67 protein-coding genes and 1 tRNA gene (2 of these 68 running past the window's edge) are annotated in these 57,671 nt (G+C 35.6%); 55 read left to right on the top strand and 13 right to left on the bottom strand.

Annotated elements, in window-relative coordinates:
- The 5 genes from H560_RS0115750 to tuf form a co-directional block, all read right to left on the bottom strand.
- Positions 1-722, bottom strand: the 5' portion of a protein-coding gene (locus tag H560_RS0115750; RefSeq protein ID WP_027380914.1) for a hypothetical protein. Its footprint begins 142 nt before the window's first position; only the first 722 of its 864 coding nucleotides appear in the window; the start codon lies at positions 720-722; its stop codon lies beyond the left edge, outside the window.
- A 370-nt stretch (positions 723-1,092) separates the two neighbouring features.
- On the bottom strand, positions 1,093-1,635 hold the full coding sequence (gene nusG / locus H560_RS0115745; protein ID WP_027380913.1) for a transcription termination/antitermination protein NusG: 543 nt from the start codon (positions 1,633-1,635) through the stop codon (positions 1,093-1,095).
- A 21-nt stretch (positions 1,636-1,656) separates the two neighbouring features.
- Positions 1,657-1,863, bottom strand: a complete 207-nt coding sequence (gene secE / locus H560_RS0115740; protein ID WP_027380912.1) for a preprotein translocase subunit SecE — start codon at positions 1,861-1,863, stop codon at positions 1,657-1,659.
- Positions 1,864-1,875: 12 nt separating this feature from the next.
- A tRNA-Trp gene (locus H560_RS0115735) sits at positions 1,876-1,946 on the bottom strand.
- Between the two features lie 56 nt (positions 1,947-2,002).
- Positions 2,003-3,190, bottom strand: coding sequence for an elongation factor Tu (tuf, locus tag H560_RS0115730; protein WP_027380911.1), 1,188 nt, complete (start codon positions 3,188-3,190; stop codon positions 2,003-2,005).
- A 333-nt stretch (positions 3,191-3,523) separates the two neighbouring features.
- Here tuf and H560_RS0115720 point away from each other — a divergent pair, with 333 nt between their 5' ends.
- Entirely contained in the window at positions 3,524-5,023 is a 1,500-nt protein-coding gene (locus H560_RS0115720; RefSeq protein ID WP_027380909.1) for a DUF4394 domain-containing protein, read from the top strand.
- A gap of 83 nt (positions 5,024-5,106) precedes the next feature.
- On the opposite strand, the gene H560_RS0115715 is transcribed toward H560_RS0115720, so the two are convergent.
- From H560_RS0115715 to H560_RS21845, 8 genes are all read right to left on the bottom strand, one after another.
- Positions 5,107-8,205, bottom strand: coding sequence for an efflux RND transporter permease subunit (locus H560_RS0115715; RefSeq protein WP_027380908.1), 3,099 nt, complete (start codon positions 8,203-8,205; stop codon positions 5,107-5,109).
- Positions 8,206-8,352: 147 nt separating this feature from the next.
- On the bottom strand, positions 8,353-9,438 hold the full coding sequence (locus H560_RS0115710; RefSeq protein WP_027380907.1) for an efflux RND transporter periplasmic adaptor subunit: 1,086 nt from the start codon (positions 9,436-9,438) through the stop codon (positions 8,353-8,355).
- Between the two features lies 1 nt (position 9,439).
- On the bottom strand, positions 9,440-10,681 hold the full coding sequence (locus H560_RS0115705; RefSeq protein ID WP_027380906.1) for a TolC family protein: 1,242 nt from the start codon (positions 10,679-10,681) through the stop codon (positions 9,440-9,442).
- A 317-nt stretch (positions 10,682-10,998) separates the two neighbouring features.
- Complete coding sequence (locus H560_RS0115700) at positions 10,999-12,363, bottom strand: ATP-binding protein (protein WP_027380905.1); 1,365 nt, start codon at positions 12,361-12,363, stop codon at positions 10,999-11,001.
- 9 nt (positions 12,364-12,372) lie between these two features.
- Positions 12,373-13,053, bottom strand: a complete 681-nt coding sequence (locus tag H560_RS0115695) for a response regulator transcription factor (RefSeq protein WP_027380904.1) — start codon at positions 13,051-13,053, stop codon at positions 12,373-12,375.
- A 434-nt stretch (positions 13,054-13,487) separates the two neighbouring features.
- On the bottom strand, positions 13,488-13,799 hold the full coding sequence (locus H560_RS0115690; RefSeq protein WP_027380903.1) for a hypothetical protein: 312 nt from the start codon (positions 13,797-13,799) through the stop codon (positions 13,488-13,490).
- Between the two features lies 1 nt (position 13,800).
- On the bottom strand, positions 13,801-14,247 hold the full coding sequence (locus H560_RS0115685) for a hypothetical protein (protein ID WP_027380902.1): 447 nt from the start codon (positions 14,245-14,247) through the stop codon (positions 13,801-13,803).
- 13 nt (positions 14,248-14,260) lie between these two features.
- Positions 14,261-14,920 (bottom strand): helix-turn-helix domain-containing protein, encoded by a 660-nt coding sequence (locus tag H560_RS21845; protein WP_051289362.1) that lies wholly within the window; start codon positions 14,918-14,920, stop codon positions 14,261-14,263.
- A 111-nt stretch (positions 14,921-15,031) separates the two neighbouring features.
- Between H560_RS21845 and H560_RS0115675 the strand changes: the two genes are divergently transcribed.
- The 54 genes from H560_RS0115675 to H560_RS0115400 form a co-directional block, all read left to right on the top strand.
- A complete protein-coding gene (locus H560_RS0115675) occupies positions 15,032-15,274 on the top strand; it encodes a hypothetical protein (RefSeq protein ID WP_027380901.1) in 243 nt (80 codons plus the stop codon).
- 1 nt (position 15,275) lies between these two features.
- Positions 15,276-15,473, top strand: coding sequence for a hypothetical protein (locus H560_RS0115670; protein WP_027380900.1), 198 nt, complete (start codon positions 15,276-15,278; stop codon positions 15,471-15,473).
- A 56-nt stretch (positions 15,474-15,529) separates the two neighbouring features.
- A complete protein-coding gene (locus H560_RS0115665; protein WP_027380899.1) occupies positions 15,530-15,907 on the top strand; it encodes a hypothetical protein in 378 nt (125 codons plus the stop codon).
- 4 nt (positions 15,908-15,911) lie between these two features.
- On the top strand, positions 15,912-16,223 hold the full coding sequence (locus H560_RS0115660) for a hypothetical protein (RefSeq protein WP_139326100.1): 312 nt from the start codon (positions 15,912-15,914) through the stop codon (positions 16,221-16,223).
- Positions 16,224-16,334: 111 nt separating this feature from the next.
- Complete coding sequence (locus H560_RS0115655) at positions 16,335-16,574, top strand: hypothetical protein (RefSeq protein ID WP_162143865.1); 240 nt, start codon at positions 16,335-16,337, stop codon at positions 16,572-16,574.
- Entirely contained in the window at positions 16,561-17,283 is a 723-nt protein-coding gene (locus H560_RS0115650) for an ERF family protein (RefSeq protein WP_027380896.1), read from the top strand. The genes H560_RS0115655 and H560_RS0115650 overlap by 14 nt, the downstream gene beginning before the upstream one ends.
- An 11-nt stretch (positions 17,284-17,294) precedes the next feature.
- Positions 17,295-18,296, top strand: a complete 1,002-nt coding sequence (locus tag H560_RS0115645) for a PD-(D/E)XK nuclease-like domain-containing protein (protein WP_175608784.1) — start codon at positions 17,295-17,297, stop codon at positions 18,294-18,296.
- Between the two features lie 2 nt (positions 18,297-18,298).
- A complete protein-coding gene (locus tag H560_RS0115640; RefSeq protein ID WP_027380894.1) occupies positions 18,299-18,736 on the top strand; it encodes a hypothetical protein in 438 nt (145 codons plus the stop codon).
- Positions 18,733-18,900, top strand: a complete 168-nt coding sequence (locus H560_RS23010; protein ID WP_155845030.1) for a hypothetical protein — start codon at positions 18,733-18,735, stop codon at positions 18,898-18,900. The genes H560_RS0115640 and H560_RS23010 overlap by 4 nt, the downstream gene beginning before the upstream one ends.
- Positions 18,901-19,356: an HNH endonuclease gene (locus tag H560_RS21840; protein ID WP_034753003.1), complete on the top strand. Its 456-nt coding sequence runs from the start codon at positions 18,901-18,903 to the stop codon at positions 19,354-19,356.
- Positions 19,343-19,636, top strand: coding sequence for a nucleoside triphosphate pyrophosphohydrolase family protein (locus tag H560_RS21835; protein WP_027380893.1), 294 nt, complete (start codon positions 19,343-19,345; stop codon positions 19,634-19,636). The genes H560_RS21840 and H560_RS21835 overlap by 14 nt, the downstream gene beginning before the upstream one ends.
- A gap of 6 nt (positions 19,637-19,642) precedes the next feature.
- The gene (locus tag H560_RS0115620; RefSeq protein ID WP_027380892.1) at positions 19,643-20,242 is read left to right on the top strand and encodes a hypothetical protein; all 600 of its coding nucleotides are present in this window, start codon (positions 19,643-19,645) and stop codon (positions 20,240-20,242) included.
- A gap of 1 nt (position 20,243) precedes the next feature.
- A complete protein-coding gene (locus tag H560_RS0115615) occupies positions 20,244-20,543 on the top strand; it encodes a hypothetical protein (RefSeq protein ID WP_027380891.1) in 300 nt (99 codons plus the stop codon).
- A gap of 1 nt (position 20,544) precedes the next feature.
- Complete coding sequence (locus H560_RS0115610) at positions 20,545-21,756, top strand: DEAD/DEAH box helicase (RefSeq protein ID WP_081413992.1); 1,212 nt, start codon at positions 20,545-20,547, stop codon at positions 21,754-21,756.
- Between the two features lie 13 nt (positions 21,757-21,769).
- Complete coding sequence (locus H560_RS22520) at positions 21,770-22,504, top strand: hypothetical protein (RefSeq protein ID WP_076390698.1); 735 nt, start codon at positions 21,770-21,772, stop codon at positions 22,502-22,504.
- The gene (locus H560_RS21825) at positions 22,492-23,586 is read left to right on the top strand and encodes a P-loop NTPase family protein (protein WP_076390697.1); all 1,095 of its coding nucleotides are present in this window, start codon (positions 22,492-22,494) and stop codon (positions 23,584-23,586) included. The genes H560_RS22520 and H560_RS21825 overlap by 13 nt, the downstream gene beginning before the upstream one ends.
- On the top strand, positions 23,564-23,995 hold the full coding sequence (locus tag H560_RS0115595) for a hypothetical protein (RefSeq protein WP_139326099.1): 432 nt from the start codon (positions 23,564-23,566) through the stop codon (positions 23,993-23,995). The genes H560_RS21825 and H560_RS0115595 overlap by 23 nt, the downstream gene beginning before the upstream one ends.
- Before the next feature lie 86 nt (positions 23,996-24,081).
- Entirely contained in the window at positions 24,082-24,531 is a 450-nt protein-coding gene (locus H560_RS0115590; RefSeq protein WP_027380888.1) for a RusA family crossover junction endodeoxyribonuclease, read from the top strand.
- A gap of 9 nt (positions 24,532-24,540) precedes the next feature.
- Positions 24,541-27,057 carry a DEAD/DEAH box helicase family protein gene (locus H560_RS21820; protein WP_051289360.1) on the top strand — a complete coding sequence of 839 codons (2,517 nt, stop codon included), beginning with the start codon at positions 24,541-24,543 and terminating at the stop codon, positions 27,055-27,057.
- Positions 27,058-27,071: 14 nt separating this feature from the next.
- On the top strand, positions 27,072-27,500 hold the full coding sequence (locus tag H560_RS22515; protein ID WP_051289359.1) for a Cas9 inhibitor AcrIIA9 family protein: 429 nt from the start codon (positions 27,072-27,074) through the stop codon (positions 27,498-27,500).
- Between the two features lie 2 nt (positions 27,501-27,502).
- Complete coding sequence (locus H560_RS0115575; protein ID WP_027380887.1) at positions 27,503-28,834, top strand: PcfJ domain-containing protein; 1,332 nt, start codon at positions 27,503-27,505, stop codon at positions 28,832-28,834.
- Positions 28,834-29,757, top strand: coding sequence for a phosphoadenosine phosphosulfate reductase domain-containing protein (locus H560_RS21810; RefSeq protein ID WP_051289358.1), 924 nt, complete (start codon positions 28,834-28,836; stop codon positions 29,755-29,757). The genes H560_RS0115575 and H560_RS21810 overlap by 1 nt, the downstream gene beginning before the upstream one ends.
- Before the next feature lie 22 nt (positions 29,758-29,779).
- Positions 29,780-29,992, top strand: coding sequence for a hypothetical protein (locus H560_RS0115565; RefSeq protein ID WP_027380886.1), 213 nt, complete (start codon positions 29,780-29,782; stop codon positions 29,990-29,992).
- 3 nt (positions 29,993-29,995) lie between these two features.
- A complete protein-coding gene (locus H560_RS0115560) occupies positions 29,996-30,412 on the top strand; it encodes an ASCH domain-containing protein (protein ID WP_027380885.1) in 417 nt (138 codons plus the stop codon).
- Between the two features lie 6 nt (positions 30,413-30,418).
- Complete coding sequence (locus H560_RS0115555; protein WP_027380884.1) at positions 30,419-30,721, top strand: hypothetical protein; 303 nt, start codon at positions 30,419-30,421, stop codon at positions 30,719-30,721.
- Between the two features lie 18 nt (positions 30,722-30,739).
- Positions 30,740-31,132, top strand: coding sequence for a hypothetical protein (locus H560_RS0115550; protein ID WP_027380883.1), 393 nt, complete (start codon positions 30,740-30,742; stop codon positions 31,130-31,132).
- An 85-nt stretch (positions 31,133-31,217) separates the two neighbouring features.
- The gene (locus tag H560_RS21805; RefSeq protein WP_051289357.1) at positions 31,218-31,826 is read left to right on the top strand and encodes a ParB N-terminal domain-containing protein; all 609 of its coding nucleotides are present in this window, start codon (positions 31,218-31,220) and stop codon (positions 31,824-31,826) included.
- On the top strand, positions 31,816-32,706 hold the full coding sequence (locus H560_RS0115540; protein WP_027380882.1) for a GREB1-related protein: 891 nt from the start codon (positions 31,816-31,818) through the stop codon (positions 32,704-32,706). Before H560_RS21805 ends, H560_RS0115540 begins: the two co-directional genes overlap by 11 nt.
- Positions 32,707-32,732: 26 nt before the next feature.
- A complete protein-coding gene (locus H560_RS0115535) occupies positions 32,733-32,918 on the top strand; it encodes a hypothetical protein (RefSeq protein WP_162143864.1) in 186 nt (61 codons plus the stop codon).
- 9 nt (positions 32,919-32,927) lie between these two features.
- The gene (locus H560_RS0115530; RefSeq protein WP_027380880.1) at positions 32,928-33,341 is read left to right on the top strand and encodes a hypothetical protein; all 414 of its coding nucleotides are present in this window, start codon (positions 32,928-32,930) and stop codon (positions 33,339-33,341) included.
- A 2-nt stretch (positions 33,342-33,343) separates the two neighbouring features.
- Positions 33,344-34,930: a terminase large subunit domain-containing protein gene (locus tag H560_RS22510; RefSeq protein WP_051289356.1), complete on the top strand. Its 1,587-nt coding sequence runs from the start codon at positions 33,344-33,346 to the stop codon at positions 34,928-34,930.
- Between the two features lie 80 nt (positions 34,931-35,010).
- On the top strand, positions 35,011-35,622 hold the full coding sequence (locus H560_RS0115520) for a hypothetical protein (RefSeq protein WP_027380879.1): 612 nt from the start codon (positions 35,011-35,013) through the stop codon (positions 35,620-35,622).
- Positions 35,622-36,347: a hypothetical protein gene (locus tag H560_RS0115515; RefSeq protein ID WP_027380878.1), complete on the top strand. Its 726-nt coding sequence runs from the start codon at positions 35,622-35,624 to the stop codon at positions 36,345-36,347. Before H560_RS0115520 ends, H560_RS0115515 begins: the two co-directional genes overlap by 1 nt.
- Complete coding sequence (locus H560_RS23005) at positions 36,344-36,514, top strand: hypothetical protein (RefSeq protein WP_155845029.1); 171 nt, start codon at positions 36,344-36,346, stop codon at positions 36,512-36,514. Before H560_RS0115515 ends, H560_RS23005 begins: the two co-directional genes overlap by 4 nt.
- Positions 36,515-36,864: 350 nt before the next feature.
- Positions 36,865-37,170, top strand: a complete 306-nt coding sequence (locus tag H560_RS0115500) for a hypothetical protein (RefSeq protein WP_027380876.1) — start codon at positions 36,865-36,867, stop codon at positions 37,168-37,170.
- Positions 37,164-37,421, top strand: a complete 258-nt coding sequence (locus H560_RS0115495; protein WP_027380875.1) for a hypothetical protein — start codon at positions 37,164-37,166, stop codon at positions 37,419-37,421. Before H560_RS0115500 ends, H560_RS0115495 begins: the two co-directional genes overlap by 7 nt.
- A gap of 168 nt (positions 37,422-37,589) precedes the next feature.
- A complete protein-coding gene (locus H560_RS0115485; RefSeq protein WP_027380873.1) occupies positions 37,590-38,168 on the top strand; it encodes a hypothetical protein in 579 nt (192 codons plus the stop codon).
- Positions 38,169-38,172: 4 nt separating this feature from the next.
- A complete protein-coding gene (locus tag H560_RS0115480) occupies positions 38,173-38,460 on the top strand; it encodes a hypothetical protein (protein ID WP_027380872.1) in 288 nt (95 codons plus the stop codon).
- On the top strand, positions 38,438-38,938 hold the full coding sequence (locus H560_RS0115475; RefSeq protein WP_027380871.1) for a hypothetical protein: 501 nt from the start codon (positions 38,438-38,440) through the stop codon (positions 38,936-38,938). The genes H560_RS0115480 and H560_RS0115475 overlap by 23 nt, the downstream gene beginning before the upstream one ends.
- A complete protein-coding gene (locus H560_RS0115470) occupies positions 38,938-40,350 on the top strand; it encodes a hypothetical protein (RefSeq protein ID WP_027380870.1) in 1,413 nt (470 codons plus the stop codon). Before H560_RS0115475 ends, H560_RS0115470 begins: the two co-directional genes overlap by 1 nt.
- Before the next feature lie 11 nt (positions 40,351-40,361).
- Positions 40,362-40,949: a hypothetical protein gene (locus H560_RS0115465; RefSeq protein WP_027380869.1), complete on the top strand. Its 588-nt coding sequence runs from the start codon at positions 40,362-40,364 to the stop codon at positions 40,947-40,949.
- Positions 40,949-43,303, top strand: a complete 2,355-nt coding sequence (locus H560_RS0115460; RefSeq protein ID WP_027380868.1) for a hypothetical protein — start codon at positions 40,949-40,951, stop codon at positions 43,301-43,303. The genes H560_RS0115465 and H560_RS0115460 overlap by 1 nt, the downstream gene beginning before the upstream one ends.
- Before the next feature lie 34 nt (positions 43,304-43,337).
- The gene (locus H560_RS0115455; RefSeq protein ID WP_027380867.1) at positions 43,338-48,203 is read left to right on the top strand and encodes a phage tail tape measure protein; all 4,866 of its coding nucleotides are present in this window, start codon (positions 43,338-43,340) and stop codon (positions 48,201-48,203) included.
- Positions 48,200-48,838, top strand: a complete 639-nt coding sequence (locus H560_RS0115450) for a hypothetical protein (protein WP_027380866.1) — start codon at positions 48,200-48,202, stop codon at positions 48,836-48,838. Before H560_RS0115455 ends, H560_RS0115450 begins: the two co-directional genes overlap by 4 nt.
- Positions 48,813-49,073: a helix-turn-helix domain-containing protein gene (locus H560_RS0115445; protein ID WP_139326097.1), complete on the top strand. Its 261-nt coding sequence runs from the start codon at positions 48,813-48,815 to the stop codon at positions 49,071-49,073. The genes H560_RS0115450 and H560_RS0115445 overlap by 26 nt, the downstream gene beginning before the upstream one ends.
- 201 nt (positions 49,074-49,274) lie before the next feature.
- The gene (locus H560_RS22505; RefSeq protein ID WP_027380864.1) at positions 49,275-50,396 is read left to right on the top strand and encodes a Clp protease ClpP; all 1,122 of its coding nucleotides are present in this window, start codon (positions 49,275-49,277) and stop codon (positions 50,394-50,396) included.
- Between the two features lie 9 nt (positions 50,397-50,405).
- Positions 50,406-50,783, top strand: coding sequence for a hypothetical protein (locus H560_RS0115435; RefSeq protein WP_027380863.1), 378 nt, complete (start codon positions 50,406-50,408; stop codon positions 50,781-50,783).
- A gap of 3 nt (positions 50,784-50,786) precedes the next feature.
- Positions 50,787-51,812, top strand: coding sequence for a hypothetical protein (locus H560_RS0115430; RefSeq protein WP_027380862.1), 1,026 nt, complete (start codon positions 50,787-50,789; stop codon positions 51,810-51,812).
- 28 nt (positions 51,813-51,840) lie between these two features.
- Positions 51,841-52,434 carry a hypothetical protein gene (locus tag H560_RS0115425; protein WP_027380861.1) on the top strand — a complete coding sequence of 198 codons (594 nt, stop codon included), beginning with the start codon at positions 51,841-51,843 and terminating at the stop codon, positions 52,432-52,434.
- An 11-nt stretch (positions 52,435-52,445) separates the two neighbouring features.
- Positions 52,446-52,745: a hypothetical protein gene (locus tag H560_RS0115420; RefSeq protein WP_027380860.1), complete on the top strand. Its 300-nt coding sequence runs from the start codon at positions 52,446-52,448 to the stop codon at positions 52,743-52,745.
- The gene (locus H560_RS0115415; protein WP_155845028.1) at positions 52,666-54,069 is read left to right on the top strand and encodes a phage portal family protein; all 1,404 of its coding nucleotides are present in this window, start codon (positions 52,666-52,668) and stop codon (positions 54,067-54,069) included. Before H560_RS0115420 ends, H560_RS0115415 begins: the two co-directional genes overlap by 80 nt.
- Positions 54,053-54,733, top strand: coding sequence for a hypothetical protein (locus tag H560_RS0115410; RefSeq protein ID WP_027380858.1), 681 nt, complete (start codon positions 54,053-54,055; stop codon positions 54,731-54,733). The genes H560_RS0115415 and H560_RS0115410 overlap by 17 nt, the downstream gene beginning before the upstream one ends.
- Before the next feature lie 208 nt (positions 54,734-54,941).
- Positions 54,942-57,227, top strand: a complete 2,286-nt coding sequence (locus tag H560_RS0115405) for an autotransporter outer membrane beta-barrel domain-containing protein (RefSeq protein ID WP_155845027.1) — start codon at positions 54,942-54,944, stop codon at positions 57,225-57,227.
- 10 nt (positions 57,228-57,237) lie between these two features.
- Positions 57,238-57,671: the 5' portion of a phage holin family protein gene (locus H560_RS0115400; RefSeq protein ID WP_034752999.1), read on the top strand. The gene runs 130 nt beyond the window's last position; only the first 434 of its 564 coding nucleotides appear in the window; the start codon lies at positions 57,238-57,240; the stop codon falls past the right edge of the window.

The raw sequence follows: 57,671 nt of genomic DNA, 5'->3' as shown, positions 1-57,671 counted from the left end.
GTTACAAGGAAAAATAAATTAGCCGCCATTCCGGGGTTTCTTGTTCCCCTGTAAATAACGTTATGAGCAGTGGCCACTCTGCTGCCGTCTACCACCAATGCAGTAAATGCATCACCTGAAGTGCCGTCAAAATCGCCTGAACCCACAGAAGGTGTAATGAAACCACAAACACCGTACATATAATACAGTCCGTCCTTAGGAACCACAAATTCCCCTGTAGAAGGATTATAGGCATTCATTGGATCATATTGTTCGTTTAGTCTTAAAGTTGTAAATTCGTTATCATTCCAGTCATTATCTGCAGTTAAAACACCGCCGGTACTGGCATTCAGAATCCTGTTACCGGAATCCACCACGGAAAAAGCATCCCCTCCCGCAACTTTAATAACACCATTAGCATCTGCTACCAAAAGTTTATCTGAGCCGACTCCTATGGTATTATTAATATCTCTTACCCTGATGTTTCCATTAGCTACATCAATACGCTCAGTAGGTGCTACGGTACCCACCCCAACAGATATAGATCCCTGCCCTACTCCGGAATTTACGGCAACAACAAAATTATTTGACTGCTGAACAGGGCTCGGTACACTCGTTTTAGGGTTATCTCTTGCACCATCAATATGAAACATACCCTGAGGATTTGGTGCATTAATCCCCACTTGTGCAAAATGGATTATTGAGAATAATAATGAAGTAATAAATAGTAATTTTTTATTCATTCTTTTTTGAATTAAATTTCTCCTCAAAATTAAAACCTTGAATTATTAAATCAAATGAATATTGAGAAAAGTACATTTAAAATTATCTGGATAGTTTTTCTATTAATTAAAATAATTATATAAAAATTAAACAAATAAGATGGTAATAAAGTTATTTATATTCTTCACTAAAAAATGAATAAACTCCTACCTTATTTAAGAAAAAATTTTCAAATGAAGGCGAATTCTAAAATGATGAAAAAAATACTATTGTATGGGTTTTTCAATTAAAATTTCACAAAGATTAAACGTCAAAATAAAGAAAAAGGTTAGTAATAAAAATAAAAAAGACCACTTTACAGTAGTCTTTATATTATATAAACGGTTTATATTAAACTTTTTCAACCTGCATATAGCTAAGTTCCATCGGAGTTTTTCTACCGAAGATAAGAACAGAAACTTCAATTTTCTTTTTATCTTCAAGAATCTTCTCAACAGTTCCGTTGAATCCATTGAATGGCCCGTCAATTACTTTAACGTTTTCGCCCACTACATAAGGAATTTCAACATCGCTTGCAAATTCAGACAGCTCATCCATTCTTCCAAGCATTCTGTTAACTTCAGACTTTCTCATCGGAACAGGATCACCTCCTTTTGTTAAGCTTAAGAAAGATATAACTCCGGGAATGTTCTTAATAACGTGAGGAATTTCGCCCATAAGATCAGCTTCAATCATCAAGTATCCAGGATAATAAGGTCTTTCTTTAGGAACTTTTTTACCGTTTCTTACCTGAATTACCTTTTCCATAGGAATAACCACCTGAGTAACGTACTGCTCAAACCCTAGACGTTTGATTTCTGTCTCAATATAGTTTTTCACTTTATTTTCCTGACCGCTGATTGCTTTCAGCACATACCATTTCAATTCGCTCATTATGGGAAAATACTTTTATTATTAATTGAACAAGTTGATTAGCATTCCTATTATGTTGCTGATTGCTTTAGAAAACAATTCATCAACTCCAAAGGTGAATAATGACAAAATCACTGTCGCAATCGTTACAACAATAGTTGAAGATTGAAGATCAGCCCATTTTGGCCATTCAACTTTATGTCTGAATTCGTTATAAGAACCTTTTAAAAAATCGATAAATGAACTCATAATTGTTATTTGCACGGGCACAAGGATTCGAACCCTGATCAACGGTTTTGGAGACCGGTATCCTACCATTGGACGATGCCCGTAGATTAAAAGCTTCCGTAAAGAAGTTCCTTACGGAAGCTTTTTATTTTTAAGATAATTAATCTAAGATTTCAGTAACCTGACCAGCACCTACTGTTCTACCTCCTTCTCTGATCGCGAATCTAAGTCCGTCATTAAGAGCGATTGGCTGTAACAATTCTACTGTAATAGTTAAGTTATCACCAGGCATTACCATTTCTACACCTTCTGGTAAGAAGATCTCACCTGTAACGTCAGTAGTTCTTACGTAGAACTGAGGACGGTACTTGTTGTGGAATGGAGTGTGACGTCCACCTTCTTCTTTAGAAAGGATATAAACCTCAGCTTTGAATTTTTTGTGTGGCTTCACAGAATCTTTCTTAGCGATAACCATACCTCTCTTGATGTCAGTTTTTTCAATACCTCTCAACAATAGACCTACGTTATCACCAGCTTCACCTCTGTCTAGGATTTTTCTGAACATCTCAACCCCTGTAATTGTAGAAGTTAATTTTTCATCACCCATACCAACGATATCAACTGGATCACCAGTGTTGATAACACCAGCCTCGATTCTACCAGTTGCTACAGTACCTCTACCTGTAATAGAGAATACATCTTCGATTGGCATCAAGAATGGCTTATCCTGATCTCTTACCGGCTGCTCGATCCAAGTATCAACAGCATCCATTAATTCTTCTACAGTTTTAACCCACTTCTCATCTCCGTTAAGAGCACCAAGAGCAGATCCCTGGATTACTGGAGAGTTATCTCCGTCATATTCGTAAGTAGATAATAAATCTCTAAGTTCTAATTCTACAAGCTCTAAAAGCTCAGCATCATCCACCATATCCACTTTGTTCATGAAAACAACGATTCTAGGCACGTTTACCTGACGGCAAAGTAGGATGTGCTCTCTAGTTTGAGGCATTGGTCCATCAGTTGCAGCACATACTAAGATAGCTCCATCCATCTGAGCAGCACCAGTAACCATGTTCTTTACATAGTCCGCGTGACCTGGACAGTCAACGTGAGCGTAGTGTCTGTTTTCAGTTTCGTATTCGATGTGAGCTGTATTAATTGTGATACCTCTTTCTTTTTCTTCTGGAGCAGAGTCAATAGCAGAGAAGTCTTTTTTCTCAGCAAGACCTTTGTTAGCTAATACACTACTGATAGCTGCAGTAAGTGTAGTTTTACCATGGTCAACGTGACCAATAGTACCAATGTTCAAGTGTGGTTTGTTACGATTAAACGTTTCCTTTGCCATGATTTAAATTATTTATTTATTGTTTTTCAAATTTTCGGTGTGCAAATATAATGAATTTTTCAAATACCAAAACCTTTTTATTAAAAAAGTTTCAATATTCAAATCCAATGAAGTACAAACCTTATATTTCAATGTATTGAGACTGCAAATTTACACATTTTTCCCGATTGAAAAAATCCTTGAGAGACGTTTTGCTTAAAATATAAAGTATCTGTTTAATTATGAATACTATAGAATCTTAAAAGCATTTTTTTACACATTTTTCATACTCATAAAAATCCGTACCCGTTCTTTTTGTCGTACATATAAAACGAACCATAAAGAATAAATATTATGAGAAAATTATTACACTTCTGTTCGGTGCTTTTCAGCATCAGTATTTTATTTTCATGCAACGACTCAGACGATATGATGTCACCGGAAAACGGGATAAAAGGGCCAGACCTTATCGTATACGGAATTACGGCAAATAATGAGCTTGTATCATTCAATTCCAATAACCCAAAAATGTTTATTTCAAAAACATCTGTTTCGGGAGTTGTTTCCGGGGAAAAACTAATGAGCATTGATTTCAGGCCGGCAACCGGAGAGTTGTATGCACTGTCAAATGCCAGTAAACTCTACATTATCAATACCTCGAATGCTTCTGCAAGAGCCGTAAGCAACACTGCTTTCACTCCTGCCGTATCGGGGATAATAGCGTCCATAGATTTTAATCCTACGGTGGACAGAATTCGCCTGGTAAGCAATACAGGACAAAATTTAAGACTTCATCCTGAAACCGGAGCGGTAGCTGCTACAGATACAAATATCAATAGCGGTTCATCCGCATCAGTAACCGGAGTTGCATATACCAACAGCAAATCCGGAGCATCCTCTACTGTTTTGTACGATATTGATGTTACTTCCGGTAAACTTTTTAAACAGGACCCGCCCAATAACGGTACTCTTGTAGAAGTAGGCAGTCTGGGAACTACCTTTACAGGACAGGCAGCTTTTGATATTAAATATGATAACAGTACTGCATTATTAGCATTAAATAATAATCTTCACTTATTAAATCTCACTTCCGGTAAAGCCACAGATATCGGAATGCTTCAGCAGCAGATTATTGACCTAGCTATTCCTACAGAACCGGTAGCATATGCCGTTGATAACTCAAACAACCTGCAGATTTTTAATCCCAACAGTCCGATGCCTGTATCAAAACCCATTGCAGGATTACAGACCGGTGAAAATATTTTAGGAATTGATTTCAGACCTGCAAACGGGCAGCTGTACGCTTTGGGAAGCTCCAGCAGGATTTATACCATTAATCTGGGAACGGGTGCCGCAACAGCCGTAGGAGGATCACCATTTTCTACATTGCTTGCGGGGACAGATTTTGGATTTGATTTCAACCCTACTGTAGATAAAATACGCGTGGTGAGCAATACAGGACAAAATCTTCGTTTGGATCCTGTAACAGGCGGAATTACTGCATCAGACGGAATGCTTAATCCGGGAACCCCGATGGTAAGTGCCGCAGCTTATACTAATAATTTTGCAGGAGCCACTTCTACCACCCTATTTGTAATAGATCATAATACAGATAAGCTATACCAGCAAAACCCACCCAATAACGGAACTTTGGTAGAAACCGGTTCTCTGGGCATCAATATCTCAAATGCTAACGGATTTGATATCGGAAGCATGAGTCAAAAAGCTTATCTGGTAGCTACAGTAGGAAGTTCTACAAAAATTTACAGTGTAAATACATCTTCCGGTGCTGTAACGTCCATTTCGGATTTTCCAAATGCAATAAGAGGTTTTGCAGTGGGATTAGGATTTTAAACTCATAATAATTATTTCAATAGCAGAATCGCGGAAAACAAAGTTTTCCGCGATTCTTTAATATAATATGAATGAAAGATTAATTAAATTCTCTGTGACTTCCTGGTTCTGTTGAAAATCCAGAAGATAATAGGAAAAATAAGCAGTGTAAGAATTGTAGCAGTTATCAATCCCCCAATGATTACAATGGCCAGAGGCTTTTGAGATTCCGAGCCAATTCCCGTAGACAACGCGGCAGGCATCAGCCCGATGGACGCCATCAAAGCCGTCATAATAACTGGTCTAGTTCTGGATTTTACGCCATTTAGTATGGCATTATCCAGGCTTAATCCGTCTTTTACATTCTGATGAAATTCTGTAATAAGAATTACCCCATTTTGAATACATATTCCGAGAAGAGCAATCATTCCTACTCCGGCAGAAATTCCAAAATTGATGCCTGTTATATGTAAGGCAATGATTCCTCCGATTAAAGCAAAAGGCACATTAGCCAACACCAGAAGTGAATCTTTCATATTCCCGAAAAGGATAAATAAAAGAAAGAAAATGCCCAAAATACTAATCGGAACTACCTGCGCAAGCCTTTTCGAAGCCCGTTGCTGGTTTTCAAACTGCCCGGTCCACCCCACGGAATATCCGTCCGGAAGGTCAATTTTAGAAACTGCCTGCTGTGCATCCGCTATTGTACTCCCAAGATCCCGGTCACGTATGGAGAATTTTATTCCGATATATCTTTTAATGTCATCACGGTAAATAAATGCGGCTCCGTTGTCTTTTTCAATTGTGCTGATTTCTTTCAAAGGAATTTTTGCGCCATCCTGAGTAGGAACCATTAATGCTGCAATATCATTTTCATCTTTCCTGTACTGCTGTGAATATCTGAGGCGGATAGGGAATTTTCTTTCACCATCAAACATTTCCGAAGCTGTTTTTCCTCCGAAAGCCATCTCAAGGACAGATTGCGCATCATCGGGCGAAACGCCGTAAGCTGCCATTTTATCCCTGTCCAGCATAACACTTACTTCCGGCTGGCCAATATTTTTGATAATCCCAGCATCTTTTACACCGTCTATATTTTTAATTTGTTTTAAAACCTTTTCGGCTAATGCATCGAGGGTCTGGAGATTGTCCCCGTAAATTTTAATTCCGTTTTCAGCTTTAAATCCGGCTACAGCTTCCGCTACATTGTCTGAAATGGGCTGAGAATAATTAAATGTGATACCCTGATAGGTTCTTAACTTTTTATCAATCTCGTCGATCAATTCTTCATAGGTGATTTTTCTTTTCCAGTCTTTTTTGGGCTGAAGATTTACGGCAAACTGCACAAATCCAAATCCGTTCGGGTCTGTTCCGTCATTACTTCTGCCCGTCTGTGCGAGAACATCTGTAACTTCCGGGAAGCTCATAATGTCTTTCTTTAAAAGGTCGGCCGTTTTTAATGATTCTTTTAATGATGAACTCATTGGCATTTCTGCAGTGATCCAGAGTGAGCCTTCATTTAATTGAGGTAAAAATTCCGTTCCTAAAAATTTTCCTGAGAATAAGGTTACGGCTAAAAATGAAAGCGCAACGATTAAACTCATTTTTTTATGTTTAAAAGTAAAATTGAAACCCTTTAATACAATTCTGTCCCAGAAATTCACGAAAGGATTATTCTTTTCCTTCACATTTTTATTTAAAAGAATGTGAGAAAGAACGGGAACCAGTGTCAGGGTAAAAATCAAAGCTCCCATTAAAGCAAAACCTAATGTAAAGGCCAGCGGAGAGAACATTTTCCCTTCCACTTTCTGGAATGAAAAAATAGGAATTAATGAAGTGATGATAATTAATTTCGAAAAGAAAATTGCTTTTCCCAGGCCTGTTCCGGTCTGCTTGATCCAGCCTCCTTTAGCCATTTTATTGAATTTTTCTTCGCCATATTTATGGGCTTTATGGTCAAGCATTACAAAGAGACCTTCTACCATGACGACAGCTCCGTCTATGATAATACCGAAATCAACGGCTCCTAAAGACAGTAAATTCGCACTCATACCTGAGAGCTTTAAACATAAAAAAGCAAACAATAAAGACAGCGGAATAATAATGGAGACAATAAGAGTGGTTCGCCAGTCTGCCATAAAAATCAAGACGATTACCGTTACCAGGATAATCCCTTCCAGCAAATTATGCATAACGGTTTCTGTTGTGAAGTCCATGAGGTTATCACGGTCGTAAAAAGTGATCATTTTTACGTCTTTTGGCAGAACTTTCTCATTAAGCTCTTTAATCTTAGCTTTTACTCCTACTAAAACTTCACGCGGATTTTCCCCTTTTCTCATCACCACAATTCCTTCTACGGTATCTTCCTGGTTATTGAGACCGGCCTGCCCTACTCTTGGCAAAGAACCTTCATGAACATCGGCAACGTTTTTCACTAAAACAGGGTTTCCATTGTCATTTTCGATGGTAATATTTCCAATATCATTAATGGATTTCACTAAACCAATCCCCCGAACCACATACGCCTGCCCGTTTTTTTCGATAACATCTCCGCCGACATTTAAATTGCTTTTCGTAACAGCATCATAAACCTGCAATGGTGTCAAATTATATTTATCTAATGCTCTAGGATCAATGCTTAATTCAAAAACTTTATCCTGCCCTCCGAAAACATTGATGTCTGCAACTCCGGGAACACCTCTTAAAGCCCTGTCAATGACCCAATTTTGTAAGGTTAACAATTCTCTGGAATCTTTTGTTTTACTCTGCAAAGTATAGCGGAAGATCTCTCCGGTGGGTCCGTAGGGTGGCTGTACTTCAGGGTCTACCTCATCAGGAAGACTCACGGTTCTTAATTGGTTATTGACCTGATTTCTGGCAAAAGTATCATCCACCCCGTCGTCAAAAAGAATTTTAACTATGGAAAGCCCAAACATCGTGGTACTTCTCACACTTGTTTTCTTCTGAACCGGACTCATCGCCAATTCGATGGGCGTAGTGACAAAACGTTCTACTTCTTCCGCGCTCCGCCCATTCCATTGGGTGATAATGACAATCTGGGTATTGGTGACATCCGGAAAGGCTTCAATGGGCATATTTTTGAAGCTTATAAAACCGGAAACCGCCAGAATCGCTACCCAGATAAAGGTAAATGCTTTATTTTTTAACGAAAAAGCAATTATATTTTTAATGAATTTGTTCATGATGGATTTTTTGTTGACCTAAAAAAGTCGTTGAATTCTTTAACGCAAAGAGCACAAAGTTTTTTGTGACTATTGTTCTGCGTATTTTCATTCGCAAAGGCGTTTCACTCAGCCAAGCACGCTAAAAACTTTTAGAAGAATTTAATTTTAACTATTCAAAGAGCGGTAAATCAGTAATTGATTGTTTGTGATTACCTGTTCGCCTTCGGATAGACCTTCGGAGACATAAGTTGTTTCGCCGGCTTGTTTTAAAACTTTTATTTCCTTCACTTTCACGTCTGTTCTGGATTTATAAATCACCACAAAGCTCCTGTTATCGTCAAAAATGACCGCCTTTGAAGGAACCGTAAGAGCCATTGTATTTTCTGAACTTGTTACTTTTATGGTTGCTTTGCTTTCCGGAATCAATAATCCATTTTGATTGTTTAAAACCACCCTTGCCTGCATGGCGTTGGTTTGGGGATCAATGATTTTGAAGATCTTATCAATTTTGCCGTCAAAAACTTTATCCGGATAAGACAAGGTTGAAACCTGTGCTTTCATTCCCAAGCTTATTTTATCAATATCAGATTCATTTACGTTCATGATTGCCCAGACGTTTGTGGTGTTTGCCACATCAAAAATATTTTCACTTCTGTCGCTTCTCAGCTGCATGTCTTTATTGATATTTTTCTGAACAATGTACCCGCTGATGGGGGCAACTACACTGTAAATATTTCCTTTTTTCACATTATAGACTGTACTTACCGCACTTGCTCTCTGCAGTTGATCCTGTGCTTTCTGCAGTTCACTTTTGGCTTCCAGTACATCTCTTTCGGTATTCAGCTTGCCTTCGTACATTTCTTTTGCCACACGAAGATTATTTTGGGCAACAACCAAATCCGTTTTTGCATCACTTACATCTTTCTGAACCTCTGCAAGCTCGGTACTCCTGATAGTGGCCAGAACCTGCCCTTTGGTGACGTGATCTCCCAATTCTACATTTACACTCAAAACATTTCCCCCTACCAGCGGATAAACGTCGATATAACTGTTCTTGTCTGCTGAAATTTTTCCGTAAAAATTGTAATCATCTTCTATATATTTTTTCTCCACCTTCGCCAGAGAAATTGACTGAAGCATTGTATTACTGAGCTCAAAACCTTTTTTGGCCTGCGGTTTTACTTCTTCCTCCTTTTTTGAACAGGATAAGATGGACAAAGCCAGGATTACAGGAATTATATATTTTTTCATGTTAATAGAAGATTTTCGTTTGTACTAATTGGTTCAATTGCTCCGCCGACTGCATGATCTGGTTTTTCATATCATAAATCTGAAGCGCTGTTTCCCGGTAGCTGTCCATAAAATCTGTAAATTCAATAAGGCTGATGTTTCCTTTCCTAAAGTTTTTCAGCATTCCTTCATACACCAGTTCCATATTATTAAGATCATCCGTTTTGATTTGTGCCAATTGATCATACTGCGTTTTCCAGGTTTTATAAGCCGATTGAACTTTGGTTTCAAGGTTTAATTTCTGGAAATCTGCATTTTTCTGATTCTGCTGAATGGCATAATTCGCTTTTTCTACATTTCCTTTGTTTGATTTCCATAAAGGCAGCGGAATTCCAACGGTGAGATTTACTTCATTTTTAAAAGTTCCTCCGCTCTGGTCCCAACCGGCACCCAGATTAATATCCGGAACGTTGAGAGATTTTTGCCATTGGGCATACAGCTTACTGTTGTCTATCAATTTTAAGTTATATTGATAATCTGCATTATTTTCCAGGGCTTTTTTCTGTAACTCGTTGCCGTCTCCAAAAGGTTGAGAAGTAAGAATTTCTTTTGCTTCTGTTTCGGACATTTTAGGTTCTATTTCTTCTGTAATTCCCGTAAGAACTTTTAGGGTTTGTTCAAAATCAATAATATTTTTATTAATTCCTACTTTATCATTATTTAATTGAATCACAATACTTTGCAACCTCACTTCATCTTTCAGCGAGACATTTCCTTTGGCCGACTGCACTTTATAGGCTGCCAAAAGATCATTCATATAAGTAAGCTGTTTATTGGTATTTTCCAGCTTTAATTTTTCATAATAAAGATTGAAATAAGCGGTACGGAGCTGAGCCTTCAAATCGATAAGCAATTGGGAGAACTGCAGCTGAGCCAGTTCTTTGTTTGATTTGGCGAAGGCGATTTCGTTTTTCTTTTTACCCCCCATATAGATCAGCTGGCTGATTTCCGCTCCTTTTGCATGTCCGATATCGAAAACTTTCCTGTCTTCGGGGTTGTATGCATTTATTTGTCCGCTCAATTGCGGAAGCTCCCAGATTCTGGCCTGCAGGATATCTGCATCAGCCATGTTGATGTTGTACTGTTCGGCAAGCAGTTGTAAATTATTCTTCTGAAAAGCCTCTTCACAATCCAAAAGCGTCATCTGCTGTTGCCCTGCCAGTAATGAAGATATGGCAAAAAACAGCCCTGCAATTTTGTTCATTTTTAATTGATTTTATGATACAAAAATGCTTTTCTGCTATTAAAACGACCTTAAAGGGTGCTTAAAATAAAATTAAATTTACCTGGAAGGATTAATTTTAAAGGGTGTTGAAATTTGAATATTTTGGGTTTTTATTTTTTTGAACACAAAGTCCACAGAGATTTCTTTTAAATTTTTACGTAATATAGTTTCACGAAGCCGTTTCACTTAAAAGAGAAATGCTGCTTACCTTTGGCTTTGTTAAGTGAAACGGCTTTGTGAAACTAAACAATTAGTTCATTAAAAAAACTTTGTGAACTTTGTGTTCAAAAAAAAAACTACTTATTAAAAATCACAGTAAACTTATTCAATAATTCTGCAGGAGAGGTGTAGATAATTTTTGCGCCGTGATATTCAAGGATTCTTTTTACAATGCGGAGACCTAGGCCGGATCCGGTAATATTTTGTGAATTATTTCCCCTCATGAAAGCATCAAATAATTTTGGCTGCTCTTCCTCAGGAATCGTATTTCCGCGGGAAATGACATCTACGATGAGAATTTCATCATTTTCGGTAATCAGAACATCAACTTCCGCATTGTCTGAATAAACAGCTGCATTTTTAAATAAATTAATAAAAACAATATCCAGCAAAGACTGAATGCCGTTTATAGTCAATAATGCGTTTTCAGAAGTATTCTCAGAAATCAGGAAATCCATTTTAAGTTTTGGATAGCTTTTTTCCACCGCTTCGAATGATTCAAAAATCACCTCATCAATTCTTACTTCTTCATAAATGCTTTGAATATTTTCTTTGTCAAATTTTGTTAAAAGCAAAAGAGAATTCGTTAGATCAGACAATTGATAAATATCCTTCTGGATCTGTTTTAATGAAGACAAAGTCTCAGGTGAATGCTGCCCGAGCTTTATCAGGTTTTCCAGCTGAAAAGCCATCCTGGTAATCGGCGTACGGATTTCGTGGGAAGCACTGGCTGTAAAATCCTTCTGAGACTGGAAAACATCATCCAGCCTTTTTATCATTGTATTGAATGACTGGGCAAGAACATTGATTTCGTCATTGGATTCCCGAACCGGAATCTGGGTAGTGAGCTTGTGGGCCGTAACTTCTGAAATCTCCTGATTAAGATCTTCCAGCGGTTTTAAAAACTGCCCCATGAAATAATAACTGAAAAAACCGATGAGCAGCGTGCTCATTACATAGGCCGTTATTAAAAGGTATTTTAGATATGCTAATTTTGATTTCCCGTTGGTATCCAGGGCACTTGTGAGGATGTAATAATTTTCACCATTAATTTTTCTTAATGCGGCGTAAATTTCAGGAACCGTTTTTTCGGAATAAATAACTTTCTTTTCATCAAGCTCTTTTAATAAACCATCGTCCCAGGTGACATTCTTGTCTTTTATGGTGCTGTAGATTAATTCCTTCTGACTGTTAAAAATCAGAATGGTTTCATTGAGTAGAATATTATCCGAATTCTCATTAAAAAAAACGGGTGCTTCTTCTTCGAAATCTTTAGATTTTGCGATGAAATGGGAAGTAAATTCCAGTCTCTGCCTGAATCTTTCTTTAAACTCTTCTCTTCTGAAATCGTTAAAGGACATATAAATCACCGCCATCACAATACCGAAAAGCAATGAAAAGGCAATACTGAGATTGAGCGCGATCTTCCTTTTTAAAGACATCCTTATATTTTATAATGGACTTAAATAATACCCGAATCCTGAACGTGTATGAATAAGCTTAACTTTAAAATCTTTATCTATTTTCTTTCTCAGGAAATTAATGTAAACTTCTACCGTATTGGTATTCGTATTAAAATTATGTTCCCAGACATGTTCCGTAATCTGCTGCTTGGAAACAGTTCTCCCCTGCGCTTCCGCCAGATAAACCAAGAGCTGGAATTCCTTTAAAGTGAGAGCAATTTCATTTCCTCCACGATAAACTTTCTGCTCGGTTTTATTGATAATTAAATCATCTATTCTGAGGATATCCTGATCTGTATTTTCTGCTGGAGCCTTTCTTCTGAGTAAAGAATTCATCCGTAAAAGCAATTCTTCAAACTGGAAAGGTTTCACCAGATAATCATCCGCCAGCCTTGTAAAGGCATCTTTTTTATCCGAAAGATCTCCATAGGCCGAAATGATAATAATAGGCGTGTTTTTATCGAAAGAACGAATGGTCTGGCAGACATCCAGTCCATTAATTTTAGGAACGTTGATATCCAGCAGATACATATCGTAGGTGCTGTTTTTTATCTGGCGGAGGAAAGTTTCTCCGTCATAAATTTTGTCGCACGTAAAATTATTTGATTCTAAAAACTTACAAAGCTCTGCGGACAAAATAAGGTCGTCTTCCAATAAAAGAATATTCATCGAAAATTTATTTATACGAATGTAGCGAAAATTTTCAGGATGCTGAAAGAAGTAAGACCGTGAAAGGTAGACTTTAATAAAATTTTAAGGAGGGTTTTGATTTTTTATAAGCAATGAAGCTGGGAGTTGGGGGAAGGAAGTAAGCTTCATCAAGCTTTTCAACATTGTAAGTCCCAGAGTAACTTTCTTAATCTTCTTTTCCAAATTAAGTAATCCCCATCCATGCTTAATACTCTTGAGAGCTTAATAAGCCTTAATGCCCAAACGTCAAGTATCAATTTTAAATTATGAGCAAAAAAAATCCCGAGAAAATCGGGATTAAAATGAGAGCCAACTACGGGACTTGAACCCGTGACCTCTTCCTTACCAAGGAAGCAAACTTTTTAACAAAAATAGATTAACGTTGAAAATCAATCATTTACGTTTTATTAATTTTAATTATCTATTATCTTATTTAGCTTAATGTTACCGTTGATGTTACCCTTCTTTTTTAATTTTCTAAAGGGTTGATCGGCTAAACCAAAGAAAAAATTTGAATCTGCATTAAAAACCTCACATATCAACCTTATATGCTCAGCTGTGAAATGCCAGGATTGTCTATCAGGATATTTATCTTGATTCTTAATATTAGAAAATACAAATTTGGTCATACCAATCGGAGTATAGAAATCCCGATCAAATCTTATCTCATTTAGATTTTTAAGGATTTGTACAAATTCTAATATTTTTTGATCTGAAGTAGTCATTTTAATTATAGTCTTTTAAAACATTACCCTCATTATCAATTTCAGCCATCGAACTTGAATCCTTTTTAGCTCCATAATCATTCTCCCCAGAAAAGAAAACATTTGTATACCAATAATCTTTATTGATAGGTCTTATCACTATTGAATACGGTCTAAAAGTTGAGGGACTTTTAAGTTTATATTTTGCGTTTTCAGCAGCTGATAAAATAATTTTATCTACTTTTTTTAAATCAAAATTTAAAACTGTTTCATCACCAAAAAAATCAAGTTTCACAGGGATGCTTTCATTCTTTCCATTTTCCAAAAAAATCTTTTTTTCTATATGTAGTTTACCATCTTTAAAAATCAATTCTTTTTTCTCGATAAAATTAGAATTTGGAATTACCTCAGTTGTTTGCGCAAAACCTAAAGTTGAGATAAGTAAAAAGATGAACAATATTTTTCTCATGATCTTTTATTTTTTACATTGATATTCTTTCAAATTGAGCCCAAGCTATTAGTTGATAAAATCTTGATACAAATTCTATCGGAACCTCTTCAGGCTCATATTGGGTTTGATTAAATTCAGGAAGCGGATCCGGAATTAAAGTTAAATACCCTTCCTTTTCCTTACTTCTTTTCACAATTTTCACTGTTCGAAGTTCATTTTTCATAACTATTCCATATAATTCATTTGTTGGAAAATATGTTTGCCAATCTTCAATTAATCTTAATCCTATGATTGAACGATGAGGGATTCTACGTGAAATGGAATGACCAATCAAATTACAAGCAAACTCGGCTTTATCGAATTCTGGATTATTAATATAAAAATCCGGCCTTACTTCTGAAAAAAGAACTTCACTACTCCATCCTCCGGCAAAATCAACGTTATAAAATGGAATGCCTAGTTTAACTCCGTCTTTAGGAAGTAACAAATTTTCCCTTTTAGTTACATTATCAAGACCATTCTCATTTCTTAACTCAAAAAAATTTCTGATAAGTAACCTTACGCTATCAGGAATATTACCCGATTTCTCATAATTATTTATGGTTTTTCGAGAAAGTTTTAATTCATCAGCTAATTCTTGCTGAGTTAATCCTAATTTCTTTCTTTGTTCAGATAAATTAAATTCGCTCATTATCAATAAGTTATACAATTAAAGAGAAAATTTGTTACATTTTATTTTTTTATATGTAACTTTTTGTTACTTTTGCTATATCAAATTGATATTACAAAAAGAAATTTCAAAATGAAAGAGCAAACAAATATAGTGAATAACAGAAAAATCAAAACTACGGTTTCCCGTAAAATTCAAGATGATTATGATTTAAGAGTAACTATTGCATCAGAAATAGGGATGAGAGAATCAGCGCTATATCTGGCTGCATACAGAAATTCAAAGACGCTTGAAAATTATTTTTTCATTGAGTCATTTAAAAAACACACTGAATGGAAAGATGAACAAATATTTGAATCAGAAATAATTACATGATATGATAGGAGAAATTAGCCCAGAAAGAGCGGTAGTCATTCTCTCCGCACTTGATAAAATAGAAACATTATCTGCCTTTGTTAAAGCTGAAATGAATACTTCTCGGGGTAGCGTAGGAACTACCCCAGGGAAGTTGAAAAAAACTAAAGCAGAACAAATAAAAGAGGAAGCCAGAAAAGCTTTCCACAAAAGAAAATAAAAAAGCCATCTGCGGTAACAGACGGCGAAAGTTTAACCTAAAAAAGTCAAACAGTAATGGACACAAAAGTACAAAACAAAAAACAATTTACAAACTCTCCAACTGAAAAAGATTTCAGAAAAGCAGTTCAATTAGCAAACAACTTAGAATTCATCGATTTTGAAGTAGACGAAAATGTTAAAATAAATAATTGGTTCGGATTATTCTTGGATGATAGCAATGCATTTTGGACGATTAAAATGACAAATGTTGGTACATACTGCCTTTATCGTGAGGATGAAAAGATTTGTTCAGTTGGAAAGGATTTAGAGAGAGAACTTGACGCTTTCAGAGAAGATCAGCTCGGCGCTGAAGAGAGAAGTATTCAATCTCATAGAGAATACTTGGCAGAACAGAGTGAATTATGGGCTAATTACGGATATGGTAGAATTTAAAATTATGAGTTACAAAGTAGAACAAACAGTTTATGATGTAGGAATTAATTTCTCTACTCAGGAAGCACAGGTTACTGAACAAAAAGTTTTATGTGTCGGCGAAAAAGCACTCTTTGTAAGTGGTATTGATGCAGTATGGGGAACTAAAACAGAAGGCACTTTATATCTAATAAATAAAGATCAGTTTATTCCTGAAAAGGTATTTTCCTCAAATACACATTCAGTCTGGACTGATGATAAAGATAAAGCTAAATACTACGCTAAACAGATGAATGACATTCTAAAATTAAGATCTCAATTTTCCAAAACAGCTTAATAATTATGAAAAGAATGATCGCAATGATATTCGGGGAAAAAGTAACATTTCTCAATGTCAACTCTCGAAGATATTTCAAACAATACTGGTATAAAGGAAAATTCTATTAAAATGAGCTACAATAAAAAATCTTTCATAGCACCAGACAGCATCGATTCCATGAGTGCTATTCATTGTAAAATTTACGAAGATGGAAAAGCCATCGCGAGACTTTCAGATTGTCACGGATCAATTAGATGGCATAATCAGATAAATAATCCTGAAGGCAAAAAGGAAATGATTGAAAAGCTTGGAAATGCTATCACAGAATTACAAAACTTCAAAACACACCTTGAAAATGTCAATCTATAAAAAACTCCATCAAATTCAATGTAAAATCAATGGATTTGGTAAAGATAAAAGATCAGGCTCCGACTCTTTTGGTTATGAATATGTATCTGGTGCCAAAGTTTTAGAATTTATCCGTCCCTTAATGAACGAATTGGGCTTAATTCTTAAACAAGAAATATTATCCATCGAAAATGATCGACAGGATTACACTACAAAGGCCACTAAATGGGAAAATATAAATGGTCAAAATACTAAAGTAGAATATCAAAAACCTAAAGCTGAAATTCTTTCTAAAGTAATGATGCGCTTCACGTGGGTTGATGTAGAAACTGGCGAGAAAGACGAAAATTTATTCGGCGCAAATGGCCAGAATGAATGGGAGAAAGGTCTTGGTTCCGCTCTTACCTACGCTGAAAGATATTTCTTCTTAAAGTTCTTCCATATTCCAACAGACGAAGATGATATTGATAATGAGTTGAGAAAAAAAGTTGATGATGAAAAACCTCAAAATACTTCTCCAGCTCAAACTCCAGAAAATAAACCTGCCAATACTCCTGCTCAACAAAATAAAACTCTGCCATATCTAAATGAGAATGATGAGAACTGGAAAAATATGGAAGCAGCCATAAAAGCCGGAGAGAAAAAACCATCATTGGCAGCAATTCAGAAAAAATACAGGTTAGCAAACAAAACCGTAGAACTTCTTAAAACCAAATTTCAAATTCAATAGTTATGGGAGCAATGAAAAATTCAGCAATAGAAGCTCAAGAACAGGAAGCAGTAAATATCGCTCCTATTGAGCAACCGGATAATAGATCTGAGCGAGAGATTTTAATAGAAAGATTAATTACGAGAGACATTTCAATGTCTTACTCCAAATTAAAAAATCTTGATAGTCCTATAAATTTTATGAGTGCTTTACTTAAACCGAAAAGTAAAAATGCAGGAATGAATTTCGGAAGCTTGGTTGACTGCCTTGTTTTGGAAGATCACAAATTCCATGAAAAATTTGCAATCCTTTCAAAGGGACCATCAAAAGGAAATCAGGAAGAAATGGTAAATGATATTATGAACGCTCACCCATTAGATCTTGCAACTGATTTTGATAAAGTTTTTGAGCAGGCATTTAAAGACAATTATAAATCCGGAAAGATTGAAAATGTTTTACATCTGAAGGCATATTGCAGAGCGCTTCTAAGTGGAAAGGATTGCGTTACTCAGGAGGAATATGATAAAGCTGTAAAAATTTCTGATCATCTAAAAAATGCTCCAGACGTTGCAGATGAGTTATGTGTTTGCGAAGAATTTCAAAAGAAGATCAGGTTTGAATATATGGGTTGGAAATTCGTTGCGATTCTTGACACTTGGTCGCCTACTCTTTTTCATGATTTCAAATTCGTATCGCAACTAAACCCTGATAAATTCAAATGGGAGATTGAAAAATACGACTATGAAATGCAGATCGGAGTTTACGCAACAGGTTTGGAAATTCTGGGACTTTCCACAAATCCAAAATTTAAGTATGTACTGTACGATGATAAATTCAACTATTCGGTTCCGGAGGTTGAGGTAGGTTATATAGATTACTGTAAACGAAAATTCGAGTACTATATGATGCGTCTGAATAAAATGGTAAATGAAAGAGCCTTTGACAGATCGTACGATTATTTCAAGAGCAAAAACATCCTTTATAAACCACAATGGGCTGCAGGATTTGATATGACAATTTTTCAAGACGAATAATTATGAAATCTATTGAAATCGAAACTCTCATTCGTGATGGAAAGTTCCGGCAGAATAATGATTTCATAAAGAAGGCGGTACAACAATTCGAAGGCAAAGAAATCACTCTCATATTTAAAAGGAAATATAAAAAACGTTCCAACGGACAAAATAGTTTTTACTGGAAAGTATGGATTCCTATTCTGCAGAGAGGTGTACTTGATACATGGGGAGAGATAATGTCAGCTGAAGATGTCCATGATCTTATTAAGATGAACTGCAACTACGAAGAAAAGATAAATGAAGATACTGGACTTTTTGTGAGAGTTCCTCAATCATCTACAAAGCTCAATACTTACGAATGGGAGTTCGAATTCAAACAAAAAATTAGACAATTCGCAAAGGACTTTTTCAACATCGTCCTTCCTGAACCAAACGAACAATTAAAAATTGAAATGTGAAAGAAGGTGACATAAAAACTCTCAACAAAGATGCAAAATTCGCCAAGAGCTTCTGGGCCAAAAAAGGTGAAAAAATAAAGATCATCGGGATTAGCGGAAATGCGGTGATCTGTGAGAGAGAAAATGGTTACCGATTTCCATGCAATATTAAAGACCTTGATTAGATGGATTTAGATATACAAAAATTCAGAAAATGGTTAGAGCAAGGTGGTTGCGACATTCTACCAACTACCAACGAATATGAAGCCCTAAAATTTAAAGGCAGAATCATAGGAATAGTTTACAAAAGTGGTAAAACATCAAATAAATATACAGCGAGAGCAATCCGGTTTTTTAAAGAAAATAAAAAATGGGATGGCTATCCTCCAAATGTCGGAAGAAAGTCGAGCTACAAAAAGGAAAAAGCCCAGATTTTAGAACGTGACGGTGATCTGTGTTTCTTCTGTAATAAAAAACTTGGCGACGACATTACGCTGGAACATTTATTAGCTCTTTCCAGAGGTGGAAGAAATGCTCTTCCGAATATGGTTCTCATGCATGAAAAATGCAATAATGAACTTTCAAACCTACCATTAATAGATAAAATAATAAAAATTAAAGAACAGTATGGCAAGACATGAAATTTATTTAAAAGCTATCGAAAAGTGGGGCGTAAGAGCTCAATATGAGATGGCACAGGAAGAAGCCACAGAATTGGCTTTAGCAGTTCGCAAACATATCAGAAATAATAATGAGGAAAGTTTCAAAAACCTTGTGGAAGAAGTAGCTGATGTGAAGATCATGATTGAACAAATGGAAATGATTAATCCCCTTTTGGGATTAAAAGTTGAGGAAATGATCGCTAAAAAAGTTAACCGCTTAGAAAAGCGTGTTGAATTAAATGATTTTGAAGCAAAATAAATATTTATGAAAGTAATTGAAGTTAACTCTGATCAGCTTGAAAAATTAGTTGATTTCGCAAACCAAGAAGAAAAGCAGATTGAAATCAAATCTGCATCGCTAAAAGATCACTTCCTAACGTACTCTTATGAGTTATTAGTCGGCCTTATGAAAGGTGATGAATTGTCCCGAAAAGGAGTTCATATCGTACACGATGATATGTTAGAAGCTTTTAAAAAGTTAGATGTTTTTCTGGCTCATATTGATGGACTCTTCCACTGGTCCAATAATCAAACTCCTCTTTCAGAACTTGAAGCTCATGAGAGTTTAGAAAATTATGGTGTTACAGCTTTTAAAATTACTGGAAGTGATGAAAACAGATCTGTAATTCTTACCGGATCCAAAACTGTTACCTACGGAGTAATTGGATTTACTACTCCAAAAATAAAGCTTGACAATAGTAATTATCTCTACATAGAAGAACTTAATAATTACTTGAAAATTGTGATAGAGCAAGTCGAAGCTTACATGAACGGAAAAACGGCTCCGCAATACGAGCAGCTGTCAATGGAATTTCCTTCAGAAGATGATGGTGATGAAGATTTTGAAAATGCAAAAATAGATTAGTATGTCTAAAGAAACTTTAATACAATACGAATATGGAGCAATGTCTTCAAAATATTCATTACAGGCAAAAAACAAACTTACAGCTTATGCTGCAATGTGTGTCCATTTTCAATCTTCTGCACATTTGATTGCAATTTATTCACCTATTGAATGTAAAGAAGATAGTTGGTTAAATCCATCAGGTCAAATTTCAGAAAGATTAGATGAGATTTTCGGGGGCAAAGATTCCTTTGATAAATATTTCGAAGAAAACATTCAAGAAATCAAAAAATCTTACAACTCAATAAAACAAATAGTTTAAAATGTCAATAGCTGAAATCGTTAAAGAAAACGCGCCAAATTTATTTACAATCGCTGAAAAGCCAAAGTTCACATTGAGGCCATATCAAAAAGAAGCGGTTGAAGCTGGCATAAAATATTTTCAGGGAAACTCAAAAAAGAATGTTCTTCTTATCCTTACAACCGGAGCAGGTAAATCTGTGGTCATAGCAAATATGCTTGCTCCTTTGACCGGAAAGACGGTGATCCTACAGCCTTCTAAGGAAATCCTGGAACAGAATTTCGCAAAGTATATCAGTCAAGGTTTTAAGGCTTCCATTTATTCTGCTTCTGCAGGACAAAAAAAAGTAGATAATATTACTTTCTGTACAATCGGCAGCATCATTAATAAAAAGCATCTTTTTGAGGGACTGGAACACATTATCATTGATGAATGCCACTTAGTAAATCCAAAGGGAGGAATGTATGAGGAATTTATTTCAGCTTTTCCGAAGGCAAAAGTATTAGGACTTACAGCAACTCCTTACAGGTTGCATAACACAATGGAAGGTGCTCAATTGAAGTTCCTGACCAGAACAAAGCCAAAAGTATTTGATGAGGTTCTTTATTATATCCAAAATAGTGAGCTTTTCGATAATGGTTACCTGGCCAAACTTGAATATTTCTCCTTTGATGTTGTCGACAGAAAAATGCTTCAGCTAAACAGTACAGGAACAGACTTTACAGAACAATCTTTGAGAAGATATTACAAGGTTATTGATATGCCTTCTAAGATTGTGCAATACGCACATAGACTGTTAGCAAAAAGACCAAATCTGTTAATATTCTGCTCTCTTATTGAAGAGGCTGAGAATGTAACCAGAAGAATTCCCGGAGCCGTACTTCTTACCGGATCAACAAAAAAAGATGAGCGGGAAAAAATTCTTACTCAATTCAAATCAGGAAAAATAAGATGTGTTGTAAATGTGGGAGTTCTTACCACAGGTTTCGATTATCCGGAACTGGAGTGTGTACTGATTGCCCGAAGTACCATGTCATTAGCTCTTTATTATCAGATTGTAGGGCGAGTAATGAGAATAGCTCCAACAAAAAAAAGCGCATGGGTTGTGGATCTGGGAGGAAATGTAAAATTCTTCGGAAAGATTGAAACCATGAAAATAGAGCAAACCCCAACAGGATTATTTTTTATATCCAATAACGGAAGACAGCTCACGAATGTACCATTTCAAAAATAACTGAAATTAAAAAATGAACTACTTAAAGCTAATAAACAATTTCTGGACTATGAATGAAGTGTATTCATTCCGATCAACCGAGATTGCTCTTTACTTCTACCTATTGAAAGTAAACAATCTGTGTTCTTGGAGAGAATCCTTCGATCATAACAATCAGAAGGTTTTATCAAGTATCGGCTTGACAGATGTTCGTACTCTTAATTCAGCGAGAAATAGATTGAAGCAAGCAGGCTTAATAGACTTTAAAACGAAATCCGGAAGTGCTTCCGCTCAATATTCTTTAAAAACCTATGCAAAAAATGTAGAGGATTATGCAGAGGTTAGTGCTGAGGTTCATGTCGAGGATGTGTCGAGCTTAGTGTCTACTAAAGATAAACTAAACAAAACTAAAAATAATAAAGAAAGTAAAAAAGAAAATCCACCCACTAAAGTTCCTCCAAAAGAAAAACAGGAAGTTGGTAATTCCGAATCTGAAAAATCATTTAAGCAATTAACACAAATAGAATTTTATAATTCCTTAAAACCTTTTGTAAAAGAATTCGGTAAACAAACCGTAAGAGATTTTTACGATTACTGGATTGAGCCAAGCGCTTCCGGAGTAATGAAATTTCAACTGGAAAAAACTTGGAGTACAAAAGGCAGGTTGGGTACTTGGAAAAGAAATGAAGGAAAATTCGGAGTAAAAACTCAAACAGTGACAAAAGCCGATAATTTACAACCAGAAATTCTTGGACCATGGGCTTCGTAGATTTATTAGGCAGAACTCAGCAAAGAATGAGATTCATCCGTGAAAACGGAGAGCTTGATCCGATACACTTTGGATTTACAACCTGGAATAAATTCGATGAGGGTAAGTATTTGATGGGATCCAGAAAAACTACAATTCTGATCGGAGGTGAACCCAATCATGGTAAATCTCAATTTACAAATGAATTGGTTATGCAGCTTATCGAGAAATACAATTTCAAGGTTGCAATTTTTACCACAGAGAGCGGAGATGTCGAGAAAGTTTTTTCTCATTTCTGTGGACTATACCAAGGTAAGCCATATTCTAAAATTAAACCTGATGGATCAAAGAATCCTTATGCAATGACAGATGCAGAAGCCGATGAGGCGGAGCACTTTCTTCTGGATAAGCTTTATGTTTTCAAACAGGATCGAAAAAATTCCGCTTATCAATCCCTTGAAAATATTTACAAGGAATTGGCTAAAGCTGAGCAGCATTACGGAATTAAATTCGATAGTCTGGTGATTGATCCGATCTACGATATTGAAGACTTTGAACCAAAAGCTAATGAGGTTTTAAGATGTCTTAACCGCATTAATCTGGAAGCTGAAGAAAACAATCGATATGACATTATAGTCAATCATGTGGCGGAAACTCAGAAAACTTTAGATCATAAAACAGGTAAGAGAAAAAAATTATTAGCACTGGCGGATGAATTCTATGGGGGAAAGAACAATAACAGGAAGGCTATGCTGCAGGTTTTAGTTCATCGTCCGGAACCGAATAATGATCCTGAAAAAGGACCAATCATCAAAGAGAATCAGACGAATGTTCACATTCTCAAAGTTAAGCCAGAAGGAATTGCAAAATGGGGCATTTATGACATTTACTTCGACTGGAAAAGCCGGAGATATTACGAGTATTATGTAGAAAATGAAACGACAAAGTTCGCATTCGCCAACTGTACAAAGTTTTATGACCGTAGTCCAGTAAGTAATTTGAATATACACAATTTAAGATTTACACCAGAACAGGCATTTGGAAATGGACCAGTACAACCAACACAAACAGAAGACGACGATGAAGACGATTTCCCATTCTGAAGCAGTTGAAGCTTTTCGACAGTTTTGTCAGGGATGGGACGATAGAGTTCACACTCAGGATGATAGAGAAACTCAATTAATGGTCAGAAATAAGCTGATGAAAGCAATAGGCAGGATCGAATATTTTCTCGGTAAAAGTGACGAAAAAGCAATGTTGAAAGCCAGAGGAAATTTAATTCCTGGATCTAATGAAGCCAACGAAAAAGAAGTATTGGCCATGTTTGAAAATCAGAAAAAAGACTGGTACAAAGACTTTAAAGAGATAAGTCATGACATTAACTACATCATGTGTATTATGGAGAATGTGTATGAGTTAAAAAACAGACGGAGCTATGAATCCTTCCAGTTAAGAGCAGAAAATCACAAACTCAGAGCAGAAATAGAAAGATTAAGAAATGAAAAACAATAAACCACACTGGCTAAAGCCTTTCCAAGAGCTTTACGTCCAAAACAGACGAGAAAAAAGTAATTACAATAACTACAAAATTGAAGTAAATGAATCTGAAATTAAAAATCTTAGGAACTCCACAGCCAAAACAGTCGGTAAGATCAAGAGTAGCGAGAACAAAAAACAATAAGGTCTACGTTCAGCATTACCAAACTGCTGAGGTTAAGCGAAATGAAAAAAATATTGCTTACGATGTAAAATCACAACTTCCAGCAGGTTTTGCACCTTATTCCGGAGCAATCCATGTGAAAAAACTTCTTTATGTTTTTGCTCCACAAAAAAACTGGCCGAAATATAAGCTGAAGGAACTGGAGCAAGGCAAAGTTTTCTACAAAGATGTAAAGCCTGATCTGACAGACAACCTAAATAAGCCATTATTTGATGCGCTGCAGGGAATTGTTTTTCTGAATGATTCTCAGATATGTAAAATTTCCAATGTTGAAAAAATCTACGGATTAGTCCCAAGAATAGAGATAGAGTTTGAAACTCTCAATTAAAAAAAAACGATGTTTGAAGGTAAGTACACACAATTATCATTTGATTTTGAGGCGACACAAAATGTTTCTTCAATAATTCTGGGTGATCCTGGAAATATTAAAAACATGATGCCTTTTCTTTTCGATACACAGGCAGAAGATATAAGTTTCGCAGAAAACAGGTTTAAAATTGGTAAAGGATATTTATTCACCAACGGAACCGGAACAGGAAAAACTTTTGTTGGCCTTGGTATTGCGAAACGATTCTTTGCTCAGGACAAAAGAAATATTTTAATAATTGTTCCTACCGAAAAAAAATGTACTGACTGGAAAAAAGAAGCTGAGGTCTTTGATTTAAACGTTCATCATCTTTCCGGAGTTCACGATCCCGGATTTGAAATAAGTGTGACAACCTATGCAAATTTCTACCAGAATCAGGCGCTGTTAACTAGAGAATTTGATTTGGTTATTTATGATGAAAGCCATTATTTGAACCAAAACGCACAGGGGATTTCCACTTCGTACTATATGCAGCATCAGGAAATTGTAAAAGTTCCATCTGTTGTAAAAACCAAAATCAGAAAATCATCTGCTCTCTACTCTACAGATGAATATGGTAGAGAAGTTTTCAACAAAGAGCTTTTCAAGAAAATTGTTACTGAAATAGTTGATAGAACAAAAGTTGTTTTTCTTTCAGCAACTCCTTTCGCCTACCATAAATCAATAAAATATGCAGACGGTTGTTTGTTTGAGATCAATGAAACGATAGAAGATCCAAGCTATGAAGATGGATATAATGTGCCGACAGGCTGGAGCAAATTCATGGTTGAGAATTTCGGATATCGGATGAGGTACAACAAATGCACCATTCCGGAAAGTGGTGTCGATCAAAACCTGATGGAGAGAAATTTTTTCGAGAGACAGAGAGAGCTCGGTGTAATGTCTACCCGACAGATTAATTTAGATTATGATTATTCGCGTGAATTTATTACGCTGGATTCTGAGATCGGAAAAGAAATTGAATCGGGATTTGAGCTGTTCTGGGATCAGACGTTCTGTGATAAATATCCGATCCTTAGTGACAGAATTCATAAAAAACATAATCACCTGTACATTACCCAGCTGTTGGAATGTATAAAAGCCAGAGAGATCCCGAAAAGAATTTATCAGCATTTGAAAATGGGAAGAAAGGTAGTTGTTTTTCACAATTACAATAATTCTCTACCCTCTCACCCTTTTCAGTTTCACAGTGACGAGTTCCTGGATAAAGATGAAGATTACAACCCTGAACTTGATATTGAAATTTCAAACTTCAGAGACGAATACTCTCACTTTTGGAATTTAAACCTTAATGATCTGATCAATGTTAGGGAAACTTTAAAAAGATATTTTCCGGAGGCGAAAGAGTTCAACGGAACTATTAATAAAAAACTCCGCAGCAGATACATAGATGAGTTTAACGAGGACGATTCGGACACCAATTTAATTATTGTTCAAATCAAGGCAGGACAGGAAGGGATTTCACTTCACGATAGGTCAGGAAAACACCAAAGAGTATTAATCAACTTAGGACTTCCTACAGCTCCTACTCAGGCGATCCAAACCGAAGGCAGGATATACAGAGAAGGTTTAAGAAGTAATGCGATTTACGAGTATGCTACGATCCAAACCACTACGGAAAGATATGCATTTGCGACTAAGATTGCGCAGAGATCAAAAACGGCTGAAAATCTTGCGATGGGAAATCTCGCCCGTGATCTGGAAACGGCATTCAAAGAAGGATATAAAAACGCCCACACCGACGAGCCAAATACAAATCAGGGAACAGGAGGAAAAGAAGCTGACAGATTTTTATTCACGATATCGGAATTTGATAAGGCTAAAACATTCTATTTCGCACGTGGTAAGAAAACCTCATCCAATAAAGCCAGAGAAGGTGTCGATTATTTTGCTACTCCGGAACCGCTGGGAATGAAGATGGTTGAGTGGTTGAATCCAGAAGCAAATGAAAATTTACTGGAGCCGTCTGCCGGACATGGAGCGATCGGAAGATTTTTCCCGGGAAATACAAATAATCATTTTATTGAGCCGAGCCATTATCTGGCTTCTGAGTTATCAATAAATGCTACAGGGAAGGTTCACAATATTGCATTTGAAAATTATCACATCAGTAATAAGTTCAATAAGATCGCAATGAATCCTCCTTTTGGAGCTTCCGGAAAAACAGCAATGGAACACATCATAAAAGCCTGTAAGCATTTAGAATATTGGGGCGGTGAAATTTTAGCAATTGTACCGAATGGTCCAGCAATGCAGAAAAGACTTGACGATTTCTTTTACAACAGAAATAGTAAATACAAATTGACTGGAGAGATCATTTTACCTGGATGCACATTTGAGAGAGCCGGCACAAAAGTCTGGTGTAAGATCATAAGAATTCAGGACGGTTATCATCGTGGAAACTATAAAGATTTCCGAAGAATTGATCTCAGCTATATAAACGATATCACTGAATTTTTTGATTCAATAGAACACTTAGAATTTTAACATAAAACCACTATATGAAAGCAAGTAATCCATTTGAAACAGCTATTAAAACGTATTTAGATGCTGAAATCAATAACGATCCAGAATTGGCCACAGCAGTTCAGAATAAAGATAAAAATCTTACAGACTGCTGCGCATACATCATGGGAGAGGTAAAAAAATTAGGAGTTCATGCCATGACAAATGATGAGGTATTTACATTGGCTAAAACATATTATTTGACCAAAGATTTGAAAAAAATTGCCAAGGTATCTGGACATGTCGTTGTTGGTGGAACCGCAGAGCAAGTTGCTGAGATTAACAAAAATAATCCGCCACGAAAAACTCCAGAGCGTGCAAATGTTGCAGCAAATCCCAAACAGGAAGCTAAACCTAAAAAACCTAAAAAGGAAGAAAAACCTGCCGATGGAACTCAGTTATCACTTTTTGAATTAATGTCTTAGTTATGAAACCAAAAACCAAAATAGAAATAGCCGTAAAGGAGTTAGAAAATAAACTACCAAGATTAACAGCAGAACAGATTTCTTATGCCGTTGATCGACTATATCCTAAATTATGCTATGCAACAAAACATAAAGCATTTTGTCTGGAATGTGGTTCAAATGTAGATATGAAACTTATTTCCAATGAAAAAGTAACCTGCCCTACCTGTCAATCAAAACTAAAAGTAAAAAATACAAGGCAAATAAAAGATCATACAGAGTTAAGAATATTTGCATTGGCTTCTGTAATAAAAGAAGGAATTTACGATTTTCAAGTGACCAGATGTTTTTACACCAGAGTGAGATACAGAAAAGGAGAGCCAAAAGATATTGTTTGCTGGGAAATTAATCAACGTTGGTATGATGGAAATAGTAAGAAGGTTGTTATCAATTCTATGATAGAAAGCGGATATACTGGGGGATATTGTGGCTCATTAGAAATTCGTAAAGTTGGATTTAGTATTACTTACTATACGAATAAAAATTATGATCCTTTTCCTTGGTTTTTTCTGCCAGAATCAAAATTCCGTTCTGATCTTCTAAAGAGAGGAATTACTGCAAAACGATTAGAAGATATCCAATTTTCAACTTTAATAAATAAGCTGGAGAAATGCCCTAAAACAGAAACATTGTTGAAATTAGGCTATATCAATATCATTGAGCAATGGACGAATGAAGACATTGAAGAGTACTGGCCAGCGCTCAGAATATGTTTTAGAAATAAGTACAAAATAAAAAAAGAGCATACGGAATCATATAGGGATTACATTGAAGCCTTAGCTTTTTTAGATAAAGATCTTCATAACAAATATTACGTTTGTCCGGAAGATTTTGTAAAAGCTCATGATTATTATATCAATCTGAAAATTAAGAAAGAACTGGAAGTTACCGGAATTAGTGATAAAAAAAGAATTGATACTGCACAACCGCAATACCAAAGAGAAAAAGGAAAATTTTTAGGACTTGAATTTACTTCAGGAAAATTAAGCGTTCGACCATTACAGAATGTACAGGAGTTTTACGAAGAGGGAAAATTGTTTCACCATTGCGTTTATGCCAATAGCTATTATAATAAAAAAAACAGTCTCATATTTTCAGCAAGATATGAGGGTGTAAAAATAGAAACTATTGAATTTGATTTAAGAACATTTATAATTCGTCAAAGTCATGGCTTAAAGCATAAAAAAAGCAAACACAGTAAAAAGATCGAAGACTTAATACTTAAAAATGTTCCAAAAATTAAGCAGATAATAAATAAAAGAAATCCTAAAAGAAAACAATTAATCAGCGCATAATGAAGAAAAAAGGACTTATATCATTTTCTGGTGGTGAATCCTCAGCTTTCATGCTTTGGTGGTTGCTGCAGAATAAAAGTGACGAATATGATTTCACTGTTATTTTCGCCAATACTGGTAGAGAGAATGATGAAACCCTTGAATTTGTCAGAAAAATTGGAGAGCACTTCGGTTGTGAAATTATTTGGGTTGAAGCCGAAATTCATTTAAATCAAAGAAAAGGAACAACTCACAGGATCGTTACTTTTGAAACTGCTACACGCAATCAGGACTGGAAACTAAGAGACAATACTCCTTACGAAATGATGGTGAAAAAATATGGTTTACCGAACATTTCTTCAAAGTTTTCAACCAGAGAATTGAAAGAGAGACCGATTCATTCTTACATGAAAAGTATCGGATTTAAAAAGAAAGATTACGACACTTTCATCGGGATCCGAGTTGATGAGTTTGATCGTATGAGTTCAGGAAAAAGCGAGTATAATTTAAAATATCCGCTTGTATCTTGGAAACCATTTACAAAAAAGCATGTTAATTTTTGGTTTGCTCAGCAACCGTTCAGATTAAATCTAAAAGGATGGGAAGGCAATTGCTGTGATTGCTACAAACGAAACTTAGATAAACAAGCTCAAATAATGATCGATGATCCTTGGAAGTTTGAATTTGCCGAATACCTTCAGAATAAATATGGCTACTACATTCCGGAAAGTAAAAAAAGAAAACTGAAAAAAGAAGGAAAGCCACTACCGGAATTACCAATCAAAATTTTCAGAGAAAATTCCACAGTTGAAGATATCAGAAAAAGGGCAGAACAATTAAAAAAGAAAATCAAAGATGACAGTTCCTCAGAGGATTTACAATTATCATTCTTTGATGATGAGGAAAGCTGTGAAGTATTTTCCCAGTGTGGGATCGATAATTAAAACAATTTTAAATTAAAATAATATGGAAGAATTAACCATCGAATTGTCTCAATATGGAGACGTACTGGCAATCAAAAACGATTATGTTTTCACATTGTTAATGAAAATTACCGATTGTCAAGCTAAAAAAGTTTACAAAATCATAGATATAGCTGCTTCAAAAGTTCCGGATAAGGAAAAAATTGAACTCATGAAAAACGACGATGAATTTTTACTGTTAATACTAAAACCTTAAAATATGAAAGCCTTATCAATTAAACAGCCTTGGGCATCACTCATAGCTAATGGAATTAAGGATATCGAAAACAGAACTTGGAAAACAAATTTCCGTGGCCGGATATATATTCATGCATCATCTAAACCTGCAAGCTGGAATGATCTTAATTCGCAGCAAAGAAAATTAGTTGGAATCAGTGATTGTCGTCAATGGGATTTATACTCCGCAATCATCGGCGAGGTTGATGTTATCGATTGCGTAATCAATCATGAGAGTATTTGGGCGGAGAAAATAAGCGAATCTGATTTTCAATTATCTGTAATTTTAAATGTAAAACCGAAACCAATTTATAACTGGGTTTTGGCAAACGCAGTGTTTTACGATAAGCCAATTTTTAATGTAAAAGGAAAATTATCTTTTTGGGAATTTGAAAAATAAAAATATATGAAAACAAAATTTATCAAAGTAAAATACAAAGATTTAATACCTGGTAAAGAATATATTCAAATGCATCCTATAATGCTTAAAAATAAGCATGTAGCACGAACAGATTTTCCAGAACCCGAATGGGTCGAAGAAGTTCCCGATCGTGAGGATGAAATGACAGAGCTATTAACCGATGCGATAGATTTGATTCAAAATCTACCATATGATGAGAAATTACAAGAGACCAGAGGTAATTTAATTATGAATTGCGAAAGTATAATTTATGAAATTAAAAATAATGCTCCAAATATTTTGGATTAACAAACTAAAACAAACAACATGACAGAATCAGACTTGATAAAACAATTTTACGGAGAAGATTTTGAAAGAATCAACCGTAGCGATTATGGTATAGATAGTGATGGATTTTCTAATTTCTATGATCACGGAAATGAAACTTTCCTGCATGGTTATGAAATATTCTCATTTAGAACTACGAGAAATGATTTAGTTCCTGTTAGACCATTAGGTTTAGGAAAAGCTCTTGAGGACTTAAAAAATAATAATGGGTGGTATTTAATTACCGAAAAAAATAGGATGCCTGAAAATGATGTTTGGGTTTGCGATTTCAAAGGTAAAAAGATAGCGTTCCTGCATGAAGCTTTTAAACCAATTCCTAAAAAGTATACACATTATAAAACTGTAGAAAAACCTAAACTTCCACTGTTCTAAACAATAATAAAAGCAAAATTTCAAAATCCTAAAGTATTCTAATAGAATACTTTTTTTGTATATTTGTGTAATAATTGTTGATAAAATGGGAATTAAGAAAGACAAACGAAATTACCGTAAGCACTCAGAAGAAAATCAGGAGCTGATAAAAAAATCTCTCATGGAATTGGGTGCAGGTCGTTCTATCCTTCTCGATAATGAAGATGAGATTATTGCCGGAAATGAGACATTTACTCAGGCAGAAAAGCTCGGAATTCCGATAAAAGTTATTGAGACAGACGGAAAGACTTTGATAGCTGTTAAAAGGACGGATTTAGCCACTGAGGACGATGCAAGAAAACAATTAGCCATTGTAGATAATCTTGCTACGGATAAGTCCGAATTTGACTTTGAACTTCTTTCAGATGATTTTGAGATTGACTTCCTTGAGGATATCGGATTTGATAAGGTTGATCTTATACCAAAAGGAATTGGAGAAAATGATCCTACAGCTGAGTGGACTGATATGCCGGAGTTTGAACAGGAGGATTTATTGGCAAAAAACAGAGTGATTGTTTCTTTTGAGAATGACGAAGACAGATTCGCATTTGCAAAGCTGATAGGCATTAAAATGACGAGAGATACAAAATCGATTTGGTTCCCAGAAAAGAAACCGGAAATCGTAAAAGATTTGAGATACAAAGATGAAGAATAAATTTCCTATTTACATTGTTTCAAAAGGTCGTTACGAGATACGATTAACAAGTGAATCACTTTCCCGAATGAAGGTAGATCATTATATCGTTGTAGAGGAACAGGAATACGAGCTGTATAGAAAACATACAAAAGGAAATCCGTACGTTACAATTCTTATCTTAGATAAAACCTTTCAGGACAATTACCAAACCCTCGACGATCTTGGAAGTACAAAAAGTAAAGGTCCGGGACCAGCAAGAAACTTTGTTTGGGATCACTCAATCAAAAACGGTTTTGCCTGGCATTGGGTAATGGATGATAATATTCAGAGCTTCTACCGTTGGAACCGAAACAAACAGATCAGAGTTGAAACCGGAGCGATCTTCGCAGCAATGGAAGATTTTTGCATGAGATACGAAAACGTTGTGATGGCTGGTCCGAATTATTTCATGTTTGCATGTTCCAAGCAAAAGACACCTCCCTTCATAGCCAATACAAGAATTTATAGTTGTAACCTGATCAGAAACGATATCCCCTTCAGGTGGAGAGGGCGTTATAATGAAGACACAATTTTATCACTTGATATTCTCACTGCCGGACTTTGTACTGTGCAATTTTATGCTTTCTTACAAGAGAAGCTGAGAACACAAGTTTTGAAAGGTGGAAACACAGGTGAATTCTATGCGAAAGAGGGAACATATCCGAAATCTAAAATGCTCGTTGATGTCTACCCTCAATACGCTAAAATAGTCTATAAATTCAAGCGTGTACATCATCATGTTGATTATACACCTTTTAAGCGAAATAAATTCATTAAAAAGCCCATAGAGATTCCCACAGGTATCAATAACTATGGAATGGAGATTAAAAATATTACTACCTTAGATAAAAAATCTTAGGTATGAAACCCGAAAATAAAAAACTCATGGACTTACAAAAAGTTTTAAAAAGCAAGGTGAAAAGAGCCAAAGAAAAAAAGAAAGATCTGGAAGTTCTTATCGATGGTGGAACAGCAACTTCAAGACACAAACAGGAATATGTTGAGGTGAAAGCCCAGATCGAAGCGTGGGAAGACATTATTGATTTAATCGAAGGAATGACCGATGAATAATTTATACCGATGGAAAAACAACGGAATAACAACGGACAATTTGTCAAAGGGAATACTGAAGGGAATAGATTCTCTAAAGAAAACCAACCCGAAAATAATGGCAGAAAGCCTAAGAATGTTTCAGACTTCCTAAAGGAGTACGGAGATAGCAATGAGGTTGAATTTGAGATCACACTCGTTAAAGATGGAAAGAAGAAAGTACAGAAAGGCTCAATCAAAAGTAAAGCGTCAATAAATCAGCTTATAGCCATTACGATCACTAAAAATGCAATTCAGGGGGATAACAAGGCAATAACCACGTTCCTCGACAGAACAGAGGGAAAAGTACCTCAGAAACATAATCACGGTGGTCAGGAAGATAACCCAATTGAAATAAAGAATCAGGTTACAGTTTTTGAGTTACCGAATAACAACAGAGATTAAATTTGTCAACTATAAATGTCATAAAACCACAGGAGGGCTATCAAATGAAAGCCCTTTCTTCATCTGCGGACATCGTTATCGGTGGAGGTGCTGCGGGTGCTGGTAAGACATTCTCTCTCCTACTCGAACCGTTAAGACACATTCATGTTAAGGGATTCGGGGCGGTTTGTTTCCGTAGAACCTCTCCAATGATCCGTGCGGAGGGAGGTTTGTGGGATGCTTCGGAAAAACTTTACAGAAAGGTAAGCGGTGCGGAATCTCGAAACTCTATTTTAGAATGGAAGTTTGAAGCCGGAACAAAACTGAAATTCTCACACATGCAGTACGAAGAAAATAAATTCGACTGGCAGGGTGCGGAGATTCCTTTGATTATGTTTGATGAGCTTACTCACTTTAGTAAATCGATGTTCCTGTATATGCTTTCTCGTAACCGTTCTACGTGTGGGATCAAACCATACATAAGAGCTACCTGCAATCCGGATCCGGACAGTTGGGTTGCAGATTTCATTGAATGGTATATCGACCAAGATCCAAACTCACCAAATTACGGTTATCCTATTCCAGAACGTCAAGGAGTTGTAAGATACTTCACAAATGAAAATGATAACATTGTTTGGGGTGATTCCTTTGATGAGGTTTACCATAAGTGCAAGGAATTTCTTGATAGCGAGATTGAGAAGTCCGGAGGCTTGGTTTCTCCAGCTGACTTCATCAAGTCTTTTACATTTATCGGCGGTTCCATTTATGAGAACAAAGAACTTTTAAAAATCAATCCTGGATATTTAGGAAACCTCAACGCACAAAGTCAGGAAGAAAAACTCCGTTTACTTGGTGGTAACTGGAAAATTTCTCTTAAAGGAAATGATATTTATGACTTCCATAAATTCAACGATATATTTACAAACTCTTTTGTTCCGGAAGGTGAAAAATATTTAACAACCGATATAGCCATGAAAGGCTCTGATAAATTCATTATTTATGTTTGGTCGGGTAAAATTATGATTGACTTTCATGTAATGGAAAAATCAAAAGGAAATCAGGTCATTGATTTATTAAAGTCGAATCTATTCGCCTACTCTGTCCCAAATTCAAATATGGTTTTCGATAATGACGGTGTCGGTCAGTTCGTTGATGGATTTATTGAAGGAGCTAAAGAATTTAATAATGGAGCAAGACCTCTCCCAAATAATGAAACTGGAATCATTGAAAACTACAATCACTTAAAATCTCAGTGTTTCTATAAATCTGGAGAAGCTGTTAATCGAGGCGAATATTACATCCCTCCGCACGTAGCAAATAAAAAGTATGATGAGAAAATGACTTTAAAGGAACGAATGCTCTACGAAAGAAAAGCTATCAAAAGAGATAAGGTCGATAAGGATGGAAAGCTATGCGTGATTAAGAAAGAGGAAATGAAAAACTATCTGAGTGGTCAATCTCCCGATGTTTTGGATGCATTTATGATGAGGGAGTTTTTTGAATATGAAGTGAACAAAACCTCCACAGGCGGTCTTTCAGTTTCAAACGGTGGAAATTACGATGATTACTCTGATGATAATGATTATTATTCATCGTATCTAAATTTCTAATCAAAATGTTTTCTAATAGAATACTTTTTTCACTAACTTTACGCTTTAGAAATATTTAAAACAAACTAAATCAATTTATTATGTCACAAGAGGATAAAATTTTAGCTGCAATTCATATCCTTACCCAAGCTAAGGAAGAAACTGCGGAATTATTGAAAGACACGCCAATGCTTTCTATCAGAGTAGAGAACACAATGGGATTACTTATCAGAGGAATAAACCACGCCAACGGTTTTAATGTTGCTGCATCGGAAGAAAAGAAGGAATCAAAACAACTTTCTAATTTCTTCGGCTTAGATGTTCAGGATATTGAAAAGCAAGATCTCCCAGCTGTGGTTGAGGTTTCCAAATCTGAAAAAGATTTATTCATGGAAAGAATTCAGATTTTATATGATGGATTTTTAGATAGAGAGGATAAGGAGATTGTAGAATCAGTTCCAAAATTAGACGTTTTAGGCGTGGCAAAATTAGCTGGAATTACTGTTGAGAATCCTGCATCACAGAATATCACCCAAACGTTTGTAAAATCCATTAAAAAAGCTATCAAGGATAAAAACGAGGTTGAAGCAAACAGACAAAAAGAATTGACTAACCTCAACAAATTGCAAAATGCATTAAATCCTGAGACTGATAAAAGCATAGATCTTCAAAAAGAAATAAATGAAGATGTTAATACTGAAGATCAACAATAATGGATTTCTTTCACGACGGTAAAAAATGTTGGATTCCTGAATCTCTGTCTCAAATCACATTAAAGCAGAGACAGGATTTTGAATTGACTTTCGGAAAAGAATTGAATGAATCATTTAAAGATGTTTTGAATCCCGATCCAGATGCTGAGAACGACGAAATGAGAATATTGGAATACAGGATTGATTTAGCTTGTAAATCCGTGAGTTTCTTCTCCGGAATTCCTTTGGATCAAATAAGAAATACAAGGCTTGATAAGGTTCTTTCAATCTATGAAGCATGTTTAGCTCCTATTTTTTTAAAAGAGGACGAAATAGAACTCCAGGAAAAATATTATTTCGAGGATGATCTTTGGGTAATTCAAGCGCCTGATTTAACATACGACAGCAGTATTACATTTAACGAGGTTATTCTCGGCAAACAGATCGTTACTGAGATCAAAAACTTTGCTTCTGGTTATTGGGATGCACTACAAAGGTTAGCTGTAATTTATTTTAGAAAGATCGATGCGGATGGTAATGTTGAGAAGTTCGACGAGAAATGGATGAGTGAAGGCTCTGAAAGATTAGAGCTTATGAGTAAACTTCCAATGGACTGCGCTTTGCACGTCGCTTTTTTTTTGACCAGTTCGATGAATTCCTTTCTAAAACTTTCTCCGTATTTGGAAAGTCTCGAAAGAGTAAGGGACCGAATCTCGCAGGACACTTTGAAAAATGGGGATGGATGAGTTTCTTAATCTATGTTGCTGAGAATGGAACTCCTTTCCATATCCAAAACGGAAAAAGCAACCTGGATAATATCAAAGAAACAAGCGCTTATAATATTCTGGTCTGGGCGAGTGAGAAAAAAGATTTTGATGAAACTCTAATGCAGTACTACGAATCATTAACATAAAAATACTGAAACAATGATCTTAGAATTTTTATTTGGAATTGTGTCTGTGATCCTCACTCATAATTTCATCAAGCATAACAAAGCAACTTAGTTTTTATATAGTGTTAATTTCCCGACTGGCGTTTTGTCGGTCGGGTTTTTTCAAAAAAATAATTTAAAAATAAATATATGAGCCAGTATGGAAATTACCCACCACCACCTCCAAAGCCACAGAAACCAAAAAAAGTTAAGCAAGGTGAATCACAACCACGACAGGTGAATGAAACACAAATCGGCATCGGGTGTATAGCAATCATCCTTTTTGGGATTGTCTGTATAGGAGTAGGAATTTTAATAGATAAATTTTTGTTATGAGTTGCAAAGAAATATACGGTTTATCTGAGGTTGAATGTTCATTCACCAACGAAGAAAAAGAAAAGATTAATGAAGCAATTTACATCCTTCAATTAGAATGTAATATAAGCTTCGAATATGCCAAATCCATGATTGAAAGTATTGCTAAAGAGATGAAGAATAGTGCTGAAGACATTAAAAAACTTGGAGAGCACTTACGTGGATTAGAACAAATTCCATCATATAAGAATTTCAGAATTATTCCTTCAAAAAACTCTGTAAATCCTTATGATAGAAGATATAAAGCAAAAAGAAAATGGTAAATCCTTTACACATAGCAACTGGTTGGTTCCGCTCTCAGGTATATGCTCCGGAGAGGATTAAAAAATTATCTGAAGAAAGATTGAAAGTGTGCATTGTTTGTCCGTATGCCGTTGAAAAATCCTTTTTAAAGATTAGAGAAGATGGAGAACATCAGGAAAAGACAAAAGCATGTGATTTGTGTGGCTGTCCGATACAGGAAAAAACTCTCGTTGAATCTGAAAAATGTCCGGAAAACTTATGGGAGAAGTAAAATGTAATGGAAAGACCGGCTACAAGTCTCAAAAACTTGCAAATACAGCTAAAAATCAGATTAAAAGGCTTAGCCATAGAAATAATATTCCAAAGCGATCATATTACTGTAAAAAGTGTGGTCATTGGCATTTAACAAGTATGAAAAACGAATTAAGATCAGAAGACTATGAATGAATTAAATATTTACATGACCTTTCAAAATATTTTGAGTAAATCATCAATTATTGATGGCAATTTTTCCATTGTTCCAGGCTATGGTGCTGATCTTAATTTTGAACAGGCAGGAGAAACAATCATAAACGTTGTAAAGCCTAAAAAATACCCTTTAGTTGCTTTATTTCCTCCGGTAGAAGTTCTGCGAGATAACATCATTCAGTATAAATTAAAGTTCATTTTCTGTGTACAGACAGGCAATGGCAGCTTAGGAATAAAAGACATCAAAAGTAATAATACAAGCGGTCACCCTATCATTTATGATTGGAAAGATATGAGAGAATGTGCCGTGAACTTCTTTCAAGTTGTTTCTGATCTGGGGAAAACAAATCCAAAACCATTTAACCTTACTAAAGATGGAAATTATATTGAGCGTTTTAGCGAGATGGGGACTGCCAAATTATCTGGAGTAGTTCTCTCTTTTGATTTTACGATTCTAAACAACACAAAATGCGAAAATTCAGAGTACAGCATTTCAGATTTAAAGGATCTGCTAAGCCTGAATAATATTCACCCTCAACACAAACATTAAAAACATGAGTTTTAGTTCAGCATCAAAAATACCTGATAAAATTAGAAGTGAAAGGCTTTTAATCGAAGCCGATCCGATTGCGAATGCACAGGCGAATCAGTTTGATAAACACATGCAGGTTTTATCTAAAATTTGGTACGCTTACGTTGAGCCAGACAAAGAATATACAAACTGTCCGATCTGTCTCAACAATATTTTACAAAGTTTCAGAGCCTTAAAGCCTAAACTTATTGAATTAGAAAGAGACTATCAAACATTGAAATCTTTAAATGAGAACCCCGACAATCCTTAGACGTGCGAGTAAAGCCATAGACGATGCTGTTATTGATGAATTTAAAAGTCAAGGCCACTCATTAACTGGAGCGACAGAAAAGTCAATCCAAGGAAAAGTCTTGGGAGATCGTGTCGAGGGAGAAATGGCCGATCATGGATTTATTTTGAATGCTGGAACTAAAGCAAGTAGAATCCCATACAAAAGAGGTAGTGGCGGTGGAACCAGTAAATATATCGAAGGGCTTAAAACTTTCTTCAGATTGAGGGGATTATCAGAACAGGAAGCCGAGAGAGCTGCATTTGCAACTGCCAATGTTCAAAAGAAAGAAGGAATGAGCACCGGAGGATCAAAACAATATTCAAAAACAGGAGAAAGACAAAAGTTTGTCGAAATAGCTTCAGGCAAAGTAGAAAAAGAAGTGGATAGTATCTTGTTTTCAGGGATGGATGAAATCTTCAATACCGAATTTGAGAAACAAAAATCAGAAAGAATATAATGCCAATTACAGAAATTACATATCAGCCACAATTTAATTCTTTAAATGCTGCATTTAGACCGATTGTGTTTAGATGTAAGGCTAAAATTCCGAATCCTACTCCAGATAACTACGCTCCGACGGTAGTTTATTGTGATATTTATTTGAATGGAACTTATTATAAAACTCTTAACAGAACTGCATTTATAAGCGATGATGGAATTGCTCCGGAATATGAGTTCGACATTCAGGATGCTGTTCAGGAGGTTATGAGCTATTCTTTACCAACAATGGATGGAAACCAGATTGAAGATCATACAGACAACCTGAAAACTGTCTTTGTGAAATTCCGTAATGCCTACTTAGATGCAAATGGTTTTAATGTCTCTGAACAAACCGCTCCGGTTCAGGGAACCTCATCGAGTGCTCCAGTTCCAGGAGCTGGTACTCAATCAAACTCGCTTTTTGTTCTTTATGCAGTTATACAGCATGAGGAAAATCAAGATTTTAAAACACTTCTCAATAGCTACAAAACCGGTTCATGGGATGAGAATACTTTCCCACTTACCAAAAGACCGGAAGATTTTAAAATGTGTAAAAAAGATAGCTCGCACTTCCCTATTCTAACAGATAAGACAGCGAACAAACTCTGTATAAAATTAAAAACTTTCTTTGGTGAGGAAATCGAACTATGTTCTGTTTTAAATCATATATGTCCTTTAATTACTAACATTTCTTACTCAGTTGTAGATAACAGTAACGGAACTCAAACCTTTACATTTAACTGGCTAAATCCTGCCGATATGTCGATGATATCATCACTTGATATATATTATCAGGAAGTTGGGCAATCAATCTGGCAGACAGATTCCGGAAGCTACACACCTACAAGATCTGTAACCGTTCCATTAGGAAAGTACAATTTTAGATTTGGATTTGTCGGCAGCTGTGATATGGGTGATATTTTGAACCTTCCAGGTATTAGTGATATTGGTATTGTGAGCAATCAAGGCGGAGATAAGCATATTTTCTGGAAGAATGCAACTATCGGAGACAATCACCTATATACAACTCAGGTAAAATTTAAAATAGTAATTAACGGCGTTACAATTATTGATACAACAGCTAATGATCCTTCAGGATTTACTTATATAGATCCAATAGAAAACTGGGATAAAATTCCAATCAATGCCGGAGACAATGTTGAATTCACTACGGTTATCCAAAACGGAACAAACCTAACAATTGGTGTTATGCAGACATATAGTACTACTGGAGATACAGGAATTATAAATGCTACGCCGCCAACTGCTCAAAATATTGTGATGCTTAACAGTCAGCAGATCGGACCTAACAATGGAACAATGAGAACATTCAATTTCACCGTCGCTCAAGGATTAAACTACGCTTTAGTAACGAATTGGTTTCAATAAAATTTAGAAAGATGGCTAATACAAACAAAATATTATATATCCCTGAAGGAATTCCGAACATTAAAGATTATTTTCCTCTGGTAGATTTCTCCGAAGTTGTGGAATGGAGTGTTTATGTAAAGGATGCTAACGATAACATCATTGCTACCACCAGAAACAATAAAGTTGGATGTTGCTGCGGTGATGATAAGATCAGAATTCATTTTCTTAACAGCTGTGGAAATATTGATTCAATAAATTTTCTTCTCAATACTGAAGAAAGCGAAACAAAATCTGATACATGGGAAAAGTCTCAGAAGTTCCCGCTTGACAGAACTAAAGGCGGTATTTACAGGAAAAATATTGAATCCAATGAGACATACGAAGTTGAGACCAAGTGTTATGGTGAAAAGGATCAGTACTGGATCAAAGAATTAACCGATACTCCTTTAGCCTGGATTGAAACGTATTTGCCAAATGGATTCCAAGATCCGGTGCAAAAAGAATTTATCCCGATCACAATTTTAGATACAAAATTGCCAACAAAGGATGTCGATGCTTTTGAATATTTAGTGAAAATAAAATTCTCAATGGCAAACAGTAACACAAATTTAAGATAATGTCTCAGAACAATTTAAAAATATTGCTGGATAATGTAGAATTGGATATCGATGCTAATTCCGATTTCCCTATTTCCTTTGATTATTCTCTGGAAGACGTGGAGAATTTTCAGAGTAAAAAAGGAAGCGAAGCAATCGGGATCAAAATTCCTGCTACTTTACACAATCAAAAGCAACTAAATACTTTAAATAATACCTCAGTTGAAGACACTACACAAAGTCAATTTTTCAGAGGGATCAGAAAATTTGTAGCTCAGACTAACGGAGAAGAAATTTTCATAGGAAAAGCAATTCCTAAAAAAGCATATCGTAAATCTGGAGTGCCTACATCTTTTGAGTTGAATGCGTTCGGTAATAATGGCGACTGGATCATTGAAATGAAAGAGCTTACACTGTTTGAGGTTTTAAAAAGAATTGAGTTAACCTTTGATAAAAATACGATCATTAATTCTTGGGGCTTTGACGGAACCAACGAGAATATGCCTTTTGTATTTGCTCCAGTAAAATATGCTGATCCTCTTGATCTGGATGCTGGTGATGATAAAAATTATCATATTAAGAATTTCAGACCTGCGATATCTAAATTCTTTACACTTTACTGGGCATTTCAGATGTTCGGGTATAAAGTACAAAGTAGTTTTCTGGATTCTCAATTTTATAGAAGACAAGTTATGCCATGGACTTTTGGAAACTTTCTATCATCCGAAGGAACAAAATACGATATTCACCGATTTCTGGCAAAAAGTGATGTTGATAGAAGATTTGAGGATATTGATGATTTTGTAGACCTGAATGTTCTTGATACTCCGACACCTCCTTGTTTTGATAATAATAACACTGTTCCAAACGGTGACTATACCTATCAAAATAAAGAAATGAAGTGGAAATACAACACTCCACATTATGGACCGTTGGAAGTAACATTTTCTCACATGCTCTATTATGATTATAAAATTGATCTTTCCTCGATTGTAGAGCTGAATGTATTTTGGTATAAAAACGGTATTCAGATGCAACAAAACCAAATATTCGACCACCAAGCTCCGACATTTGGCTCAACCGAAGGAAGTGATATGGTAACCATTTTCTTTTCTACTTTGGTTAATCCAAATGATGAAATAAGCTGTAAAGTTAAGTTAAGAGTTTATGAAAGTAAAACAGCAACTGTAGCAAGATGTTATTTGAGAGTAGAACAACATCAAATTGATTATTTTAAAATACCAATCGGAGGTCAAGTATCTTTCGATTCCTATTTGCCACTTCAGAAATTCAAATTTTTGGATTTTCTGAGAGGCGAAGTTGATTTATTCAATCTTTCTTTTCAGACCGATCCAGTTAATAAAGTAGTTTTGATTGAGCCAACTCACGAATATGCTACCGGTCACAATTTATCATTGAAAAACAAAGGATATTTTAACGGAAATGTTTTAGACTGGACGTTGAAAGAAGATATTTCCAAAGAAAGTTATATTGAAATGTATGATGGAAATGCCAGAGAATTTGTTTTTAAATTTAAGGATGATTCAAATGATGGAGCGTTAAAAATCGTTCAGGATAGATATAAAATCACCTTGGCCAGTGGAAAATATATCTTCTCAGAAAGATTCAAGGCAGAAAAAAAAGAGTTTGAAAATCGGTTCTACTCTCCTACGATGCATTATAACGTAGACGAATTTGCAGATGTCACCGGAGAAGCTCCGCAAATGATCTGTTTAGTTCCGGAGAATATCTCAAACACCTCCAGCTCAGAATCTCAAAACACTTTCTCTCCAAAGTCTGCATATTACAAAGGTAGAGTTTCAGGTGTAGGTGGTTGGAGAATGAAAGATCAAAACGGGCAAATAACATCATACAATGATTTTCCCTATTTGTTTGCAGTCAATTACAAAGAAGGGGGCCAGAATGATCCAATTCTTTCTTATAGTGATGAAAAAATCGGAAACTCAGGAAACTATGTAGTGGGTAGAGGTCTAATAAAAAGATTTTTCTGGCAAAGATTAGCAATCATGAATGACGGACGTTGGCTGAATACAAATTTTATGCTCAATAATAAGGATATTTCAAATTGGTTTCACCAGGAAAGAATCGTCATAAATGGTGAAAAATTCGAGTTAATTAAAATCGATGGGTATAAATCCTTAAAAGGCGAATCAACGCCCTGTATTTTGAGAAAATGGGTTCCTATTACCGAAAGAGAGAGTTTAAACACATATCCAAGTGAGCAAAGCATTCTTACCAATGCTGTAATTGTATTAACTGAGCCTATCAGTAATGCAGATAATACAGTAATCGATAAAGTTTTTGATACACAGTATAATCGCTTAATGTGTCTTTATACTGATATACCGCGTTAAGTTTTTAAATATAAAGTTTTCTAATAGAATACCAATGGCACAGAAAATTAATAAAATATATGATATCCAGCTTCAGGGTGAAAAAGATCTCCTGAAAAAAATGCAGGTTGTTAATGCAGCATTTGATACTGCAAAAGCAAAATTTCAATCATTAAAAAGTATTGCCGGAAATACTAAAATTGTCAATGATGCGGAATTACAAAAGGAAAAACAGGCATTATTAGAGGTCGAGAAAGCTCTAATAAAAGAAACTATCGCGAAAAAAGAAGCTCAGGCAGCATCCGTCGCCTTACAGACCGCTCGAATCAATGAGAGAAATGAAACTGCAAAACTTAGTAGCGAACTTCATTCATCTGTGGGTGCATATAAAGAGCTAAACAATGAATATAAGGTTGCTAAACAAAGAGCAATGGACATTGGAGCTGCTAAAGGTATAGAAAGTGAGCAATTTAAAAGAGCATCGGCAGAAGCCTTGACTTATTATAACAGACTAAAAGCAATTGATGCCGGGGTTGGTGTATTCAGTCGAAATGTGGGTAATTATCCTAAAACGACCAATCTCTCAAACCTTGATTCAGCAGCTATACAAAATCTAAAAAATTCGGGATTTGGGCAAGTGATTGCCGGACAGATTAATCAGGCTAAAAATTCAGCAAAACAGTTGGATGCAGAACTTATTGTTCTAAAAAGTAGATTAGATCAGTTGAGAGAAGCAGGAGTAACTGATTTAGATACTGTTGAAAGACAAATAATTGAAAACCGTCAAGCAGCTGAGAAATTTAGACAGGAAATACAACGTGTTCAAAATGAATTACGAGGTTTAGGAAATACCGGAGGTAAATCTATCACTAACCTAAACAATCATTTTAATAGTCTTAAAAATCAGATTTCTTCGGTTGCTGTAACCTATCTATCTTTTCAGGCTGCATTTGCAAAGACACAAGAACTTGTAACCAATACTGCCGAATTATCAGATCAGGTTACGAATTTAGAGATAGAACTCGGTAAAGCTGCCGGAGGTGCACAGAAATTGGTGGATCAGTTGGCCCAGATCAATACAAGAACACCTCTCGTAGAGCTTGTAAACATGGCGAATATCGCTGTGAAAGCTGGTGTCGAAGAATCAGACCTTGTAGGAGTTGTTAAAGCCGTTGATCAGATTAAAACAGCATTCGGAAAAGATTTCGGAGACGTTGAAGAGGGCACAGAAAGCCTTGTAAAATTAATTAACGTATTCGAGGGAGAAGGTAATGTCACCGAAGAGAAATTATTGAAAATGGGTAATGCTATCAGGGTTCTGGCAAATGAATCGGTAGCTTCCGTTCCATTCTTGAATGATTTCTCAAAAAGAATGGCCGGTTTGAAGGGTATTTCCGAAATTTCTCTTCCTGCCGTTTTAGGTTTAGCTTCCGGATTTGAGCAATTCGGACAAAGCGCGGAAACCTCATCTACGGCATTGGTTCGTATCATTCCTAAATTAGCGAGCGATACTGAAAAATTTGCAAAGATTGCAGGAATGAGCAGAAAAGAATTTTCAGCACTTATCAACAATAATCCTGCTGAAGCACTTATCAAAGTTGCAGAAGGAATTGCAAAAAATAAAGGAAGCATTGAAGAGCTTATCCAATCTTTAGGTGATTCGGAATTGGCTAAAAAAGGCGGAGCTGGTATTGTTAGCGCTCTTGGAGTTTTAGGTAAAAATGCAGAAACTTTCAGAGCTACCATAAAAAGTGCGGGAGAAGCATACGAAGATACAAGCGATATCACAGAAGCATTTGAGAAAAAAAATCAAAATTTTGCAGCTTCTATGGATATGATTAAAAAGCGTTTCGCAGATCTTGCCAATAATCAGAGATTATTAAAAGCGTTTAGCGCGTTTGCAACAGCCATATTATTTATAGGTCAGGCAGTGGCGAAAATTCCTTTCGGCTGGTGGATTGCAATGCTTACATTTTTAACTTTGGCATACTGGGAAAATATCAAAGCTCTGGCGGTAAATATTTATCAGCAAACGATTTTTATTGCGAGACAGGCTATTGGTAACGCTTTAATCGCAGTTGGAAACATTATTTTGAGAGCACAGGCTATTGCATTAGGAATTGCCAATGCTGCATGGACAATTCTTAATGCTACAATGTTATTTTTCGGAAGTATTATTCCCGGAATTAGAGCTGCTTGGATCTCGCTTAATATTACTTTAGCCTTAACACCAGTAGGATTTATTTTGGCAGGAATAGTTGCAATTGGAGCAGGTCTTGTTTTATTGTCAGAGAGAAGCGAAACTGCTGCAAACAGTATTAAGAAACAAGGTGCTGCTGTAAAACAAACAGCCACTGAAATGAAACTTAATGCAGAGATCACGAAACGAGCTTCCGAAGCAACGTCTGATACAATTGCAAAAGTTGATACACTTACCAAGGTAGTAAAAGACAACAGTATTTCCTTAGATACCCGTAAAAAAGCCCTTCAGGAATTAATTAATATTAACCCTAAATATCTTAGTGCCCTTACTTTAGAAAATATTAAAACAGCTGAAGGTGTTAAGATTCTCGAAGCATATAAAAATAAAATTATTGAGGTCGCCAAAGCAAAAGCTGCTCAACAATTATTAGAGGAAAAATCTAAAAGATTATTCGAACTTGAAATGCAAGCTGCCGATGATGCAGGAAAAGCTCTTGAAAGAAAACGTACCAAAGGAGAGATATTTAATGCTCAAGCTTGGAAACAAGATTTGAAAGAGGTTGGCGGATTGCTTGGTATGGGTGAAGGAGACGACGAGACTAAATTTAACAATCGTCTGAAAGAAAGAATTGAACTTCAGAAAGAAATTAATGTTCTTACTGGAAAAGTTGTAGATAACCTGAAAAAAGGAAATATTAAAAATGTTTTTGGGGGTACAACTGATGATGATGAAGAAAAGAAAGAGAAAAAATATACCGGATCCAAACTTAACGGATATCAGAAAGATTATCTCAAAGATTTAGAAGCTACAAGAAATCAACAGCTGGCGATCCTGGAGAAAAGTTTCCTTAAAGGTCTAATTTCGGAAGAGGAATATATCAAAGGTAGTCTCAAGATCAATTCAAACTATTACGACAAAAAAATTGCTTATCTGAAAGGTGGTAATGCTGAGGAAAGAAAACAGGTTGCACAGGCTACGTTAGATAAAGTAAAAGCCGAAAGAGACTCTAATGATAAATTATTCAATATTTTCAAGAAAAGGAATGATGATGAGCTAAAAGTTGCAGAACAAACTGCCAAGGACAAACTTGAGCAAGTACAGAAAAATCCATACTCCACTGAAATGGAAAAACTGGATGCTGAGAAAACCTATTATCAGGAAAGTACAGACGCTCAGATTGCTTATAATCAGAAAATGCTTGATCTTAATGAGGAATATTCTAAAATGTCACTTTCTGAGCTTGATGAAATGTATCGTCAGTTAAATAAGAAGGTTCAGGAAGAAAATCAGAATAATCTGCAGACGAGAATTCGTTCTGTACAAATTACTTTTACTGTTATTGATCAAACCAGTCAGAATCTAAACAATCAAAATTCAATTAATGCTGCAATTCAAAGGAAAAATATTTTAAATGACAAATCAATTTCTCTGGAGAAGAAAAAAATTGAACTTCAAAAAATTTCTGAACAACTTGAATTACAAAACATCAATACAGAACTCGGAAATACAAATGCAAGAATAGCAACCTATGAATTAGAGCTTAATACACGAAAACTAACAAATGATGAAATGCGAGAGTATAATAAATTACTTTTGCAAAGATCACAATTAGAGGCTGATAAAGCTCAAGCTGAGCAAAATTTGAGGATAACAAATGCTACTCTTCCAAATAGTGGCCTTCCAGGTTCTGGAGCTTCAGGACTTGCTTCGAGCATTACTAATTCATTGAAAAATAAGAGTACCGGACAAATTGTACTTGGAAAGGATGGTGATGGTTTATTTGGTGGTAAGGATTACTCTGAACAACTGGGTTTTGTCATAGCACAGGCTTTTGATACTGCTACTTTAGCAATGAATAGTTATTTCGATGCAGAAAGAGCAAGAATTGAGCAAAGTAAACAGTTAGCTTATGATAGGATTGATCTTGAAAAACAGCAGTTATTAAGATTTGCACAATCATCCGCCGAACGTGAAAGTATCGAAAAACAAGCAGCTGAGAAAAAGAAAAAAGCCGATAAAGAAGCTGGAGAAAAACTTAAAAAATCTAAAAAAGCCGAAGCAAAAATTGCTTTTCTTATGCAACTCGCAAATATTTGGTCAACTGTTTGGCAGTTAGGACCGATTGCAGGAGCTATTATGGGAGGGGTACTAACGATTTTGGCAGGTGTGCAGTATGCATCTACAATTAAAGGGATTGACAGCGCACAATATAAAAGAGGTGGTCAATTTTTAGGAAAAGGCGGAAATTTAAGAGGTCCGTCTCATTCAAACGGAGGAATGCCTGTATATAATCCGGTAACTGGTGAAAAAGTTGCAGAAATGGAAGGAAACGAAGGTATTATTAATGCTAATTCTATGAAGGATAAAAATACTTACACCGTGACAGGAAATCCTTCACAGATAGCCAGTAAAATAAACGCTCTCGGAGGCGGTGTTGACTGGTATGGAGGTGCTACAATTAAAAAGTATGAATCCGGAGGTGTATTTAACTGGAATAGAACTCAACCTCCAGTATTTAGCAGTTATACTGATCAGATTGTTTCATCATCTGTAAATATGACAGAAGTTAATGAGAGAATGGATCGGGTTGAGAAAATGCTCAGCAGTACTGCTGAATCTTTAAACAAAGAGGTTAATCGAAAAACGGTGTTGAATCCTAACGACGTGACCAATTACCAAAATGAAAAAAGAAAACAATCAGAAATAGCAACATTATGACACTGACATTCGAAGAATTAAAATTTTTAATATTAGACAAACAGAGAAAGGCTGAGATCAATCAGCTTTTCCATCTGTATGTTAAAGCCGAAAGTTATGGGGATATTCTAAGGATTGTAAAGTCTGAAGGTAATTTTAAATGGATTTTTAAAAATGGCTTTCGTGAAATGCTTCAATATTTTCCGGTTGAAGAATTAGAAAATGAGGGCTTTTACGACAGAGAAGTTACTATCAGAGATTCATCAACTGATATAATAATTTTATCAAACGGTACACTTAATTTAACTCAAACCGGAAACAAAAGATGCAAAGTAATTTGTGATGCTGCAAGACTAAATATTGAACTTAATGACAATTCAATGGCAGAGATAGAATCTTTTGAAAGATCAGTTGTATTACTCACAACAAATTCGTATTCTTACGGATATATTACCGCCAGAGATCAGTCTCAGATTACAATTACAGGGAACGAAAGATCAACAATATTTTTAAACGGTTTGGGTTATTCAGTAACAAATGCTGATTTGCAACCTGAATCTTTTATAAATTCTGTTCTTAGCGGTGATGCAGTTTTAAATATAAATTCTGAGAACTATTTTGCTAAACAAAATGACAAATCAAAAATCAATGCTTAATCCTGAAGACAAAAATACAGCTTTGGAAATGGCCATAGCTGATTTTCAACAGTTTTGTATGTATGCTGGAGTAAATGAAACCCAGCTTAAAGTATGTATCGAAAGAAATAAAGGGCTTTCTTTAGGACAAATTTCTCAAAAACTCAATATTTCCAGAAATACCGTGAAGGGAATTACTGATCGTTGTTTCTCAAAATCCGATAAAGAATCCACAGAGGAAAAAACAAAATCATAAAAATCAGATTGGTTCCGGAGCTGAACGCTCCCCGAAATCTCGGATAATATATACTCAATATAAAGTCCTCAAACAAATTCCATAATTTCTTTTTCATAATCAAATATATAAAATAGTGTTTGTATTTCACAAACACTATTTAGTTTTCTATTAGAATACTATTTTATTATTGAAATACCTTTGCTACGTAATAACAGAGGTATGAAAAAACTTCCAATTTTTAATTATCACATAACCAATCAAGGCGGAGATAGACTTGATGTTTTTATCGATGGGACTATTGTCGATGCTGAAACTCAGGAAATCTTAAAAAACTGGTGGGGAGATGAAAGTTCAGTTTCTTTTAAATCCTTTAGAACAGAAGTTCTTGATTCTGGTTTAAAGAATATTCGTATTACCATCAACTCTTTTGGAGGTCAGATTGGCGATGCAATGGCAATGCATGATTTTATTCAGCAATTAGAAAATGATGGATATGATATTGAAACAATAGGTATCGGAATGGTATGTTCTGCTGCAACCTATATTCTTTCTGCATCCAAAAATTCAAAGATTTCTAAGAATGCCTACTACATGATTCATAATGTTTCTGGCGGTGTTTGGGGAGATGTTAATGAGATCGAGAATTATGCAAAGCAAATGCGAAATTTCAACAATAATATTCGTGATTTCTATGCAAATCTTACCGGAAAAACTTCTACCCAAGTTGAAAAATGGATGAACGAAACCACATGGTTTTATGGTGAAGATGTTCAAAAAAATGGCTTTGTTAAAGAAGTAATTAATACTCAAAATCCAACCTCAGCAATTAATAAAGCTGACTGGCCGTTCAAGAATTTCGAACCTATGAATGTTTATAATTCTTTAGTAAACAAGCCTTCTACAGAAGAGAAACCAGACGAAAATTTAATTCAAAACAATTTAGATATGAATTTAGCAACACTTATCGGAAATGCTATTAACTCTGCTTTAGCAAATTTTAATATCATTCCAAAAGAAGGTGAAGGAGAGCAAAACAAATTCACTCCCGAAACCATTACAAATGCTGTGGCTACAGCTCTTGAGGGATACGAACCTCCTGCTCCAACTAATGAGCAGATTCAGAACGCTATTTCCAATTTCTTTACAAACGGACTGCCTGAGAATATGATCACGCAGATTGCCGAAGCCGTGAAACCTGTTGACTTTAAGGAATCAGAAGATTGGAAAAAATTAGGTGAATGGAAAACAGAAATTGAAAATAAAATTTCAAACAAACAAACTCCTGCTCCTACACCTGAAAACAATGAAGCTAAAAAATTTGAAGGTGTATCATTCGAATAATTAACGACTATGAATCCATTTGAAAATAAAGCATTAAGAACATTCTGCGGTTGTGAAACAACAGATTTCAACGCAGCATTTGAATATACTTTCAATCCTAGTACTAAGGTTTTGTCAGTATTAGACACTTCAACTTTTCCCGCTGGTCAGACATTCCAAGCAATGAATATCTGGGTGATTGACAGTGACGGAAATGAGCAATCAAAAAAGATTGCAACAAGTGACGGAAATACAACTTTCGATTTGTCGGAGAACTTCAATACAAACGAAGGTTTTACGATTACGGCAAATGTAGTATCATCTACAAGAAAGACAATAACTCTGACTGTAAGAAGAGTTGGTTTGGCGTTAAACTCTGGTGAAGGATCAATAAATCAAGAAAATTAAACGATGAAAAAATTTACATTAACCCCACAGGCATTATTTTTACTACTTATCCACACACATTTTCAGGATGTTTTACCTGAGTTTAACGGTGCTTATGCCGGCACTTTGCAAGAGTTTACCCTTGTAGATAATGTGTCAATGATGAAAGGAACTCCTATCCTGGATATTTTCAAAAAAGCGAATATTTTAAGGAGAGCAGATCAGAATTGCGAAGTTGACTGGAGTAAAATTGCACGTTCCGGAAATAGAAAGATTACTGTTGACGAAATGTACGGAGCAACCAAAATCTGTGAAAGAGAATTCTATCAGGGATGTTTAAAAGATTTTACCGACGGAAATCCAAAATTCAGAGATTTTATTCTTACTTTCTTTAAAGGTGCTTTCGGTCAGGACATTGCAACAAACGCTTATTTTGGTGATGTTACAAGAGCTTCGGACTCTGAAATCTCTTGGAATATTGTTGATGGTATTTTCATTAAGTTGAGAAACTATATCGCTTTAAACAATCCTGATTATAAGCCAACTTTAGGGCCGGCAATTCCTTCAGGAGATCTAACTCCAGCACAATGCTATGGTGTTTTCAAAGACATGATTGATGCTCAGACTACAAATCTTGAAAACGCTACCGGAATGCAAAAGTATTTTACATGTGACTATGATATGGCCAAAGGACTTTGGAGATACTATCAGTCGATCGGTGAAAATGCAGGTAACCTGAACCTTTACCAGCAAGGACAGCCTTCATTAAAAATTGATGATGTTCCTGTTATGGTAGAGCCAACATTCAAACCATTACTAAAAAAATTAAATGGTGGTGAACAGGCTCACTCATGTGTACTTACACTAAGAAAAAATTTCATCTGGGGAACCAACAAGGACTACAATCACGGATTGCTTGAAGGGAAGGCTATGAAGGTTTGGTATGACGAAGATGAATTCTCTTGGAAGTATCTGGCAGAAGCTGTCGGAGGTACTGAGATCGTTTCACCTAAAGATGTCGTAATCGCTCAGACAAACGGTGTAGGATAATCAATTTATAACTTTAAAAATCATAAACATGTTAAGTTTTCAAGGACAATCTTATAAAACCCCATGTGGACCTATTTCGGGAGGTATTTCTGAATTATTCTGGTTTGATCCGGAAGATTACGGTTTCACACAAGCTGCTCCAACTGCAGCATTAATTTTACCTCCATACACAGCAATTGAATTGAGAGACGGAGCCGTTGTAGCTGATGGAGCGAAACTCTTCCCAATTGATTTGGAGGATGAGACAGGAAAGTTTACTGCAAAGCAAACTTTGAATGGTAGATCCGAAAAATGGGATTATGAAATTACCGGAGAATTAGGAAAAATGGGCAATAGCTTAACCAATTTCTTCGCAAGACTTTCAGCAGCTTCTATATGTTCAAATATTGGTTTGGTGATTGTCGATAATACAGGAAGTATTCACGTTCTCGCAGAAAAATGGGTAAATGACAAAGTGATTCCGAAATTCAAAATGAAGAATGACGGTTCTGAAATCCATTTGGAAGAGAAATTCGACGGTAAAAACGGAGGTACACTTTCATTAAAAGGAGTTTACTCTCGTGGACCATTGGAGTACACAGGCGGAAGAGATTCCTTAGAAGCATTTATTGATAAACCATAATCAAAATTATTATGGAACTTAAAATAAAGGATGAGTTTTTAAATACCGTGGTAGGGTTTAATAACTCATCCCTTCCATTAGGACAGAGAAAAGACCTACATGTATTGTTTGATTTAGCTAATAAAAGCAATAATAAAAGGCTCTTAAATTATTTCGAAGAAATCCCATCACAAAAGGAATTTGAAAAAATCAAAGAAGATCAAATTTTAGAAGATACAAAACCTGAAGGGTATGAACTCACCAAAGAAGCCGACAGCAAGACACCTCCAAAAAAACAACGAAAAGCAAACTCCAACACTGACAGCCAGTAATGAAGTAAAATTGGATGTGGTTAATCCTATTCCTTTCGAACCTTCTGGCAGTTCAGCTGCTTTTCTTTTGCCTGAAAAATCAAAACCATATATTCCCTTTCTAAATCCGAAAGACAACTTTTTTCAGGTACTATTTGAAGCAAGTTTAGGCAGTCCCACTACAAATGCTTGTATTAACTCCAAGGTGTTTTTTTGTGCCGGTAATGGCTTAACCATTAAAGATGCTACAGAATCTGAATTGAAAGAATTTAAACAGTTACAAAAGCGTATAAACAATAAGCGCCAAAGTATGGGAAAAGTTCTTGATGGTCTATTCAATAAATATTTCAGAGTTGGAAATGACTTCATTGAGATCATCAGATCAAAAGTCGGAGAAACAAAAAAGGTAATGGCTTTCCCTCGAAAATTTCTTGAATGCAGATTATCTGAAGCTGACGAAAATGATGTTCCGCAAAGTGTTTATATCTCAAAAAAATTCAGAAATATTAAAGATGATTGGTCTATTGACGTCGAGAAGGATGCTGTTGAGCTTCCAATTTATGATGGTGAAAACACTCAGTGGTGGACACATCCAACACAAGGCACTCAACATTGTCTCATTCATGTAAAAAATGAAATGCCAGGCTATGACTATTATGGGATGCCTGAGAATGTTGCTTCATTACCTCAGCAAATTCTGGAATACAAAGCTGCAAGATATAATATTGACAATTTTGAGAATAATCTTGTAATCGGAGGTTTGGTAGTTCTTGAAGGAAATCATACAGATGCAGAATTAGATAAGGTAGCTAAGAAAATTGCAGCACAGCATACCGGAGACGGAAAAAGAGGGCGATATGCATTCATTTCTAATAAGCAGGGAACCGGAGCCGTTCACGATATGAAAAAGCAGACAGATGGAGATTATCTGAAGCTCAGTGAAAATGTTGAACAAAAGATCATCGATGCGAACAACTGGGATTCTGCTCTATTTGGGCAAAATATGAGTAAGGGGATTGGAAATGGTGGAAACTCTTATGTAAGAACAATTTTCGATATAAAAAACAAAACTGTTATTGAGCCTACCCGTCAGGTAATCATCGAAGATTTTATCACTCCCTTCTTTGAAATTTATGACGAATGGATGGGTACAAACTGGAGTGAAAAGGAATTCGAATTTATTCCTGTGGTTCCGGAAAGTTTCGCGGGAGATATTGATGCCAATGCAATTCTTACCGTGGATGAGGGACGTCAAATTTTTGGAAAAGAACCTCTCCCAAATAATGAAGGTTCAGTAATTATTTCAACAAACCAAAAAAAGCAAAAAGATGTATCGGCTAAATAACACAGGTAGAAATACGCTGATAACTCCGGACGAAGTCAAGTTCCACTCTCCTACCGATGGAACTGAAGGAGAAAGAATGATCCTCCAAAATATTATCGTAGCTGAAGAAAGGTGGATTAAATCTGAGTTAGGTTACGAATTCTACGAGGATTTCATAGAAAAGAAAAACATTGAGGTAACAGCATCAAATAAATCTGATCTTCTTCAAAAAGTCAAAACTGATTATGCTAAAGATCAGATCGAGTTTACAGATAATTTACTTCAGGAAGGTAAAATTGTAAATGCAATCGAATTTGTTACCAATGATTGGTATAAAAAACTTTGGAAGCAGTATCTGTGGAAAATTACTGCCGAATGTGTTGAAGCAATGACCATTGTACCGAGCTGGCTTGAAACGACAGAATCAGGCCAACAGTTGAAAAACCCGAATACAATTGGAAGCACCGCAAGTACAGCAAGTGGAAGTGCGAAAGATGTAAAATTCAAAATGGATAATGCTGTATTGGAAAGAATTAATCCCCTTTTAATTTCAATGCATGAATGGCTTTGCAGACACAAAAGTCATTTCCCATTATACAAAAGAGAATGCTTCGAATGTGGAAATACAGAAGTAAAAACCTCAACTGTAAATGTTGGATGGGGTTTGAACGTTTACGACGATTAATTATGGCTTTTTTTGATTTTTTTAAACTGGTATGTAGATGCGTCATTGAAAACGTTTTACGTGGCGGATTTTCAGATGATTTTTCAGACGACTTTGATATTTAATTATTATGACAATTGCAGAAATTTTAGCGTTAATCGGAATTAAGATTCCTGATAACAACCAAAAAAAAATAAAAGCGAAAGATGTTCGCGATTCTTTTCAGCTTATGGGAGAAGAGGTTGATACAAAGGCTGATGCTGATGCCGAAAATATTACTCCTCAACTTGCTCAGAATTGGAAAGCAAAGATTGAAACCTTAACTTCCATTCAACAACCTCAGCTGAATGGAAATATTCTTTCAGTTTATTATACTGGAGAAAATGGAGTACAGCAAACCCAGAATGTTGATCTGAGCGGATTAGCAACAAATGATATCAGTATTGAAAATGCTGAGTATGATGCTGCACAAAATATTATTACTATCACACAAAACGACGGATCCTCTTTCCAGATAAATTTATCTGAGTTCAGCATTATTCCAACTACAAATCCTGATGGAAGTGTTTCATTGGTACAGGAAGCCGTTGAAAAAGTAAAAATACATAAGGTTGGTATCTCTGGCAATTATAATGATTTGATTAATAAACCAACTTTTGCCGAAACCGACACTTTACAATCGGTCATTGATCGGGGAAATGGAACAACAAAGCCAATTATATTTCAACCGAGTCAAGGAAGAGCTGGAGAACTATATTTTAATCCAACAACTTATTCATGTTATTTTGGAAACTTAAACGCTTCGCATACCGGTACATATAATCATGGATGGGGATTTAATTCTTTAGCAAAAGTTACAACCGGTACAGCGAATGTGGCTTTCGGTGCATACTCTGGTTCTGAATTAACAACTGGTAATTATTGTGTATTTTTTGGGATCAACGCAGGAAGTAAGTCGACTACCGGAGCAGCAAACACTTATGTTGGAAATGAGAGCGGTTCCAGCGGAACAACATCATATAAAAATACCTTTGTCGGAGCTTATTCTGGATTTACCAATACAACAGGAATTGGTAATACATTGATAGGCTACAAGGCAATGAATACTTCAAATCTTGGAGATTTCAATACCGCAATAGGTTGGGCTGCAGGGCAAGGTGTTACGGGGCGTAATAATATGATGATTGGCGTTGGTGCAGGATACAATGATGGAGCAATAAGTAATAAATTAATTATTCATTCAAACAACACTCTTTCTGGGGTAACAAATACTTCAGAAGGCGTATATGGGAGTCCACAGCAAGGGCAGTTAAGCAGAGCGTTAATAACTGGAGATTTTCTTGATCGATGGGTGAGAATGAATGCATCTTATTTACAGGTAGGAAATCCAGGTACAAACGCAAATGATATTACAATAAATCCATCAACCGGAATTACGGCTGCTCAATTATACACACCTTCAAGTAACAATGATTATGTTCAAAGAGGTTGGATTTTTGCAAATTACTATAACCAATCTCAAATTAACTCTTTATTGAGTAGAACATATCGTGTAATGGGTTCGGTTGCTAATTTTGGAGCTTTACCTACTTCTGGTCAAACCGTTGGGGATGTATGGAATTTACTTGACACAGGAGAAAACTATGTTTGGGTTGATAATTTGAATAATACCGGTATTCCAGGCTGGGATAAGCTCTCCGGAATAGTTGATGTTTCTGGATATATTCCGATTACTGGAACCGAAATTAATAATCCTGTTTCTGGAAATATCCAATTTGAAAACGGTGATGGTCCCGAATATGAAAGTTATCTTTATAAAGTAAATAATGTTGATGGATTACAAAACTCATTAGTATTTTTCCCTTCATCGGTACAATTAAAATCTTCTGCTTTAGACGATTCTGTTGCTTCAACATTTGATGTTTCAACAGATGGAATCTTAGCATATTCCTATACTTCCAGATTAAGTGTCAATCAAACTGGACTCTCATTAAGAAATATTGATGGCAATGATAAAGTAAAAGGAATTCTTATAAGCAGTTCTACTGATGAACCTATTTTAATTGAGCATCAAGCGGTCAATCCAAGAGGATTAAGCTCAGGAACTTATTTTGGAGATAATGCTCAAGATAATGACTACATCCAAAAGAAAAAGGCACAGGAAATGATTACGGCATCAAGACCATATAAAGTATATACCTGTTTACTGGCTGCCAGCGGTTCTCCCGCGCTTCCAAATCCAATTGTCCTTGAAAATACTATTGGTAATATCGTTTGGAGCAGAAATAATGTAGGTGAGTTTTTCGGAACCCTTAACGGTGCTTTTCCTATCAATAAGGTTTGGACGGTTTGCTCTCTAAGTCAATCAAATGGTGGAGTTGGTTCTGATAAACATATTATTTCTGCAAGACTTGACAATGATAGAATTTTCTTTAAACTAACCAATGCAAATGATGGTTCGGCTATTGACCTCATCGGTCAGTTTGGTTCATTAGAAATCAGAGTATATAATTAAAACTCAAGAAATGAAACTAATAAACTATATACTTGAATTAGCAGGATTTAATAGTGTTAATGATTTTTTAGGCACTTATCATGTTTTGTTTCCATCAATATTGGGAATATCATTATCATTTGGAGCTGGAGTAGGTTTTTTAGAAACTTACTCTGGGGTATCGTTTCTGCTTTGGGTTTTTATGATCGTCGGTACTATTGCAGATTTAGTTTTCGGAGTTGTCGCTAACCTGTATTACCTCAACCATGAATTTGAAACAAAAAAATTTATGAGAGGTGTTTTTAAAGCGTTCGTATTATTTGCTGTGATCTTCATTACAAATATTTTCAAAATGGGTATTGAAAACTCAGCTATAAAACCAGAATTCCTTAAAGATCCATTCATATACCTGACAGCCACGATACACTATTCTTTCGTGCTTTTGATTGGTATATACATTTTACT

Source organism: Chryseobacterium daeguense DSM 19388, from assembly GCF_000430825.1.
In the GTDB taxonomy this organism is placed as follows: Bacteria; Bacteroidota; Bacteroidia; order Flavobacteriales; family Weeksellaceae; genus Chryseobacterium; species Chryseobacterium daeguense.
Note: the sequence above shows the minus strand (reverse complement) of the source record. Positions and strands in the feature narration are given on the sequence as shown.

Excerpts from the sequence above, each read along its gene's own strand:
- H560_RS0115590 (WP_027380888.1), top strand. The coding sequence starts at position 24,082 with ATGAATCTGAAATTAAAAATCTTAGGAACTCCACAGCCAAAACAGTCG.
- H560_RS0115405 (WP_155845027.1), top strand. The coding sequence starts at position 54,942 with ATGGGAGAAGAGGTTGATACAAAGGCTGATGCTGATGCCGAAAATATT.
- H560_RS0115700 (WP_027380905.1), bottom strand. The coding sequence starts at position 12,363 with ATGTCTTTAAAAAGGAAGATCGCGCTCAATCTCAGTATTGCCTTTTCA.
- H560_RS0115675 (WP_027380901.1), top strand. The coding sequence starts at position 15,032 with ATGAAAGAGCAAACAAATATAGTGAATAACAGAAAAATCAAAACTACG.
- H560_RS0115460 (WP_027380868.1), top strand. The coding sequence starts at position 40,949 with ATGTCTCAGAACAATTTAAAAATATTGCTGGATAATGTAGAATTGGAT.
- H560_RS0115560 (WP_027380885.1), top strand. The coding sequence starts at position 29,996 with ATGAAAGCCTTATCAATTAAACAGCCTTGGGCATCACTCATAGCTAAT.
- H560_RS0115435 (WP_027380863.1), top strand. The coding sequence starts at position 50,406 with ATGAATCCATTTGAAAATAAAGCATTAAGAACATTCTGCGGTTGTGAA.
- H560_RS0115555 (WP_027380884.1), top strand. The coding sequence starts at position 30,419 with ATGAAAACAAAATTTATCAAAGTAAAATACAAAGATTTAATACCTGGT.
- H560_RS21820 (WP_051289360.1), top strand. The coding sequence starts at position 24,541 with ATGTTTGAAGGTAAGTACACACAATTATCATTTGATTTTGAGGCGACA.
- H560_RS0115685 (WP_027380902.1), bottom strand. The coding sequence starts at position 14,247 with ATGAGAAAAATATTGTTCATCTTTTTACTTATCTCAACTTTAGGTTTT.
- H560_RS0115475 (WP_027380871.1), top strand. The coding sequence starts at position 38,438 with ATGAGAACCCCGACAATCCTTAGACGTGCGAGTAAAGCCATAGACGAT.
- H560_RS22515 (WP_051289359.1), top strand. The coding sequence starts at position 27,072 with ATGAAAGCAAGTAATCCATTTGAAACAGCTATTAAAACGTATTTAGAT.
- H560_RS0115720 (WP_027380909.1), top strand. The coding sequence starts at position 3,524 with ATGAGAAAATTATTACACTTCTGTTCGGTGCTTTTCAGCATCAGTATT.
- H560_RS0115695 (WP_027380904.1), bottom strand. The coding sequence starts at position 13,053 with ATGAATATTCTTTTATTGGAAGACGACCTTATTTTGTCCGCAGAGCTT.
- H560_RS0115705 (WP_027380906.1), bottom strand. The coding sequence starts at position 10,681 with ATGAACAAAATTGCAGGGCTGTTTTTTGCCATATCTTCATTACTGGCA.
- H560_RS0115640 (WP_027380894.1), top strand. The coding sequence starts at position 18,299 with ATGAAATCTATTGAAATCGAAACTCTCATTCGTGATGGAAAGTTCCGG.
- H560_RS21835 (WP_027380893.1), top strand. The coding sequence starts at position 19,343 with ATGGCAAGACATGAAATTTATTTAAAAGCTATCGAAAAGTGGGGCGTA.
- H560_RS0115530 (WP_027380880.1), top strand. The coding sequence starts at position 32,928 with ATGGAAAAACAACGGAATAACAACGGACAATTTGTCAAAGGGAATACT.
- H560_RS0115715 (WP_027380908.1), bottom strand. The coding sequence starts at position 8,205 with ATGAACAAATTCATTAAAAATATAATTGCTTTTTCGTTAAAAAATAAA.
- H560_RS0115430 (WP_027380862.1), top strand. The coding sequence starts at position 50,787 with ATGAAAAAATTTACATTAACCCCACAGGCATTATTTTTACTACTTATC.
- H560_RS0115565 (WP_027380886.1), top strand. The coding sequence starts at position 29,780 with ATGGAAGAATTAACCATCGAATTGTCTCAATATGGAGACGTACTGGCA.
- H560_RS0115470 (WP_027380870.1), top strand. The coding sequence starts at position 38,938 with ATGCCAATTACAGAAATTACATATCAGCCACAATTTAATTCTTTAAAT.
- H560_RS0115665 (WP_027380899.1), top strand. The coding sequence starts at position 15,530 with ATGGACACAAAAGTACAAAACAAAAAACAATTTACAAACTCTCCAACT.
- H560_RS21825 (WP_076390697.1), top strand. The coding sequence starts at position 22,492 with ATGGGCTTCGTAGATTTATTAGGCAGAACTCAGCAAAGAATGAGATTC.
- H560_RS0115660 (WP_139326100.1), top strand. The coding sequence starts at position 15,912 with ATGAGTTACAAAGTAGAACAAACAGTTTATGATGTAGGAATTAATTTC.
- H560_RS0115420 (WP_027380860.1), top strand. The coding sequence starts at position 52,446 with ATGGAACTTAAAATAAAGGATGAGTTTTTAAATACCGTGGTAGGGTTT.
- H560_RS0115655 (WP_162143865.1), top strand. The coding sequence starts at position 16,335 with ATGAGCTACAATAAAAAATCTTTCATAGCACCAGACAGCATCGATTCC.
- H560_RS0115690 (WP_027380903.1), bottom strand. The coding sequence starts at position 13,799 with ATGACTACTTCAGATCAAAAAATATTAGAATTTGTACAAATCCTTAAA.
- H560_RS21840 (WP_034753003.1), top strand. The coding sequence starts at position 18,901 with ATGGATTTAGATATACAAAAATTCAGAAAATGGTTAGAGCAAGGTGGT.
- H560_RS0115550 (WP_027380883.1), top strand. The coding sequence starts at position 30,740 with ATGACAGAATCAGACTTGATAAAACAATTTTACGGAGAAGATTTTGAA.
- H560_RS0115610 (WP_081413992.1), top strand. The coding sequence starts at position 20,545 with ATGTCAATAGCTGAAATCGTTAAAGAAAACGCGCCAAATTTATTTACA.
- H560_RS0115415 (WP_155845028.1), top strand. The coding sequence starts at position 52,666 with ATGAACTCACCAAAGAAGCCGACAGCAAGACACCTCCAAAAAAACAAC.
- H560_RS0115595 (WP_139326099.1), top strand. The coding sequence starts at position 23,564 with ATGAAGACGATTTCCCATTCTGAAGCAGTTGAAGCTTTTCGACAGTTT.
- H560_RS23005 (WP_155845029.1), top strand. The coding sequence starts at position 36,344 with ATGAGTTTCTTAATCTATGTTGCTGAGAATGGAACTCCTTTCCATATC.
- tuf (WP_027380911.1), bottom strand. The coding sequence starts at position 3,190 with ATGGCAAAGGAAACGTTTAATCGTAACAAACCACACTTGAACATTGGT.
- H560_RS21805 (WP_051289357.1), top strand. The coding sequence starts at position 31,218 with ATGGGAATTAAGAAAGACAAACGAAATTACCGTAAGCACTCAGAAGAA.
- H560_RS0115465 (WP_027380869.1), top strand. The coding sequence starts at position 40,362 with ATGGCTAATACAAACAAAATATTATATATCCCTGAAGGAATTCCGAAC.
- H560_RS0115495 (WP_027380875.1), top strand. The coding sequence starts at position 37,164 with ATGGTAAATCCTTTACACATAGCAACTGGTTGGTTCCGCTCTCAGGTA.
- H560_RS22520 (WP_076390698.1), top strand. The coding sequence starts at position 21,770 with ATGAACTACTTAAAGCTAATAAACAATTTCTGGACTATGAATGAAGTG.
- H560_RS0115540 (WP_027380882.1), top strand. The coding sequence starts at position 31,816 with ATGAAGAATAAATTTCCTATTTACATTGTTTCAAAAGGTCGTTACGAG.
- H560_RS0115450 (WP_027380866.1), top strand. The coding sequence starts at position 48,200 with ATGACACTGACATTCGAAGAATTAAAATTTTTAATATTAGACAAACAG.
- H560_RS0115480 (WP_027380872.1), top strand. The coding sequence starts at position 38,173 with ATGAGTTTTAGTTCAGCATCAAAAATACCTGATAAAATTAGAAGTGAA.
- H560_RS0115520 (WP_027380879.1), top strand. The coding sequence starts at position 35,011 with ATGTCACAAGAGGATAAAATTTTAGCTGCAATTCATATCCTTACCCAA.
- H560_RS0115615 (WP_027380891.1), top strand. The coding sequence starts at position 20,244 with ATGTCTAAAGAAACTTTAATACAATACGAATATGGAGCAATGTCTTCA.
- H560_RS0115645 (WP_175608784.1), top strand. The coding sequence starts at position 17,295 with ATGAAAAATTCAGCAATAGAAGCTCAAGAACAGGAAGCAGTAAATATC.
- H560_RS0115445 (WP_139326097.1), top strand. The coding sequence starts at position 48,813 with ATGACAAATCAAAAATCAATGCTTAATCCTGAAGACAAAAATACAGCT.
- H560_RS0115710 (WP_027380907.1), bottom strand. The coding sequence starts at position 9,438 with ATGAAAAAATATATAATTCCTGTAATCCTGGCTTTGTCCATCTTATCC.
- H560_RS0115535 (WP_162143864.1), top strand. The coding sequence starts at position 32,733 with ATGGACTTACAAAAAGTTTTAAAAAGCAAGGTGAAAAGAGCCAAAGAA.
- H560_RS21810 (WP_051289358.1), top strand. The coding sequence starts at position 28,834 with ATGAAGAAAAAAGGACTTATATCATTTTCTGGTGGTGAATCCTCAGCT.
- H560_RS0115620 (WP_027380892.1), top strand. The coding sequence starts at position 19,643 with ATGAAAGTAATTGAAGTTAACTCTGATCAGCTTGAAAAATTAGTTGAT.
- H560_RS0115455 (WP_027380867.1), top strand. The coding sequence starts at position 43,338 with ATGGCACAGAAAATTAATAAAATATATGATATCCAGCTTCAGGGTGAA.
- secE (WP_027380912.1), bottom strand. The coding sequence starts at position 1,863 with ATGAGTTCATTTATCGATTTTTTAAAAGGTTCTTATAACGAATTCAGA.
- H560_RS0115425 (WP_027380861.1), top strand. The coding sequence starts at position 51,841 with ATGTTAAGTTTTCAAGGACAATCTTATAAAACCCCATGTGGACCTATT.
- H560_RS22505 (WP_027380864.1), top strand. The coding sequence starts at position 49,275 with ATGAAAAAACTTCCAATTTTTAATTATCACATAACCAATCAAGGCGGA.
- nusG (WP_027380913.1), bottom strand. The coding sequence starts at position 1,635 with ATGAGCGAATTGAAATGGTATGTGCTGAAAGCAATCAGCGGTCAGGAA.
- H560_RS0115575 (WP_027380887.1), top strand. The coding sequence starts at position 27,503 with ATGAAACCAAAAACCAAAATAGAAATAGCCGTAAAGGAGTTAGAAAAT.
- H560_RS21845 (WP_051289362.1), bottom strand. The coding sequence starts at position 14,920 with ATGAGCGAATTTAATTTATCTGAACAAAGAAAGAAATTAGGATTAACT.
- H560_RS0115515 (WP_027380878.1), top strand. The coding sequence starts at position 35,622 with ATGGATTTCTTTCACGACGGTAAAAAATGTTGGATTCCTGAATCTCTG.
- H560_RS0115485 (WP_027380873.1), top strand. The coding sequence starts at position 37,590 with ATGAATGAATTAAATATTTACATGACCTTTCAAAATATTTTGAGTAAA.
- H560_RS0115410 (WP_027380858.1), top strand. The coding sequence starts at position 54,053 with ATGTATCGGCTAAATAACACAGGTAGAAATACGCTGATAACTCCGGAC.
- H560_RS0115500 (WP_027380876.1), top strand. The coding sequence starts at position 36,865 with ATGAGTTGCAAAGAAATATACGGTTTATCTGAGGTTGAATGTTCATTC.
- H560_RS0115650 (WP_027380896.1), top strand. The coding sequence starts at position 16,561 with ATGTCAATCTATAAAAAACTCCATCAAATTCAATGTAAAATCAATGGA.
- H560_RS0115670 (WP_027380900.1), top strand. The coding sequence starts at position 15,276 with ATGATAGGAGAAATTAGCCCAGAAAGAGCGGTAGTCATTCTCTCCGCA.